Consider the following 55,769-nt stretch of genomic DNA (forward strand, 5'->3'; position numbering starts at 1 on the left):
GTTCGGATACGATCGGTCTCGTCGTGCCCGATATCGCCAATCCCTTCTTCGCGACCCTCGTCGCCGCCGTGGAGCAGGCGGCCGATGAAAAAAAGCTCGCGGTCTCCTTGCACGCCACCCTCAACCGGCCAGGGCGCGAGATCGAATATCTGCAGTTGATCGAACGCAATCACGTCGACGGCCTGATCTTCGTCACCAACCACCCCGACGATGGCGCGCTTGCCGCGCTGATCAACGGCAGCGGCAAGGTCATCATCGTCGACGAGGACATTCCTGATTCGAAGGCGCCGAAGCTGTTCTGCGACAACGAGCAGGGTGGTTATCTCGCCGGCCAGCATCTGGCCGAGCAAGGCCATCGCCATGTGCTCTTCATCGGCGGTGACGAGCGCATGATCAGCGCCCGCAGGCGCTATGACGGCCTGCTGAAGGCGCTCAGCGAACGGCATGGCGACGAGGCCCGGGCCGACCGCTATGCCGGCGAATATACGATCGAATACGGCCGTGCGGCTGCGCTCGACTATCTCTCCGGCGACCGAAAGGCGACGGCGATCTTCGCCAGCTCCGACGAGATCGCCATCGGGCTGGTCGAGGTCTTCAGAAGCCGAGGCGTGTCGATCCCCGATGACATCTCGGTCATCGGCTTCGACGATGTCGGTCCGCTTCATCTTTTTGCACCGCCGCTGACGGCCATCCGCCAGCCAGTGCGCCAGATCGGCCGGCGGTCGCTGGAGTTGCTTCTGGAAACCAATTGGCACGAGTGGAAACCATCCGCTTCGGAAGAGCTCGTGCCGGTCGAAATCGTGGTGCGGAACTCCGTTGCGCCGCCTGCGAAATAATAATCAGCAACGTCAAAAAACCAAAAGAGGATGAGAACATGACACTGAATTTGACAAGACGAACGATGATCGCCGCCGCCGGCTTTACGGCATTGACCTTCATCGGCCTGTCCGGCGCCGCGGCGCAGGAAAAGAAGACTGTCGCGCTAGTCCAGATCAACCAGCAGGCGCTTTTCTTCAATCAGATGAATGAGGGCGCCCAGAAGACGGCCGATGCAGCCGGCGTCAAACTGGTGATCTTCAACGCTAACAACGAGACGACCGCGCAGAACAGCGCGATCGAAACCTACGTCCAGGAAAAGGTCTCCGGTCTTGCCGTCGTGGCGATCGACGTCAACGGCATCATGCCGGCGGTCAAGCAGGCGGCCGATGCCGGCATTCCTGTCGTCGCCATCGACGCCATCCTGCCTGATGGCCCACAGAAGGCGCAGATCGGCGTGGACAATGCCGCGGCCGGAGCCGATATGGGCAAATACTTCCTCGACTACGTCAAGGCGAACATGGGCGGCAAGGCCAAGCTTGGCGTCGTCGGCGCGCTGAATTCGTTCATCCAGAACATCCGCCAGGAGGGCTTCGAGAAGACCCTGAAAGGCGTCGACGGCATTGAAATAGCCGGCGTCGTCGATGGCCAGAACATCCAGGACAACGCTCTTGCGGCGGCTGAAAACCTGATCACCGCCAATCCTGATCTGACCGCGATCTACGCCACCGGCGAGCCAGCCCTGATGGGGGCGATCGCCGCTGTCCAGAGCCAAGGCAAGCAGGATAAGATCAAGGTGTTCGGCTGGGATCTGACTGCCGAAGCCATTGCCGGCATCGATGCCGGCTTCGTCGTCGCCGTCGTCCAGCAGGATCCGGCTGCAATGGGCGGTGCCGCCGTCGACGCGCTCGTCAAGGCCTCGGCCGGCGAAACCGTCACCAAGACGATCTCGGTGCCGATCACCATCGTCACCAAGGAGAATGTCGAGCCGTACCGGGCCGTCTTCAAATGATCGAAAGCGGACAGCGTGACATCGCTGCCGCCGGTTCCGGAGGGGTCGCACCCTCCGGAACCGGAACATCCGGCGGCACCCGATCCGACCCGCGCATCTCGCTGCGCGGTATCCGCAAGTCGTTCGGCTCGCACCAGGCCCTGCGCGGCGTCGATCTCGACATCTTCCCCGGCGAATGCCTGGGCCTTGTCGGCGATAACGCCGCCGGCAAATCGACGCTGACGAAAATCATCTCGGGAACCTACATTCCCGATGCCGGCACCATCACCATGGAAGGCGAAGAGGTTCGCTTCTCCGGCCCCGCGGATGCGCGTGGCAGAAACATCGAAATGGTGTTCCAGGATCTCAGCCTCTGCGACCATATCGATGTTGTCGGCAATCTCTTCCTGGGCCGCGAACTCAGCCGCGGGCCGTTTCTCGACACCAGGACGATGCTGTCCGAAGCCCGCAAGATGCTGGATTCGCTGGAGATCCGCATCCCGAGGCTGACCTGCAAGGTCGCCCAGCTCTCCGGCGGGCAGCGCCAGGCGATCGCCATTGCACGCGCCGCTTCCTTCAAGCCCAAGGTGCTGATCATGGACGAGCCGACGTCGGCACTTGCCGTCGCCGAGGTCGAGGCGGTTCTGGCCCTGATCAACCGCGTCAAGGCGAACGGGGTCTCGGTGATCCTCATTACCCACCGGCTGCAGGATCTCTTCCGGGTCTGCGACCGCATTGCGGTGATGTACGAGGGCACAAAAGTGGCCGAACGGCAGATCGGCAGCACAAACCTCGAAGACCTCGTCAGGCTGATCGTCGGTGAAGGAGCCAGACAATGACGGCTTATACGGAACGCGGCCGCGGCTCGCGCGTCGCCGATTTCTTCGGCGAACACGCACAGGTCCTGTCGATCGCCATCTTCTTCCTGGCCTGCATGATCTTCTTCTCGATCGGCAACGAAACCTTCTTCACGCTCGGCAATATCCTGAACATCGTGCGGCAGGCTGCTCCCATCCTGATCGTTGCCATCGCCATGACCTTCGTCATCATCACCGGCGGCATCGATCTCTCGGTCGGCTCGCAGGTCGCGCTCGTCAATGCCGTCGCGGCGATCGTCATGGCGATGGGTGTTCCCTGGCCATCCGTCGTCATCGGCATGATCGTGCTCGGCGGCTTCATGGGGCTGGTCCAGGGCTGGTTCACCGCCTATCAGGGCATCCCGGCCTTCATCGTGACGCTTGCCGGCCTCTCGATCCTGCGCGGTCTGGCGCTCTATCTGACCCAGGGCTATTCCATTCCGATCAAGGATGCGCCGGGCTTCTTTGCGCTCGGCCGGGGCGAAATCCTGAGCTTCCCAATCCCGGCGATCATCGCCGTCATCATCGCCATTCTCGGCTATGTCGTCATCACCGCGACGAAATATGGCCGGCAGGTCGTGGCTGTTGGATCCAACATGGAGGCGGCTCGGCGTGTCGGCATGCCCGCCAAATGGATCATCGCCTCGGTCTATATCATCTCCGGCATGGCCTGTGCGGTCGCCGGCCTGCTGATCGCCGCTCGCCTCGGCTCCGGTTCGTCCAATGCCGCCGTCGGCTTCGAGCTGCAGGTAATCGCCGCCGTCGTGCTCGGCGGAACGTCGCTTATGGGCGGACGCGGCACCATCCTCGGCACCGTGCTCGGCACGCTGACCATCGCCGTCATCGGCAACGGCCTGATCCTGATGCACATATCGCCTTTCTTCACCCAGATCGTCACCGGCGCCATCATCCTCGTCGCCATCTGGCTGAACACGCGCATCTTCACGGCCAATTTCCACTTCCGGCTCGGCAGGAAAGGATGAAGCGATGAGCGAGCAGACAGCAGAAAGCCTGTCCGAAGCGCATGTCCGATCCGGCAAGGTGATGACCGTCACCGGTCCGATTTCGGCGGATGCGCTCGGCGTGACGCTGATGCACGAGCATATCCTCAACGACTGCCGCTGCTGGTGGCATGCGCCGAAGACGCCGGAACGGCAATATCTAGCCGAAAGCTTCGTCTGCATGGAAATCCTCGGCGAGCTCAGGCAGGATCCCTTCGTCAACAAGCATAATATCACGCTCGACGACGAACAGCTGGCAATCGCCGAGCTCAAGGACTTCGTAGCAGAAGGCGGCCGCACAGTGGTGGAGCCGACCTGCAAGGGCATCGGCCGTAATCCGCTGGCGCTCCAGCGCATCTCGAAAGCATCCGGCCTCAACATCGTGATGGGGGCGGGTTATTACCTCGGCTCCTCGCATCCGGAAGGCGTCGCCGCGATGAGCGTCGATGACATCGCACTGGAGATCGTCCGCGAGGCAAGGGAAGGCGTCGACGGCACCGGCGTCAGGATCGGCCTGATCGGCGAGATCGGTGTCTCCTCGGATTTCACCGCCGACGAGGAGAAATCGCTGCGCGGTGCCGCACGCGCGCAGGTGCTGACCGGACTTCCACTGATGGTGCATCTGCCAGGCTGGTTCCGTCTCGGCCACCGCGTGCTCGACGTGGTCGCCGAAGAGGGGGCCGATCTCCGCCACACCGTGCTTTGCCACATGAACCCGTCGCATGATGACATCGCCTATCAGAGCGAGCTGGCCGCGCGCGGCGCCTTCATCGAATACGACATGATCGGCATGGATTTCTTCTATGCCGACCAGCAGGTGCAGTGCCCGAGCGACGAGGAGGCGGCACGTGCGATCGTGCGTCTCGTCGAGGTCGGTTATCTCGACCGAATTCTTCTGTCGCACGACGTGTTCCTGAAGATGATGCTGACGCGTTACGGCGGCAATGGCTACGCCTATATCCTTCGCCACTTCCTTCCCCGTCTTCAGCGGCACGGCCTCGACAAGACGGTTCTCGACGAAATGATGCGCAGCAATCCGCGCCGCGTCTTTCATGCCGGAGCCTAGCTCCATCCATTCAATCGATCACAGGTACGGCAGACCATGACAAAAAAAATCCTCCTTGTCGGCGAGAGCTGGGTCAGCTCCGCCACGCATTACAAAGGCTTCGACCAGTTCGGCAGCGTCACCTTCCATCTTGGCGCCGAACCGTTGGTGAAGGCGCTCGCCGGCAGCGCCTTCGAGCTCACCTATATGCCGGCGCACGAGGCGGTGGAGAAATTCCCCTTTGAGATGACCGGGCTCGACGCCTACGACGCCATCATTCTCTCCGATATCGGCGCCAATTCGCTGCTGCTGCCCCCGGATGTGTGGCTGCATTCGCGCACCGTGCCGAACCGGCTGAAGCTTCTGAAGGCGTGGGTGGAGAAGGGCGGCGGCCTGCTGATGGTCGGTGGCTACTTCTCCTTCCAGGGCATCGACGGCAAGGCCCGCTGGCGGCGCACCCCCGTCGAAGACACGCTGCCCGTCACGTGCCTGCCCTATGACGACCGCGTCGAAATTCCCGAGGGAACTGTTGCCGAAGTGGTGAAGCCGGAGCATCCGACAATGCAGGGCCTTGAAGGCGCCTGGCCGGTGCTTCTCGGCGTCAACGAGGTCGAAGTGCGAGACCGTGCCGATGTCGAGATCGTCGCGCGCCTGCCTGAGGATCAGGGCGGCCATCCGCTGCTCGTCGTCGGCACGCATGGCACTGGGCGGACGGCGGCCTGGACGTCGGATATCGGCCCGCACTGGCTGTCGCCCGCTTTCTGCGAATGGGAAGGTTATGGCCGGCTCTGGAAGAACATCCTCGGCTGGCTCACGGAAAAGCAGGCGTGATTTCAGCACGCGGCGGGAATTGGAAAGGGAATGACATGCAGGAAATTTCGGACAGGCCGTCCAACGCCATCAGGGACATCTTCGGCAGGGACAAGGTCCTGATCGGCATGATCCATTGCCCGGCCTTTCCGGGCGCGCCGCGCTACCGGGGTGCTGCGATGGATGCGATTTACGACGCGTGCATGCGCGACGCCGAAGCCTGCGTGGAAGGCGGCCTGCATGGGCTGATCATCGAAAATCATGGCGATGTACCGTTCTCGAAGCCCGAGGATATCGGCCCCGAGACGACTGGCTTCATGTCTGTTGTCACCGACCGGATCGCGCGCGCGGCCGGCATTCCGCTCGGCGTCAACGTGCTGGCCAACGCGCCGATCCCGGCCTTCGCCATCGCCACGGCCGGTGGCGCCAAATTCATCCGCGTCAATCAATGGGCCAATGCCTATGTCGCCAATGAAGGCTTCATGGAGGGCAGGGCGGCCGAAGCCATGCGCTACCGCTCGCTGCTCAGGGCCGAGCACATCAAGGTCTTCGCCGACAGCCACGTCAAGCATGGCAGCCACGCCATCGTCGCCGACCGCTCGATCCAGGAGCTGACGCGTGATCTCGCCTTCTTCGATGCCGATGGCGTCATCGCCACCGGCCAGCGGACCGGCAATTCGGCAACGATGGAGGAGATCGAGGAAATCGGCGCGGCGACACACCTGCCGCTGCTCGTCGGCTCCGGCGTCAACAAGGACAATATCGTCGATATTCTGAGCCGCACCAATGGCGTCATCGTCGCTTCCTCGCTGAAGCACGGCGGCGTCTGGTGGAACCCCGTCGACGTCGAGCGCGTGCGCACCTTCCGGGCGGCGGCCGAACCGGGACTGGAGGGCTGAGTATGGCGGCAGAGAGCCTTTCGGCCCGCATCCTGCGCGAGAACGACGCTGTCCTTGGCGCGATGCTGAACCACCGCTTCGTCGAAGATGTGAAAAACGACACGTTGAGCAAGGCGGCCTTCGAGCGTTATCTCGTCTATGAAGGCGCCTTCGTCGACAGCGCCATTTCGATCTTTGCCTATGCGGCGGCGACCGCCAGGACGATGACGCAGAAGCGCTGGCTGATCGCGGTTCTCGACGCGCTTGCCAACGAGCAGATCACCTATTTCGAGCGCACCTTCGCCAGCCGCCGCATCGATCCCTCGTCCTTCGATACCGGCATCGCCGAGGTCGAGGCCTTTCGCGCCGGTATGTTGGAGATCGCCCGCCAGGGCGGCTTCCTCGACACGGTTGCGGCGATGTTTGCGGCCGAGTGGATGTACTGGACCTGGTCGAAGGAAGCGGCTAACCGCCCGATCAGCGATCCCCTGTTGAAGGAATGGGTCGACCTGCATGTCGATCCGAATTTCGCCGCCCAGGCGCAATGGCTGAAGAATGAACTCGACATGGCAGGAGAAACGCTGGAAGAGGATGAAAAAGCGCGGCTCAGCGCGATCTTCGGCCGGGCGATGCAGCTCGAGATCGATTTTCACGATGCGCCTTACCTTTAGCTTCAGCCTTGCGAAAGCAGATGCATGCGCGCCTATATAGTCGGTAACGTCGCCATCGACGAAACCATCGCCGTTTCCGAACTTCCCGTCATCGGCGCCTCCATCCTCGGCAATGCCGGTGGCAGCGATCTCGGCGGCAAGGGCACGAACCAGGCGGTCGTCATGGCCCGCTGCGGCGTTCCGACAACGCTGGTAGCGCCTGTCGGCAGGGATGCGAGGGCCGATACCATTCGCCATTACCTCGCGGACGAACCGCTTCGGAGCGAACTGATCGAAATGGAAAATGCATCGAGCGATGTCTCGATCATCTTCCGACTGCCGGGCGGCGAAAATGCCATCGTCACGACGACGGAATCGGCGCAGAGCCTGTCCCTCTCCGATGTCAGGCGGATCCTCTCGACGGCCGGCACCGGCGATCTCATGATGCTGCAGGGCAATCTGTCCGACCAGACGACCCGCGAGATCCTGGAGCATGCAAGAGCGATCGGCATGGTCACCGCCTTCAATCCCTCGCCGGTGCGCTCCTATTTCTCTGATCTTTGGGGGTTGATCGACATCGCCTTCCTCAACAAGGGCGAGGCGCAGACCCTGACGGGAACGACGGGCAGGGAGGCTGCCGAATATCTGCTCAGCCGGGGCCTGCGAGACGTCGTCCTGACGCTGGGCGGCGATGGCGCGACGCTCGTGAACCGGCACGACAGCATCGAAGTGCCCGCCCAGGTCTGCGATGTTGTGGATACAACGGGCGCAGGCGATACCTTCATGGCCGCAGCACTGGCATCCTGCGCGCTGCGCCGGCAGCGGCTGGACCGGCTAGCCATCGAACACGCAGTCGCGGCCGCGGCTATCACCGTCTCAAGACATGGAACCAGAAAGGCGTTTCCGACCATTTCCGAGCTTGAAGCGATCCTGACATAACCGGCTCGGTGTGACGGGCGTTTCATAAAACCATCATCAGCCTCTGCGAAGGGATGGGCTTCTCGCGATTCCCTCCGTTACATCCGGACTTTCCTCATGACATCACCCTCGATTTCCGCGCGTCTTTCCCCGACCGCCTCGTCCCGCCTCGTCGTGCTTGCAGAAACGGTATTGAAGGCGGGCGAAACCGCCCGTGGCTCGCTGCGGCGACGAACGTCGGCAGAAATGCTCGCCAAGGCGCCGCGCGATTATCAGACCGAAATCGATGTCGCCGTCGAGCGGATCATCGTCGACGAGATGACGAAGGCCTTCCCGGACTATGCCATCCAGGGCGAGGAGGCCGTCGGCAACCGCACGGCCGCGCCGGAAACGCCTGTTATCTACATCGACCCGATCGATGGCACGACCAATTACGCCTGGGGCATTCCGCATTTCGGCATGACCATCTCGATCGTCGAAAGCGGCAGGCTCGTCATGGGCGTCGTCTATGACGCGATGCAGGATGAGCTGTTCAGCGCCGAGATCGGCGGCGGCGCCTATCTCAACGGCGAACGCATCCGCTGCGCCGATGTGGATGACATCGAGAATGTGCTTGTCGGCGCCGGCCTGCCGATCCCCGGCCAGGTCAAGGCGGTTGCGGAAGAGACATATTTCGAAGCCGTCAGACGGCTGATGGCCAATACGGCGGGTGTGCGCCGGCTCGGCTCGGCGGCACTGTCGATCGCCTATGTCGCCTGCGGCCGGCTGGACGGATTCTTCGAGGACGGGCTCGCGATCCATGATTTCGGCGCCTCGGCGCTGCTGGTCGAAGAGGCGGGCGGCATCGTCACCCGGTTTTCTGGGGCCGAAGTCGACGGGCGGGGCGATATCCTTGCCGCCAGCAAGGCGCTGCATCCCTGGCTGCTGGAAGGCTTCGAGAGCAAGGCGTGAATCGGCGCATTCGGAGCGTCTAAACCCGCAGGAGCTCTTCGATCTCCACATCGCCCTTTGCCGGCATCGACTGATGGACGAGTTCGTTGTCGCGGAAGACGAAAAAGCCGGCGAAGCTCGGCTCGACCCTCATCCCGGCCCGGACGCGATCGTCGGGCGCCACCATCGCCTTCAGACGGCTGCCGTCGGCAAGATCGACATCGACCATCTTGTGGGTGCCGAAATCGACGGCGCGATGGACTGTCGCGGCATCCGCCCGATCCGAGGGACGGATCGTCAGCGCTTCCGGGCGGGCGGCCAGCGTCACCGGCCCGTCCTCGACGGGAACGGCAAGCGGAAAGAGCGGATGCTCGCAGACACCGTTTCTAACGCGGCTCTGGACAAAATTCATCGAGCCGATGAAACCGGCGACGAAGGCCGTCTGCGGCTGTCGGTAGATGGTGCTTGGTGGCGCGATCTGTTCGGTGCGTCCGTCGCGCATGACGACGATGCGGTCGGCCAGCGCTAAGGCCTCGTCCTGACCGTGCGTGACGAAGAGCGTGGTGATGCCGAGGCGCTGCTGGATATCGCGCACCTCCTCCCGCAGCCTCTCGCGCAGATGCTGGTCGAGGCTGGCGAAGGGCTCGTCGAGCAGAAGGATCTTCGGCTCGAGCACGAGCGAGCGGGCAAGGGCGACACGCTGCTGCTGGCCGCCCGACAGTTGCGTCGTCATCCGGCGGCCGTAATCGGCAAGACCGACAAGCGCCAGTGCAGCCTCGACACGCTCACGGATTTCCGCTTTCGGCAGCCGGCGGAGCTTCAGGCCAAAAGCGATATTGTTGAAGACGTCCATGTGCGTCCAGAGCGCATGGCTCTGGAACACCATACCGGTCGGGCGCCGCTCGGGCGGCAGCGTCGTCACCTCCTTCGCGTCGATGCGAATGGTTCCGCCGCTCGGTCGCTCGAAGCCGCCGATCATTCTAAGAAGCGTCGACTTGCCGGAACCAGATGGCCCGAGCAGACAAACGAGCTCGCCGTCGCCGACTTCGAGCGAGAAGTCGCGAACAGCAAAAGTGGTCCCGAACAGCTTCGAAACGCCTTCGATCGCCAGATGTGCCATTCTCAAACCCTTCCCTGAACTGACGCGCAAAGCTTCACGCGCCGAAGCCTCTCGCAAAGGCGCCGGTGCCGATCACGCGGCGTGCAAACATCAGCGCGATGAAGGACGGCACCCACAGCATGACGGAGAGCACGGCGCCGTATTGCACGACGATCTGGTTGTTGATGAAGCTGATCATCAGCACCGGCATGGTACGAATCTCGGGCGCGCCGATCAGCCAGGCGCCTTCGGTCTCGTAGAAAGTGCCGACGAAGGTCAAGAGCAGCGCGGCTGATATCGTCGGCGCCGCCTGCGGCAGCGTGATCGACCAGAAGACGCGCAGCGGCGTTGCACCGGCATCGCGTGCTGCCTCTTCCATGCGCCGGTCGACATTCTGGAAGGCTGCCACGGGAATCCAGATCATCAGCATCAGCGTGCCGACGAGCTGGATCAGCACGACGCCCCAGAAGGTGCTGATCAGGCCGAGCTGCAGGAAGATGCCGGCAATGGCGACGAGCAGGCCGAATTTCGGAAAGGCATGCGATGCCAGAAACGACAGGAACAGGATGTTCCTGCCGGGAAAGCGCATACGCGCGAAGGCGTAAGCGGCAGGAAGGCAGATGACGGCCGAAAGAATGGTGACCGTCGTCGTCAGCCGCAGGCTGAGGAAGAGTGCGTCCCAGACATCCCCGCGCGCCAGCGTCTGGCCCCAGAAGCGCAGGCCGAACTGCTGCGGGATCACCGAGGGGTAACGCCAGATCTCGGTGAAGGCCCATGTGCCGACGACGATAAGCGGCAGCGCGATGAACAGCGTCAGCAGGCACGCGAAGAGCAGGCCGATCCAGTCGAAGCGCAGGCCGAAGCTCGATCTGCCGGCATTCATGGCTGGGCCTCGCGGTTGCGGGCGATCGACCTGATGTAGAGGATGCCGAAGATCAGGCAGAAGCCGAATGTGATGACGGCCTGGGTCATGGCGTTCAGCGGGTCGTTCATATCGGCGAAAGTGCGCTGCATGAACGGCCCCATCATCTCCGGTGATGCCGAGCCGAGCACATAGGGTAGGGTGAAGGCGGAGAAGATGCCAAGCACCGCAAAGGATGCAGTCACCAGCAGCGAGTTACCCATGCGCGGCAGGATGATCGAGACGAAGACCCGAAGCGGCCTTGCGCCGACATCGCGCGCGGCTTCGATCGCACTGTTCGAAATGGAGGAAAGCCCTGATGTCAGCATCAGCACCGTGAGCGGAAGATTGTCCCAGACGAGACCGATGACCGGTCCCCACGGTGTCAGATAGGGCGTGCGCAGCTTGGGTAGGCCGACGGAATTCAGCAACAGGTCGACGGTGCCGTTCGGGCCGATCGTCCTGATCAGCGCATAAGCGAGGATGATCGATGGGACGAACATTGGAAAGATCGCCATGCCCTGCACATAGGCGGCAAATCGCCCCTGCGAGAACCGAAGGTAAAGAGCGATCGGAAGGCCGATCGCCAGAAGCAGGATACCGCAGACGGCGGTGGTCCAGAGCGTCAGCCACAGATTGCCGAGGCTGTAGCCGTCGGTGAAGAAGAAGCGGTAGGAGGCAAGCGAGAATTCCGTCGCTCCGTTAGGGCCTCGAACAAAGATTGTGCCGACGACCGCCGAAAGGATCGGAAAGACGACCAGCCATGCAACCAGGAAGACCGGCAGAGCAACGAGGAGGAGCCCGATAGAGCTCCCCCTTCTCATGGACCGGTGACGGCGCAGAACCGCCGGCGCAGTGTCAGTGGACATCAGGTGCGGCTGATGCCCGGAGCGACGTTGCGGTACCAGCCGTCGGCGATCGCCTTTTCCCAATCGCCACCCGGGAAGGTCGGAATGGTTGAGGGAATAACGTCGGCATATTTCTTGCGAAGATCGTCGGAGATGTGATCCCACGAGATGGCGGGGAAGCCGCCGATCTCGGTGATGATCGCTTCCTGCATTTCCTTCGTCAGCATGAATGCGGCAAGCTTCAGCGCCGCATCCTTGTTGGCGCCGTTGGAGAAGACGGTGATGCTGGAGAAACCGCCGCAGAGGGCGAGATCGGTAAGCTGCACGAGGCCGGTCGTATCAGGCAGCACACCCTGGGAGATCGCCTGCAGCACCTGGTCCGACCAGACCGGCACCATGGTGACGACGCCCTGGGCGAGCAACTGGATCGACTGGGTGTTGCCGGCCGTATAGGCGCCCTTGTCGTAAAGCGCCGGGGCGAGGTCGTTGAGGATCTTCCAGGCCGGTGTCAGCGTCTCAGTGGCGAAGTCGGCGGTGAAATTGTCGACCTTGAACTTCTTCGGATCGCGGCCATTGGCCTCATGGATCGCGCGGCGGACGAAGTTTCCGCCCGAACCGCCCTTGTCGGGACGGTTGTAGATGAACTGGCCCGGATTGGCCTTGATCCAGGCGGTGAGCTGATCCCAGCTCTTCGGCGCATCCTTCGGATCGAGCTTGGTCGTGTCATAGGCGAGAAGGACCTGCGAACCGCGATAGGGAAGGGAGTAGGGGGTATCGAAGGCAAGCGGGTTGATATGGTCGTAGCCCTCGATGTTCTCGGCGGAGAACTTCACCCAGAGGCCGGCATCGATGCCGCCGGATGGCAGACGCGGATCGAATTGCTCGAAGAGGTCGGCTTGCGGATCGGTCTTCGTCTTCAGCGCGGCAAGCGCACGGTCGGCGATGGCGCGCAAGCCATTATTGTCGCCGGCATCGGTCACCTTCAGGGCGACGCCGGGATGCGCCTTTTCGAAGGCCGGGCGGATGACGTTGTTCCAGAGGTCGACGACATTGGCATCCGAACCGCTGTAGAGATCGATCGTGCCGGCTGCGGCCGATGCGAAACGCGGAAGAGCCAGCAGACCGGCTGCAGCTGACGATGTGATCAGAAATTCGCGTCTATTCATAACCCGTCTCCATCAGGTGTCGAGGCTCAGCCTCCGCAGGATTGTCCGAGGCCTTGCTAGCGCCGGCGCGTAACATCGACATGACAGATCGGGCGTATCTGAGGGAAATTGCACAGCTGTGCTCTTTGCACCGTGTGGAAATTGGCGGCAGGAGATACTATCTGTTGCGGAAAAGGAGATATCCAATGACCGAAGAACGTGCAGTCCTCGCCGGCGGTTGCTTCTGGGGCATGCAGGACCTCATCCGCCGATACAAGGGCGTGATTTCGACCCGCGTCGGCTATACCGGCGGCGATGTGCCGAATGCCACCTACCGCAACCACGGAACCCATGCCGAGGCGATCGAGATCATCTTCGACCCCTCAAGGATCAGCTATCGGGAAATCCTCGAATTCTTCTTCCAGATCCACGACCCGAGCACGCGCAACCGCCAGGGCAACGATGTTGGCTTGAGCTACCGCTCGGCAATCTTCTACGTCACCCCTGAGCAGGAGCGCGTCGCCAAGGATACGATCGCCGATGTCGACGCATCAGGCCTGTGGCCCGGCAAGGTCGTCACCGAAGTCGTGCCGGTTAGCGATTTCTGGGAGGCAGAACCCGAGCACCAGGATTATCTGGAGCGAATTCCGAACGGCTATACCTGCCACTTCGTCCGGCCCGGCTGGAAACTGCCGGTCCGCCAGAAGATCGCTTGAAATTGATCAGGTTCCCATCGCCGCGCGGCTGGTTTCCAGAAGCGCGGCGACGAGATTCGTCCTCGGCGAGGATCGCGTCACCACGATGCCGACGGTGCGCACGGCGGACGAGCGGGGCAGGGGCAGCTTGAGGATATCAAGGCCAGCCGGCCAGGGCGGCGCCCAATCCGGCACGATCGAGATTCCGAGACCGCGGTCTACCATCACCGCGATCGCCTCCAGCGCGTCGAGCTCATAGCGCTCGACCGGATGGATGCCGATCTCGCGCAAATATTCATCGGCGATGTGACCACCCCACTGGTTGCGGTCGTAGCGAATGAAGGGCAGGGTCTTCAACAGTTCGAGCGGATCCGCCCCCTCACAGTCCCGCGGAGCGATCAGCACCAGGGGTTCCTGGCGCAGCTTGTTGAAGGTCAGTGTCTTCTGCATCGGAAATCGAGGTTCGATGATGAAGGCCGCATCCAGCGCGCCGTTCAAAACCTCGGCATAGAGGTCCATCGACGCGCCCGGCTTGAGGAAGATTTCGATCAGCGGATAGTCCTGGGCGAGACGGTGGAGAATGTCGGGAACGAGGCCGGTCAGCGCCGTATTGATCGCCCCGATCCGCATCTCGCCCGAAATCGTCGCGGTGCCGGCCATCGCCTTCAGGTCGCGTGTATCGCGCACCAGATCCCTGCAGCGATCGAGAATGGCAAAACCCGCCTCCGTCGGCCGCATGACGCGGCCGGAACGCACCAGCAGCCGCACGCCGAGCTCGGCCTGCAATGCGCGGATGCGCTGGGCGACGGCCGCAGGCGTGAGGTTCAGCCGCTGCGCGGCCTCTGCCAGCGAGTGCCGCTCGGCAACGACAATGAAGGTTTCGAGAAAACGTGTGTCCATCGATAGTTTTTCTATCTCTTGAACGAAGCAGAAGCCATATTTTATTTATAGTCCGTTGCTCCGAAAGATGGCCGATCATTGAGGAGACGGATGGAATGGATTTCGGCCTGAAGGACAAGACGGCCCTGGTGCTTGGTGCCGGCGGCGGATTGGGCAGCGCGATTGCCGCCAAGCTTGCGCGCGAAGGCGCCAGAATTGCCGCGGCGGATATCGACCTCGCCGCCGCTGAGAAGACCACGGCGGCGATCGAATCCGAAGGCGGCAAGGCACTGGCTCTGCAATGGGATCTTTCCGATCTCGGTTCGATCGATGCGCATGTCGCTGCAATCGAACAGCAGTTCGGACCGGTCGATATCCTCGTCAACAATACCGGCGGCCCACCGCCAACCACCGTCTCCGGCCAGGATCCGATGCTCTGGAACCAGTATTTCCAGAGCATGGTGCTCTCCGTCATCGCCATTACCGATCGGATGCTGCCTGAGATGCGAGGGCGCAAATGGGGTCGCATCGTCACCTCGACCTCGTCGGGCGTGGTCGCGCCGATCCCCAATCTCGGCATCTCGAATGCGCTGCGCCTGTCATTGGTCGGCTGGTCGAAAACGTTGGCGCGCGAAGTCGGGCGCGACGGCATCACCGTCAACATCGTCCTGCCGGGCCGGATCGCCACCGGCCGCATCACCTTCCTCGACGAGCAGAAGGCCAAACGCGAAAACCGCTCCATCGATGACGTCGTCGCAGAAAGCACCGGCAGCATTCCGCTCGGCCGCTATGGCCGGCCGGAAGAATATGGCAATGTCGTCACCTTCCTGGCGAGCGAGCCTGCCTCCTATCTCACCGGATCGGTGATCCGCGTCGATGGCGGCATGATCCAGAGCATCTGACAGAAACCGAATTGGAACCGATTCCCGATGGCCCTCAGCGCTGAAGCGATAGCAACCCTCAAGACCGTCTCGACGGCGACCCTGACGACCGTTCTTCTGAAGAAGGGCCTGCGCAACGTCTGGATCCGCGGCGCCGTTCCCCTGAAGCCCGGCCAGCCGCGCATCGTCGGCCCGGCCTTCACCCTGCGCTTTGTTCCGGCCCGTGAAGATCTGGCAACGCCGGCATCCTGGGCCTCGCCGATCTCGACCCGCGCCGCGATCGAGGCGATGCCGGAAGGTTGTGTCGCCGTCGTCGATGCGATGGGCGTCACCGATGCCGGCATCTTCGGCGATATCCTCTGCGCCCGCATGCAGAAGCGAGGCGTTGCCGCACTCGTCACCGACGGCGTCGTACGCGACCTTGCCGGCGTGCTCGATACCAACCTGCCGGTCTGGTGCCGTGGCGTCGCAGCACCCCCATCGGTCGCCGGCCTCACCTTCGTCGCCTGGCAGCAGCCGATCGGCTGCGGCGGCGTGGCTGTTTTCCCCGATGACATCATCGTCGTCGACCAGGACGGCGCGGTGCTGATCCCGGCCGATCTACTCGACACCGTACTGGCGGAAGCCCCGGAACAGGAGCGCATGGAAGCCTGGATCATGACCAGGATCGATGAAGGCACGCCGCTGCCCGGCCTCTACCCGATGAACGCCGAAACCAAGGCGCTCTACGAGGCCTCGAAGAAATAGGCTCCAGGCCAGGCGGATTGAGGAGGGCCGCGGCTTCGCGGCCCTTTTGCTTTCGCCCCATCTCAATAGCGAGGTGCGTAATCCAGGCCGCCGTCGATCCGGGCCGGGCGCCCGTCCAGAAAAAGCTCACCGATGCGTGGCGCCGAGCGGGAGATGACCCTGCCGCGGCGGATCACCGCCAGCCGGTTCGGCTTCAGCCGCAGCGCTTCCAGCGTGTCGCTGGCCTGAAGGATGACAAGGTCGGCGTTGCATCCCTTTTCCAGGCCGTAATCTGCAATCCCCATCGTCTTCGCCGAATTGACGGTCAGCGCGTCGAAGATCTTCTTCTTGTCGTCGATGCCGGCCATCTGCGCGACATGGATTGCCATATGGCCGACCTCCAGCATGTCGCCCGACCCCATCGAATACCAGGGGTCCATGACGCAGTCGTGCCCGAAGGAAACATTGAGCCCAGCATCCATCAGCTCCCGCACGCGAGTCATGCCGCGGCGTTTCGGATAGGTGTCGTGCCGGCCCTGCAGCATGATGTTGATCAGTGGATTGGGGATGACGTTGATCTCGGCCTCCGCCATCAGCGGAATGAGCTTGGAGACGTAATAATTGTCCATCGAATGCATCGAGGTCAGATGCGAGCCGGCGACGCGCCCCTGCAGGCCGAAGCGGATGGTTTCCGCAGCCAGCGTCTCGATATGGCGCGAGAGTGGATCGTCGGTTTCGTCGCAATGCATGTCGACCGGCAGGCCGCGATCGGCGGCAATGCGGCAGAGCGCCTCGACCGAGGCCGTACCTTCACCCATCGTCCGTTCGAAATGTGGAATGCCGCCAACGATATCGACGCCCATGTCGAGAGCGCGGTTGAGCGCATCGATTGCGCCCGGCGAGCGGTAATAACCGTCCTGGGGAAAGGCGACCAGCTGCAGATCGATATAGGGCGCGACCTTCTCGCGAACCTCGATCATCGCCTCGACGGTCACCAGTCTGGGGTCACTGGTATCGACATGGCTGCGGATGAAGAGCAGGCCCTGCGTGACCGCGAGATCGCAATAACGCAGCGCGCGATCGACCAGTTCCTCCTTCGTCACGATCGGCCGCAATTCCCCCCAGAGCGCGATGCCCTCGAGCAGCGTGCCGGACACGTTCATACGCGGCAGGCCGAGCGACAGCGTAGCGTCCATATGGAAATGCGGATCGACGAAGGGCGGGGTGGCGAGCCGGCCGGTCGCGTCGATCTCTTCTCCTGCCTGCGCCTGGAGATTAGGCTCGACAGCGATGATCTTGCCGCCCTGGATACCGATATCGATCCCGTTTCGGCCATTGGGGAGACTTGCATTTCTGACGATCAGATCGAACATCGGAGCCTCATTGGACAGAAGTGGTTCAGCGTTCGCCGCGCCGATAGGGCTGCATCAGTGCCTGCGGAACGCGGGCGCGGCGGGCCATGACGGCAAGGGCGGCAATGGAAAGGATATAGGGCGTCATCAGAAAGAGCTGATAGGGCACGAGCCCGCTGAGTGCGGTTTGCAGCCGAAGCTGAAAGGCGTCGAAGAAGGCAAAGAGCAGGGCGCCGAACAGCGCGCGGCCGGGCCGCCAGGAGGCGAAGACGACGAGCGCGATGCAGATCCAGCCGCGCCCCTGCACCATGGTCGGAAAGAAGCTGTTGAACGCCGACAAAGTCAGGAAAGCGCCGCCCATTCCCATCAGCGCGCTTCCAGCAATCACCGCGCCGTAGCGCACCTTCATCGGATTGACGCCCTGAGCTTCCGCCGCATGCGGGTTCTCGCCGGTCATGCGGATCGCAAGGCCGACGGGCGTGCGGAAGATGATGTAAGCCATCAGCAGGGCGATAAGGATGGCAAGATAGGTCGGCGCCGTCTGCGTGAAGAAGGCCGGCCCGATGAAAGGCAGCGTCGAAAGACCAGGTATCGCGATCGGTTGGAACGGCACGATGGTGGGCGGGGTATTGGCAAGTGGCACGATCAGCCGGAAGACATAATAGCTGAAGCTCGAGGCAAACAATGTGACGCCGAGACCGGAGACATGCTGGGAGAGGCCGAGCGTCACCGTCAGGCCCGCATGCAACAGGCCGAAGACGCCGCCGGCCACCGCCGCAATCAGCAGGCCGGTCCAGAGATCGGCCCCATGATAGACGGAAAGCCAGCCGATCATCGCACCGAAGGTCATGATGCCTTCGATGCCAAGATTGAGCACACCCGCCCGTTCGCAGAGTAATGCGCCGAGCGTGCCGAAAATCAGCGGCGTGGCGATCCGCAGAATTGCCGCCCAGAGTCCAGCGGAAGCGATGATGTCGAAGAGCTGCATCATCGCCGGATCCTGTATTGGGTGAAGAACAAGGCAATCAGCATCGTCAGCAGCGACAGCGCCACCGTGACATCGGCGATATAGGTGGGTATGCCGAGGCCCCGGCTCATGCCATCCGCGCCCACGAACATGGTGGCGGTGAAAATGGCCGCGAAGACGACGCCGAGTGGATTGAGGTTGGCGAGCATGGCGACAACAATACCCGCATAGCCGAAGCCGGGCGACAGATCGGTCGTCACATAACCCTTGACGCCCATCACCTCGATCGCCCCCGCCAACCCTGCAAGCCCGCCCGAAAGGCAGGCGACCTTCACCAGCGTTCTGCCGAGGGGGACGCCGGCGAAGACCGCGCCGCCGGGATTGAGGCCAGCGGCGCGCGACTGCATGCCGAACACGGTGCGCGACTGGACGAAATGGACGACGATGGCCAAGGCGATCGCGAGCGCAAAGCCTATATGCAGGCGTGAGCGGGCGATCAGCTTCGGCAGCATGGCGTGATCGCTGACGGATTGCGACTGCGGCCAGCCGAAGGCGAGCGGATCCTTGAGGATGCCGTCGATCAGCATCGAGACGAAGAGCACGGCGATAAAGTTCAGGAGCAGGCTGGTGACGACTTCATCGACCGAGAAGCGCAACCTGAGCCAGAGGGGGATCAGGATCAACACCATGCCGGCGATTGCGCCGATCAGCAGCAGCAGCGGAATGAGAATGGGGGCGGGAAGATTGCCGAGTAGCTTCGAGCTCGCCGCGGCAACGGCGATGGCGCCGAGATAAAACTGGCCCTCGGCGCCGATATTCCAGAGCCGCGCCCGGAAGGCGACGGCGGCGGCGAGCCCCGTCAGCATCAGCGGCGTTGCCCGCGTCAGCGTTTCGGTCGCCGACAGCCGGGAGCCGAAAGCGCCGATCAGGATGCGCCAATAGGCATCGATAACAGGCGCGCCGGCAATTGATATCAGGATACCCGCCAGCGCCAGCGCTGCGATGACCGCGACGACAGGCGTGACGATCAGCAGGTAAAGCGGGCGGTGTTCGCGGCGCTCAAATCGCATGATCGGCCTCTGGGCTTTCCTGCCATTCGCCAGCCATCATCAGTCCCAGCCTGCGGGCATCGGCACCGTCGGCTTCGACTGGCGGTGACAGGCGGCCGCCGACGATTGCCTGTATGCGATCGGCAAGCGCGATCACCTCGTCGAGATCTTCCGAGATCAACAGCACGGCGGTACCCTGCCGGCGGGCTTCGAGCAGGCGGGCGTGCACGGCGGCCACGGCCCCTTCGTCGAGACCGCGCGCGGGCTGCGCCGCGATCAGGATGCGCGGCCGCCGATGCAGGTTGCGGCCGAGAATGAGTTTTTGCATATTGCCGCCTGAGAGCAGCCGGGTACGGATGGCCGGGCCGCCGCCGCGGACATCGAAGCCGTCGATGATCTCCTTCGCGAACGCCATGCCCGCCTTGTGGTTGACGAGGCCACGGCGAGAAAAGGCCGGTGAGGTGATGCGCTCCAGCACGGTGTTTTCCCAGATCGCCATTTCGCCGATCACGCCCTCCTCGTTGCGATCCTCGGGAATGCGGCCGATGCCGGCTTCGACGACATCGGCAACGCCGAGATTGCCGATGGCTTCCCCGAATAGCAGAAGGTCGCCGCTACTGCGCGAGAGCGTGCCGGAGAGAAGATGCGCTAATGCCGCCTGGCCACTGCCGGAAACGCCGATAATGCCGAGGATCTCGCCCTGGTGCAGCCGGAAGCTGATCGATTTCAGCCGATCGACGCCGCCGATGCGCACCGTCACATCGGCCGCTTCGAGGGCAACGGCACCCGGTGTCGACGGCTCGCGCACGGGCCGCGTCACACGGTGCCCGACCATCAGTTCAGCGAGTTCCGCCTTGCTGGTTTCCGACGCCTTGCGTTCGGCGACCATCTTGCCGCCGCGCAGGACGACGATACGATCGGCGGCCGCCATGACCTCGTCGAGCTTGTGGGAGATGAAGATCAGCGACAGGCCCTGGCGGGCCATTTCCTTCAGTGTCGTGAACAGCCGTTCGGCCTCGATATTGGTCAACACTGCCGTCGGCTCATCGAGGATGAGGATCCGGGCATCATTATAGAGCGCCTTGAGGATCTCGACGCGCTGCTGTTCGCCGACCGAGAGGTCACCAAGGCGGGCATCCGGATCGACCTTGAGGCCGAAGCGTTCGGAAATTGCCAAAAGCTTGTTCCGCGCCGCCGATGTTCCCGAGCGCCAGGACCACAATCTTTCGGTGCCGGTCATGACATTTTCGAGAACGGTCAGATTGGGCGCCAGCGAGAAATGCTGATGGACCATGCCGACGCCGGCGCGGATCGCCGCGCGCGGCTTGCCCTGCGGCACCTCCGTGCCCTCGATCAGGATTCGGCCGGCATCCGGCATGTAGTGGCCGAAAAGGATGCTCATCAGCGTGGTCTTGCCCGCACCGTTCTCGCCGAGAAGGGCGACGACCTCACCCCCGGCAAGCGTCATGGAAATATCGTCATTGGCAAGATTGGCGCCGAAGCGCTTGCTGACGCCGATAATCTCCAGCACGGGCCCGGTCATGACGGCAGCCCCGCAACGGGAAAACGGTGGTGCCACCGCCCGTCGGTCTCCAGACGTGCGGCAAGTGACAGGAGCCGCGGCTCTTGGCCCATCGGCGCCATGATCTGCACCGGCAGCGGCATGGCGTGCTCATCCTGTCCGAAAGGCAGTGTCAAAGCAGGAAAACCCGAAATATTGGCGAGGCAGGCAAGCGGCGCAAATGCCGTCATCCGCTCGAGATGCAGATCCGTGTCGGCATGATCGGACGGAAAGGAGCCGATCGCAAGAGGTGCAGACGAAAGCATCGGCATGAGGATGCAATCGACCCTGTCGAATAGCGCCCAGAGCTTATGGCTCACCAGGACGGCATCGTTCAGCGTGTTCCAGAGCGATGTCGCCGGCAGCGCCCGTCCGCGCGCCGCGAAAGCCTGCGTCAGTCGCTCGGCTCTGCTTTCATCAAGCGCCGCCGCCTCGATGAGCGCCGCAAGGTTGACGGAGACGATATCGGCGAAGGCGCGGCCGCTTGAAGCGACGCTCCATTCGAACTCGGTCCAGCTCAGCGGAACGATGACGTGCCCATCGCTCTCAAGGGCACGAGCCGCAGCCTCGACAGTTGCAAGCCGATCACCCTCGGTCGGATAGGCCGCTCCGGTATTGGTCAACAGGCCGATCCGCAAACGCTCGTTGTCGATATCGAGAGGGGAGGGATCCGCAAAAGGACCTCGTGAATTGCCGCTCAGCTCGTCGAAAATCAGCGCCGTATCCCGCACCGAACGGCAAACCGCGAGTTCGCTCGCAATGCCGGCGAGGTGATTGCCGAAAGATGGCCCGCCCGGGATGGCGCCGCGCGTCGGCTTCATTCCAACAAGGCCGCAGCAGGCAGCCGGCACACGGATCGAACCGCCGGCATCGGTGGCATGCGCAATCGCGACGATCCCGGCGGCAACCGCTGCCGCCGCACCGCCGGAGGAACCACCCGCGGTCCGGGCCGGATCAAGCGGATTGCGGCAGATCGGCCCGATTGCCGGTTCGCTGGCAAGCGAAAGGCCGAATTCCGGGCTGGTCGTCAGGCCGAACAGGCAGAAGCCGGCCTCGCGGAAACGGGCAGCCAGATCGGAGTCCGCTTCGCCGCCTTTTCTTTCGAAGAGACGGGAGCCGGCCGTGACCGGCAGCCCGGCGAAGGGGCCGCCAAGATCCTTCGCCAAGATCGGCACGCCGGCAAACGGCCTGTTGGAAAAGCGTTCGGGCTCGCTCCGATTTTCCCGGTCGCGGCCGTCGGCCGAGGCGAGACCCATGGCGGCATCGAGATAGGCGATGGCGCCGAGCGGCTCCTGCCGCTGAGCTGCGGCAAGAGAAGCCTGCATCGCCTCTGCAGCGCTCAGATTGCCATTTCTGATCGCTGCCGCCAGATCCGTCGCATCGTCCTTCATGAGCCGAATTACTTCGGCTCGTCCATCATCTTCGGAACTTCGAAGGTGCCGGCCTTGATCTCAGCCCGCTTGGCTTCCATCGCAGCCTCCGCATCGGCGGGTGCCACGCCCTTGACGAAAACGATATCGCTGCCGCCTTCCTTCATCAGGCCATAGGACGTGTAGTTCCTGCCGACCGGCTTTCCGGCAGCGACATCGGCGATCGCAGCGTCCAGGATCGGCCGGAAATACCACATGGCGTTGGCAAACACCGTATCCGGATAACGTGGCGTATAGTCGATCAGCGAGCCGACCGACTTGATGCCGCGCTCCTTGGCGGCGTCGGCGGTGCCGATGCGCTCGCCGAACAGGATGTCGGCGCCGGCGTCGATCTGGGCAAGACCGGCTTCGCGAGCCTTCGGCGGATCGAAGAAGGTGCCGATGAACGAGACGAGGTGCTTCGCGTCCGGATTGACCGCCTTGACGCCGGCCGCGAAGGCATTGATCAGCATGTTGACCTCGGGGATCGGAATGGCGCCGACCGAACCGACGACATTCGACTTGGTCATCTTGCCCGCCAGCATGCCGGCAAGATAGGCGCCGTCATGGTTCCAGGTACCGAAGACGCCGAAATTGTCGCCGGCCTGCTCGCCGCTCGAACCCAGGACAAAAGCGGTATCGGGGTAGTCGGCCGCGACCTGCCGGGCCTCTTTCTCCACCGCATAGGCCTCGCCGATAATCAGCTTGTTGCCCTGTTCGGCATATTCACGCATGGCGCGGGGATAATCGGTGCCGGAGACGCCTTCGGAGAAGACATATTCGATGACGCCTTCCTTGGCCGCGTCCTGCAGCGCCTTGTGCAGACAGGAGTTCCAGGCATTTTCAACCGGCGACGCATGAATGCCGGCAACCTTCAGCGGCGCGGCGGCTCTTGCCAGCGGGGCAAAGCCGCTGACCCCAAGCGCAATGCCGGACGCGATCACTGCCCGGCGTGAAATCAGGATATCTTTGGTCATTGATTGTTCCCCTTTTTTACCATTTGGTTCAAAAATCATAGTAGCGCCTAAAAATGTGTCAAGCAGCGAATGGGCTTAAAAATCAGGCTGTTCAATCTGTTGCGCCTTGTGTTTGCAGCCAAATTTTCCGAACCTGTGTGTCGTCGCGGCTTGGCGCGACGACATTGGCAGGATATGCAAGGAGGATAGGGGTTGGGGAAATGAAAATGGGGGAAGATGAGGACGCTTCGCGGCGACCGATCGCGAGCCGATCGTCGTCCTGGGCGATCGGCACTAGCGCATGGCTGGCGCGCACCGGCGTCACGCCGAACGGCATTTCTCTACTGTCGATCCTATTTGCCGGTATCGGCGCAGCGCTTATCCTGCTTACATCACATCCGATTGCGATGGTCTGTGCGGCGATCTCGGTGCAGTTGCGGCTCGTCTGTAATCTGCTCGACGGGATGGTCGCGATCGAAGGCGGCAAGAAAACCAAGAGCGGACCGATCTATAATGAATTTCCCGATCGGATCGCCGACAGTCTGCTTCTTGTCGCGGCCGGCTATGCCTGCGGCTTTGCCTGGCTCGGCTGGTTAGCTGCGCTGCTTGCTGCACTCACCGCCTATATCAGGGTCTTCGGAGGAGCGGTCGGTCTTCCCCAAGACTTCAGCGGCATCATGGCCAAACAGCGCCGCATGGCGGTACTGACCGCGGGTCTCGTTGCCCAGAGTATCGAGACGCTGATATCCGCCAGCAATTGGTCGCTGATCCTCGCGTCGGCGATCATCGCGGCCGGAAGCCTCATCACCTGCATCACACGCACGATAACGCTTGCCCGTTCGCTGGAGAGACCATGATCGCGCTCGTCCGTCGCCTTCTCGTGCTGTTCGTCCGTATTCTGGTCGGCGCCCGAAGCGAATGGCGAGGCTGCACGCCCGATCCCCGCCGCCGCATCTATTTCGCCAATCACAACAGCCATGTCGATACCGTCGCCGTCATGGCTGCCCTGCCGTGGCCTGTGCGCCGGCTGACCCATCCGGTCGCCGCACGAGATTATTGGGGAACCAATGCCTTTCGCCGGTTCATAGCGGAGAAGTGCCTGCGCGCCGTCCTGATAGACCGCAAACCTCTGCCCGACAGCAATCCGCTGGAACCTCTCGAGCGCCTGCTCGAGGAAGGCCGTTCGATCCTGATTTTTCCTGAGGGAACGAGAAGCGCCACCGATGAGGTCGCCCCGTTCCGCAGCGGCATCTATCGCCTCGCCTGCCGTTTTCCGGATGTCGATCTCGTGCCGATCCATCTCGATAATCTTCAGCGCATCCTGCCGAAGGGAAGCATGCTGATCGTCCCGATCACCTGCACGGCGCGCTTCGGCAAGCCGCTCCGCGTCGAACCGGGCGAGGAAAAGACCGAATTCCTGGCCCGCGCCCGTGCCGCGGTCATTGAGCTCGCGGACGGGGGGCGCATTGCATGACCAGCATTTTCTCCATCGTACTGGCCGCCATCCTCGGCCTGCTTGCCGTCGCCTCCGCGGTCGGTTTCATTCTGCAGCGGCGCGCAACCGAGCCCGGCTCCGTCGCCACCGTCCAAAATCTCAACGCCCGTATCCGCTCCTGGTGGATCATGGTCGCAGTGTTCGGCGGCGCAATCCTGCTCGGCGACACGGCGACCGTCATCCTGTTCGCATTCCTATCCTTTATGGCGCTTCGCGAATTCTGGACCCTGACACCATCGCGGCGCGGCGATCATCTGGCGCTTTTCCTGTCCTTCTTCGTCGTCTTGCCGCTGCATTACGTGCTGCTCGGAACGGAGTGGTACGGCCTCTTTGCGATCTTCATCCCGGTCTATGCCTTCCTGATCCTGCCGGCGGTGGCGACCTTGACGGGTGACGTCAACGAATTCCTCGCCCGCAGCGCCAGGGTGCAATGGGGATTGATGCTGACGGTCTATTCGATCAGCCATGCTCCCGCACTTCTCATGCTGGAGACCGGCACGCCGGCGGCGCTCCTTCTCGTCTATCTGGTCGTGGTCGTGCAGCTCAGCGACGTCTTCCAGTATGTCTGGGGCAAGCTCCTCGGAAAGCACCGTTTCTCGCCGAATATCAGCCCGTCGAAGACGATCGAAGGGCTGGTCGGAGGCGGCGCCTCGGCCATCCTTGTGGGAACACTGCTTTATCGGCTGACGCCGTTCTCTCCGCTGCAGGCCGCAGCCATCAGCACGGTCATCGTCGTCGCCGGCTTCTTCGGCGGCTTCGTGCTCTCGGCCATCAAGCGCGATCTCAATGCCAAGGACTGGGGCTATGTGATCGAGGGCCATGGCGGCGTGCTCGACCGCTTGGATTCCATCACCTTCGCAGCGCCGCTGTTCTTCCACATCGTCCGCTATTGGTTCACCACGTAGAAGCTGGTTTTGGCTAAAGCCGGTCGATCTCCTCGAGGCTCTCGAACAGCCGGTGCTGAACATCCCGCTCCTGCTTGCTGATGGCGGTCATCAGCTTGCCCATCGTTCCCCGCAGGCCGTGCAACTCGTCGACCAGCTCCATGACGATATCGACGCCGGCTTCGTTGACACCCATGTTTCCCATGAGGTCCAGGATGAGCCGGGCGCGTGCGACATCGGCGTCGCGAAATTGCCGTTGGCCGCCTGACGTCTCCGGGATCAGCCAACCCTCTTCGACCCAGAGGTCAAGCTGGACGATGTCGATTTTCAAGTAAAGACGGAATTCGAGATCATCCATGATCAAGCCTCCATGTTCTTTCTCGGATCGTAGGAGTTTGCTGTTGCCCATTCCTTCATGAAGGCCGTCAGCCGTTCATCCGGGGCGTCGGGCAGCACAATCTTCAGCGAAATGTAGACGTCACCATGTTCGCCGCCGCGTTTTGCAACACCCTTGCCCTTGAGACGCAACACCTTGCCGCTGTTCGAATGAGGCGGCAGCGTCAGATTGACTGCTCCGGACGGCGTCGGCACACGAACCTTGCCACCGAGCACGGCCTCGCTGAGGGAGATCGGCAGTTCCAGGCGGATATCGTCACCGTCTCGCGTGAAGAAACGGTGCGGGCGGACACGGATTTCGATCAGGGCATCGCCCGCCGGTCCGCCTCCGATGCCAGGTTCGCCCTTGCCGCGCAGCCGCAAGGTCTGGCCGTCGCGCGTCCCCGGCGGGATCTGCACGTCAAGCGCCGGACCATTCGGCAGCTTGACTTCCGTCCTGGTGCCGTTGGCGGCCTCGAGAAAATCGACCTCCATGGAGAACTGGCGGTCCCGGCCACGACCATGGTTCTGGCCGCCTCCCGCCCGGCGCGAAAAGAAGTTGGCAAAGATATCGTCGGCATCGCCGAAATCGGCAAAGCCGGCACTGTTGTGATAGGGATCGCCAGGGCCGCTCTTTGAAGCATAGTCGCGGTAATAATTGCGCTGCGCCCGCTCGGCGCCTGTTATGTCGATCTCGCCGCGATCGAAGCGTCCGCGTTTTTCCTCGTCGCTCAAGATCTCGTAGGCGGTTGAAATTTCCTTGAACCGTTCCTCGGCCTTTTTGTCGCCGGGGTTGAGGTCGGGGTGAAGTTTCTTGGCGAGCTTGCGGAACGCGCTTTGAATATCCTTTTGCGTCGCATCCCGCTTTACGCCCAGAAGCTCATATGGATCCTGGCTCATGCATATCTCCGGTCAGGCAGCGAATACTGCTGGTTGGCTTGGGGATGATATAGGTTGTCGGGCCGCCGCCGGGGAGGGGAGTCCGGTCGCTCTGATCGACTTCATCAATCCGCAGCGGAACTAAAACAACGCCGCGTCTTCCACTTGAGGCGCCGAGCCTTCATGCGCGGGATCGGGTCGCCGGTCGATGAGAACCGAGCACCCGGCGTGGCGCACGACCTTGTCGACGATCGAGGAGAAGACGTAGTCGGTGATATCCGTCACATGGGATGAAAGCAGGATGAGATCGGCCGATTTCTGCCTTGCGACGGAGACGAGCACGGAGGCGGCAACGCCGATACGAACCTCGATCGTTGCCGGAACTCCCATCTCTTTACAAAGCGATGCAAGTTTCTTTTCGGCGTCGACGATCGCGGTCGTTTCGAATTCTTCGGGAAGCTCCGTCAGGTGACGGTGGGGGATACTCTCGATGACGTGCATGACGACGAGGCTTCCGCCTTCATCCACCAGCGCAGCAGCCCGACGCAAAAGGCGGCTTGCCGTTTCCCGGGAGCCCATGCCGATGCCGCAGATGATCGTTCGATACATTGAAATCCATATCCTCGAATGCGAATGATAACACCGATCATACCGGTGTCGTCCATCCCGGCATTGACGAATATCAAGAAAAAGCGCCGCAACGGCAGCGCGCATGAAACGGCCAGCTGCTTGTGAACGAACCTCCGGCTGAATCGTCGCAGTTGACGGCATGGCCATCAGCAACATTTCTAACCCGATGTCGTCACTGATTGAGGTTCATATGCCGAATTTTGCGATTATCGGCTCGGGTGCGATGGGAAGTGCTGCCGCCAAACGGCTGATCGACCACGGCGCCACGGTGCTGACTTACCTCGAGGGCAGGAGCGAGCAGACGATTGCGCGGGCAAAGGCAGCCGGCATGGTGCCGGTCGGCCGCCAGGAGCTGACGAAGGCCGAGCTGATCCTGTCGATCGTTCCGCCATCGGAGGCGATCAAGGTCGCCGACCTCGTCGCGGACATATCGTCGGGGATGCCGGCCCCGCCGCCCTTCGTCGACCTTAACGCAATTGCGCCGAAAACGATGCAGGCGTTGGCGGCACGCTTCGAAAGCAGCGGCGTCGAAGTGCTTGACGGTGCGATCATCGGCGGGCCGCCGGTCCCCGGCAAATCAGGTCCGACCATCTATATCAGCGGCGATACCGCGGAGCGGAGCCGGCTGCTCGAGGATTGCGGCCTGCGGATCCGCAGGCTCGACGGACCGCTCGGCGCCGCCTCGGCCCTGAAGATGTGTTATGCCGGCATCAACAAGGGATTTACCGGCCTCGGCACCGCCATGCTGCTTGCCGCATCGCGTTCGGGTGCTGCCGAAAGCCTGAAAGCCGAACTCTCCGAAAGCCTTCCGGACGTCGATCGCAAGCTGTCGAGATCCATTCCCGACATGTACCCGAAGGCCTATCGATGGGTCGCCGAAATGCAGGAGATTGCCGATTTCCTTGGAGACGATGATCCGGCGGGGACCATCTTCCGCGGCATGGCGGACCTCTTTGCCAGGATGGCTGGCGACGTGGAGGGCAGCCGCGTGCTCGTCGGACAGCTGGACGAGATCATCGCTTCCTCGGGAACCGAAAACTGATCGCAATGGTCAAGCAATCGTCGCAGCAACCGAATATGAGAGATGGAGCCATGGGCTTTCCAACACTCTGACGATTGTGTGAACCTTCTCCGACACCTCTGACAAAACCTCATCGCCTCTGCTATGTCAGGAAAAATGCGGCGGCCCCAACCGGCGTCGCGCTCTGTCCGATCAATCCCAGGAGTTTGAAAGATGAGCGGTTCTCCCGATTATACACCCCCGAAGGTCTGGACCTGGAACAAGGCGAATGGCGGCCAATTCGCCAGTATCAACCGCCCGATATCAGGGCCGACGCATGACAAGGAGCTTCCGGTCGGCCGCCATCCGCTGCAGCTCTATTCGCTCGGCACCCCGAACGGCCAGAAAGTCACTATCATGCTCGAGGAGTTGCTGGCCCTTGGCCATAGCGGTGCCGAATATGACGCCTGGCTGATCAAGATCGGCGATGGGGACCAGTTCGGCAGCGGCTTCGTCGCGGTCAATCCCAATTCCAAGATACCGGCGCTGATGGACCGCAGCGGGCCAAAGCCGATCCGTGTCTTCGAATCCGGCGCCATCCTGACCTATCTCGCTGAAAAGTTTGGCGCCTTCCTGCCGACTGAACCGGCCGCCCGCGCCGAATGCCTGTCATGGCTGTTCTGGCAGATGGGTAGCGCCCCCTATCTCGGCGGCGGCTTCGGCCATTTCTACGCCTATGCGCCGACGAAGATCGAATATGCGATCGACCGATTTGCCATGGAGGTGAAGCGTCAGCTCGACGTGCTCGATCGTCGCCTTGCCGAAAGCGAGTATCTGGCAGGCAGCGATTATACGATCGCCGATATTGCCGTCTGGCCCTGGTATGGTGGGTTGGTGAAAGGCTGGACCTACGGTGCAGCCGAGTTTCTGCAGGTCGAGGACTATACGAACGTGCTGCGCTGGGCCGACACCATCCACAGCCGGCCGGCCGTGCAACGCGGCCGGATGGTCAACCGCCTCTCCGGCGAGCCCTCGAGCCAATTGCACGAGCGCCACGACGCCAGCGACTTCGACACCAGGACGCAGGACAAGCTCGCTGCCGCCGAGTAAGCAAGCGGCCCCAGCCACTTGTCGCAGCACCAAATGATGCTCCGCCGCCTGGAGCGGCGGAGCATCTGCATGCTGTCAGAACTCAGTTCTTGACCGTATCTTCCAGGAAGAACCGGCCGAGCGGGTTCTGGTAGAAGTTCTCGATATTCTTGCGTGAGACGTTGATATAGGGGCTGTAATAGAGGTCGATCCAGTTGACGTCGTCCTTGGCCATCTTCTGCAGATCGACATACATCTGTTCGCGCTTCTTCGGGTCGAGCTCGAGGCGCGCTTTGGCAACCAGTTCCTTCACCGCCTCGCTCTTGTAATTGGTCGAGTAGTTGTTGTTGGAATCGTGGCCGAGCACGAAGGTGGTCTTCTGGTCCGGATCGAGAATGTCATTGGTCCAGTAGTTGACCGAGACGTCGTAGTCGCCGGCGACGATCATGTCCCATTCCTGGCTTGGGTCGACCTTCTGCAGATTGGCGGTGATGCCGGCCTTCTGCAACTGCTGCTGGACCAGCACCGCCGTCTGTTCGTCGACTTCGTCGCCGGCGCGCACCAGATAATTCAGCGTCAGGTCAGAGGCGCCGGCGGCTGCCAGCAGCTCCTTTGCTTTTGCGGGATCATAAGGCCGCTGCAGATTGTCGGCATAATAATAGAGGGCGCCCTTCGGAATGTAGGAGTTGGCGACCGTGCCCTGGCCGAAGGTGACGGTATCGACGATCGCCTTCTTGTCGATCGCCAGGTCGAGCGCCTGGCGGACTTCCTTCTTGCCGAGCGCGCCATGCGCATGGTTGATCAGCAGATGGTCCTCGCGGGTCGAAGCGTCGATATCGACGTTGAGGTTCGGGTCCTTCTTCAACTCCTCGACGCGGGAGAAGGGCACGAAGATCGCCGTATCCAGCTCACCGGCCTGGACGTTCAGCATGCGGGTATTGTCGTCAGGCACCGAGATCCACTCGACGCCGTCGAGCTTCACCCGGTCCGCCTGCCAGAAGTTCGGGTTCTTCTTGAGAATGACGCGGTCGCCGCGCCGCCATTCCTCGACCACGAAGGCGCCGGATGCGATCGGCTTTTCGCCATAGGCATCGGGACCAAGCGCTTCCATGCCCTTCTTGGAGATGACGGAGGCATTCGGCAGTGCCAGCGTCGAAAGGAACGGCGCGGACGGGTTCTTGAGCTTGATCGTCAGCGTGTGCGCGTCGGTTGCGACCGCCGTGTCGATCACTTTGTAGGAATCGCTCCAGAGCGAGGCCGCGTCATCGCGGATGCGCAGCAGGCTGTAGGCCGCGTCTTCCGCCGTCAGCGGCGAACCGTCGGAAAATTTCGCGTCGCGGATCTTGAACGTGTAGGTCAGCCCGTCATCCGAGGTGGTCCAGCTTTCGGCAAGGCCTGGCTCCAGTTTCGTGCCTGTCTTGTCGACGCGGATCAGCACGTCGTAGACGTTGGAGAACACCCAGTTGTCGATGTTCTGCGCAGTCTTGATCGGATCGAATGTCGTCGAATCCTCGCGGCGGCCGATGGTGAGTACACCGGCGGCCTCCGCATAGCTTGCACTGAGCGTCAGGCCGGCGAACAAGGCTGCAAGCCCGATTGATTTCCACCTGTTTGTCATGAGTTCGTTCCCTTCGTTGTTATGGCATGCGTTTGATGGGCTGGATCGGCATCGAATGCGGATCGTCCTTGCCGTCGGCGTCTTGAAGCAGCCGCTTGTCAGGATCGATGTCGGGAATGGCGGCGATCAGCGCCGCCGTATAGGGATGCTTCGGCCGCGCGAAGACCTCTTCGGAGCGACCTTCCTCGACGATCTCGCCGCGATACATCACGACGACCCGTTCGCAGAGATTGCGGACGATCGCGAGATCATGGGCGATGAAGATCAGCGTGAGATTCATCTTCGCCGTGAGCTCGCGGAAGAGCTCGATGATCTGGGCCTGGATGGTGACGTCGAGGGCGGCCACGCATTCGTCGGCGATGATCATCTTCGGATCGACGGCGAGGGCCCGGGCGATGCCGGCGCGCTGGCACTGGCCGCCGCTCATGCTGCGCGGTTTGCGGCCGGCGAATTCGCGTTCGAGGCCGACGAGATCGAGCAGTTCGCCGATCCGCGCCGGGATATCGGCCTTGGCGACCTTGCCCTGCACCTTCAGCACTTCGGCCAGCATCTGCCCGATCGTCAGCCGCGGATTAAGTGCATTGTAGGGGTCCTGGAAGACCATCGCCGTCTCGCGCCTGAGCTTTGCCAGGCCCGCGCTTTTCTGCAGCGCCAGATCGATACCGTCGAAAGTGACGTGGCCCGAGGAAAGTGGCGTGAGGCCGAGCACGGCGCGGGCAAGCGTGCTCTTGCCGCTGCCGGACTCGCCGACGATGCCGACCGTCTCGCCCGGCATGATCTGCAGGCTGACGCCGGCAACGGCGCTGACCATCTTGGCACCGCCCCTGAGCAGCGCACCGCCCGCTCTGAAGCGCACATGGAGATCGTCGATTTCGAGCAACGGTCTCGCCGGGTTGCTGGCTTCGGCAAGCTCGGGTAACGGCGCTGATATCGCGCTCGGCAGGGAAGGGTGGCTGTTGATCAGGTTGATCGTATAGGGATGCTGCGGCCGCGCCAGGATCGTCCGCTTCGGCCCCTCTTCGAGCAGTTTGCCACCGCGCAGCACGGCGATGCGGTCGCAGGTCTGGGCGACGATACCGAGATCGTGGGTGATCAGAATGATCGACAGGCCGCGCCGGTCCCGAATGTCAATCAACAGCCGCAGGATCTGCGCCTGAATGGTCACGTCGAGTGCCGTGGTCGGCTCGTCGGCGATCAGGATCTTCGGATTGCAGGACAGCGCCACGCCGATCATCGCCCGCTGCCGCATGCCGCCGGAAAATTCGTGCGGATAGCTATCATATTGGCGCTTCGGATCGGGGAAGCCGACTTGCGCCAGGATTTCCGTCGCCGCGACGCGGGCCTCCCGGATGTTGAGGCCCTGGTGATAGCGGATGCCCTCGGCGATCTGATCGCCGATCCGCATCACCGGGTCGAGATGGCTGGTCGGGTTCTGGAAGATCATGCCGATCTCGCCGCCGCGCACTTTCAGCATCTCGCCATCGTCGACCCGCATGAGGTCGCGCCCTTCGAGCAGCACGCTACCGCTTTCGATCTTCAGCAGCGAGGAGGGCAGCAGGCGCACCAGGGAACGGCAGAACAGGCTCTTGCCCGAGCCGCTCTCACCGACGAGACCGAGGATCTCGCCCTTGCCGAGGTCGAGCGAGACCGCATCGAGCAGCGTGCGCGGGCCGGAATCGACATGCGCCCTGACTGTGAGATCACGGACGGACAGCACGGAGCCGCTCATTCGTGCACCCCCAGCAGTTCGCCGAGCGCGTCGCCCAGCATGCTGAAGCCGAAGGCGAGGCAGACGATGGAGAGACCGGGAAACAGCGTGATCCACCATGCGGTGGTGATGAAGCTCTGTCCTTCCGCGACCATGACACCCCATTCGGCGATCGGCGGCTGGACGCCGAGGCCGAGATAGCTGACAGCAGCGCCGCTGAGCAGTACCAGCGTCGCGTCCGACATCGAAAAGACAATCGAGCCGGCGATCGCGTTCGGCAGCAGGTGGCGGAACATGATCCGTGGGCGGCTGAAGCCGAGGCTGACGGCAGCAACGGCATAGTCGCTGCCCTTCAGCACCAGCATCTGTGCCCGGATCAGCCGCGCATAGGAGACCCAGCCGACCAGCGCCATGGCGATATAGAAACTGCCGAGGCCTGGGCCGAGGATCGCAATGATCGACAGCATCAGCACGAGGAAGGGGAAGGCGAGGATGATATCGACGAGGCGCATGAACAGCGCATCGACGATCCCACCGAAAAAGCCGGCGATCGTGCCGACTGTCGTGCCGATCACGAAGGGGAAGATGACGCCGATCAGCGCCATCTGCAGGTCGAGGCGCGCGCCCCAGATAACGCGGGAGAGAATATCGCGGCCGAAATTGTCAGTGCCGAAGGGGTGCAACAGTGAAGGCGCCTGCAGGCGCACCTCGGCATTCTGCATGATCGGGTCGTAGGGCGCGATGATGGGCGCACCGATCGCCAGCAGGACGAAGAACAGCAGCAAGCCGGCACCGACGGCAAGCATCAGCCGCCGGCCGAAGAACCGGCGCCAGCCGAGAGATGCGGGGGCGATCGCCTCGATGCTCATAGCTTCACCCTCGGATCGACTGCGACGGTGACGATGTCGGCGATGAAGTTGATAAGCACGGTGGCGCAGGCAAAGACCATGGCGACGCCCTGGACCACCATGTAGTCACGCGAGAATATCGCCCGGACCAGCAGCTGCCCCATGCCGGGCAGCGCAAAGACGCTCTCGACCACCACCGTACCGCCGATCAGCCAGCCGATGTTGACGGCGAGCAGGTTGATCGTCGGCACCAGCGAATTCGGCAGTACATGCCGCCAGAAGACGATACCTTCGGGCATGCCGCGGGCGCGCGCCGCCGTCGCAACATCCGATTTCAGCTGGTCGATCATCGCCGCCCTCAGGCTGCGCGTCAGCACGGTCGAAAGCGACAGCGCCACCGTCAGGCTCGGCAGCACCAGATGCGACAGCTTCTCGCCGATCGTCGCACCATAGCCCGAGACCGGCAGCACACCGAGTTCGACGCTGAAGAGGATGATCAGCATCAGCCCCAGCCAGAAGGGGGGGAAACCGATGCCGAAGGTCGAGACGATGCGCACCGCATGATCCGGCGCCCGGCCGGCATTACGTGCGGCGATTGCGGCCATCGGCACCGCGATCAGGACCGAAAGCACGACGCTGGAGACGACGAGCGCGAGTGTCGGCTCGATACGGGTGACGATCAGCTTCAGCACGTCGATCTTGTAGAGGATCGACTTGCCCATCTCGCCGTTGGCGAGGTTCTTGAGGAAATAGACATATTGCAGCCACATCGGCTGGTCGAGGCCGTACTGGGCGCGAATGCTGGCAAGCGCTGCCGGCGTCGCGCGCGTCCCGAGGATATTGCGCGCCGGATCGCCGGGGATCAGCCGGACCAGAATGAAAGTGATGACGCTGATACCGAAGATGACGGGCAGGAACTGCAGCGGTCGCGTCAGAACGAATTTATAGCGATGCATGACGGCGATCGCCCCCTTGTCTTCGTCGGGTTCGGTCCGCTCCCTCTTGCATCAGCCTGCCTCGTGCCGGTCGAGAAAATCGAGAAGCGCCGGATAATAATCCTGCGGGTTCTCATAGAACGGCATATGGCTGGCATTGGCAAATACCTTGAGCTCGGCATTCGGCAGCGCAAGCTTCATCCTGAGCGCACAGGCCGGCGTCAGCTCGTCATGCTCTCCCGTCGTGATGAGCACCGGCAGCGTCAGCCGCGGCAGATCGGGGATGCGGTTCCAGTCCTTGAGGTTGCCGATATAGAGGAACTCGTTCGGCCCCTGCATCGTCTCATAGGGCGCCATGTTCCAATCGTCGAGCGAGCGGCGCACCGGCGCCGGCCATTCCGGCAGACGGCAGACGTGGCGATAGTTGAGGATGGTGACGGCAGCGAGATATTCCGGATGATTGTAGGTGCCCTGCGCCTCGTGCTTCTGCATCATCGAGACCGTTTCGGGGCCGAGCGCTGCGCGCAGCCGTTCCAGTTCCAAGATCAGATGCGGCATGTCGGCGACGGTATCTTCGAGGATCAGTGTCTTGAGGTTCTCGGGATAGGTCAGGGCGTAATCGATCGCCAGCCAGCCGCCCCAGGAATGGCCGAGCATATGGATCTTGCCGAGCCCCAGCGCTTTACGCACCGTCTCGGTCTCCTCGACATAACGGCCGATCGTCCAGAGCGAGAGATCGTCCGGCCGGTCGGAAGCGCCGGTGCCGAGTTGGTCGAAGGCGACGACACGATAGCCCTTGTCGGTGAGACAGGAGTGCGCCTCGCGCAGGTAATCGCAGGGCAGACCCGGCCCGCCGTTCAGGCAGAAAACTGTCTCGCTGCCGGTCCCGAAACTATAGGCAACGACGCGATAGCCATCGACATCGATCTCGAATCGCTCGTCTGGCCGTATTTCACGCCACATTGATCGCTCCGGCAGAAGATTTCGCTTGCTCAATATTTGGGCACGGCTAAATTTTTACCTTAATCCGCATTCTGTGCCAGCTATAAGAAGTGATAGGGTGGGCCGAAATGCCGAACCCGGGAGCCGCCCATGCTTGACGACCCCATTCTTGACGACATTGGAACGATCAGACGGCAGTTCACAGCGCATGAGACGCTGGACGGCCGGATCGACCAGGCCTTCGAGGCGATGAAGCAGATCGGCTTCGAGGCGCTGATCTACGACTATACGCCGGTGCCTTACGATCTCGACGGCGCGATCATGATACCATCGCTGCTGAAGCTGCGGAATATCTCCGACGACATGCACGACTACTGGTTCAATCGCGGCTATTTCCGTATCGATCCGGTGCAGCAGGTGGCGCTGCGCACCTCCGCACCCTTCTTCTGGAACTACGACCCGGATGCCGACACGCTGATCAACCGTTTCATGAACGACGACACCGCGCCGGTGACGCGTTATTTAAGCGAACGCGATATGTCGACCGGCGTCACCGTCCCGGTTCACATGCCACGCGGCGACTATGCAACCGTCACCGGCATCCGCTTCGGCCGGAACAAAGATTTCGAACGGCACGCACTGCGCTATATCGCCGACTTTAACCTGCTTGCCCATGTTTTCCATGAGACCGCCTATTCGCTTTTCGACACGCGGGCGAAGAGCGTTGGCACGATCCGCCTGACCGAGCGGGAACGTGAATGCCTGCGCCATTCGGCGGAAGGTTACTCCGCCAAGGAAATTTCCCGCATCATCGACCGTTCCGTACCGACCGTCGTGATGCATCTGAACGCCGCGACAAAGAAACTCGGGGCCCGCAACCGCACCCAGGCCGTGGTTCGCGCCACCCATTACCGCCTGCTCGAAGACCGGCCGACCCATAATTGGCCACCCTATAACTTGTGATAGCTGCCTTCACCGTCGTCGCCGCGTTATGCTTTTTCTCATTGCTAAGAGATGGAGACGCCAGTGGGCGAAGTCACGACCAAAGAAGCCTATCTGCCCTTTCGCGACTATCACACCTGGTATCGCGTCACCGGTTCGCTGGAGAGCGGCAAGCTACCTCTTGTCGTCGCCCACGGCGGGCCCGGCTGCACCCATGATTATGTCGATTCCTTCAAGGATATCGCCGCCCTCGACGGCCGTCCGGTCATCCATTACGACCAGCTCGGCAATGGCAACTCCACCCGACTTCCGGAAAAGGGCCCGGATTTCTGGACGGTCGGTCTGTTTCTCGAAGAGTTGGACGCGCTGCTTTCCCATCTCGGCATTCAGCATCGTTATGCCTTCCTCGGTCAGTCCTGGGGCGGCATGCTCGGTGCCGAACATGCGGTGCGCCGGCCACAAGGCCTGAAGGCGCTCGTCATCGCCAACTCGCCGGCCAACATGCACACCTGGGTTTCGGAGGCGAACCGGCTGAGGCAGGAACTGCCGAAAGAGGTGCAGGACACGCTGCTGAAGCATGAACTGGCGGGAAGCCTCACCGATCCGGAATATATCGCCGCCTCGCGCGTCTTCTATGACCGCCATGTCTGCAGGGTGGTGCCGTGGCCGCCTGAAGTGGCGCGGACCTTTGCGATCATGGACGAAGACAACACCGTCTACCGCAACATGAATGGCCCGACCGAATTTCACGTCATCGGCACGATGAAGGACTGGACGATCGAGAACAGGCTCGACCGAATCGAGGCCCCGACGCTGCTGATTTCGGGAAAATACGACGAGGCGACGCCCCTGGTGGTAAGGCCCTATCTCGAACGCGTTCCCGGCTGCGAATGGGTGCTCTTCGAAAATTCCAGCCACATGCCGCATGTCGAGGAAAAGCAGCTTTGCCTGGCGACCGTTTCCGGTTTCCTGGCACGGCACGATTGAGGAAGCGCGTTCGCCGGCTACACCATTCAAAAGTGAAAGGAACGGACCGATGAACGATCAACCGCAAACAGAAAGCGCGAACTAGCAGGGGCCGTACCTGGCGCGGTCTGGAGGCGAGCTTCTGCGCATTCCGCGCGGCCGCACGCATATTTCAGGCACGCCATCATCGCCTCGGAATCAATTCGGCCGGCTGGTGCGGGCGCAATGCCGCTGTGACGGGCGGGAGCACCGCCGACTGCAGAAGCATGGCGATATCGACGTGGTGCCGGCCGGCCTTGATGGCGTCTGGGAGGACGACCACGAATGCATGATCCTGCGGCTGAAGATCAGCAAGGATCGTTTCCATCGGGCTGCGATCGACCTCGGCCGCGATCCCGTGGAGGCAATCGTGCCGCATATAATTAGAGCATGATGTCGTCCGAAAACCGCTCACACTTTTCGGCATCATGTTCTGGTCAGCCTGGGAACAGGTTAAGCCGTGATGTTCGGACCAGGCCCATTGCGCGATAATGCCCAACTCCTCGACGGCGTCATGAAAAACGAAAAGATCTATGTAACGAAGCCCAGCCTGCCGCCGCTCGAAGAATTCATTCCGTCGCTGGAAGCAATCTGGAACAATCGCGTCCTGACCAATGGCGGGCCATTCCACCAGCAGCTGGAGCAGGAGCTCTGCAACCATCTCGGCGTGAAGCACATCAGCCTTTTTTCCAACGCCACGCTCGCGCTGCTGACGGCGCTTCAGGCGCTCCGCGTCACGGGCGAAGTCATCACCACGCCTTATTCCTTCGTCGCCACTTCGCATTCGCTTCTCTGGAACGGCTTAAAGCCCGTCTTCGTCGACATCGATCCGGTGACGCTCAATGTCGATCCAGCGAAGATCGAGGCGGCGATCACGCAGCAGACGACGGCGATCATGCCGGTGCATTGCTACGGCCACCCTTGTGACGTCGATGCTATCCAGAAGATCGCCGATCTCTACAATCTGAAGGTCATCTATGACGCCGCCCATTCCTTCGGCGTGGAAGACGAGCGGGGAAGCATTCTCAATCACGGCGACCTTTCCATCCTGAGCTTCCATGCGACGAAGGTTTTCAACACATTCGAAGGCGGGGCCATCATCTGCCCGGATGTCAAGACGAAGACCCGCATCGACCAGCTGAAGAACTTCGGTTACGTCGACGAAGTGACCGTGGTGGCGCCAGGCACGAACGGCAAGATGAGCGAGTTCAACGCTGCGCTCGGCCTGTTGCAGCTGAAATACATCAAGCTCGCGCTCGAAAGGCGTGGTTTGATCGACAGTGCATACCGTGAGCGGCTCCTCGGTGTGGCCGGCATAGAATGCCTGGACCGTTCCGGCGAGACCGTCTCCAACTTCTCTTATTTCCCGATCCTCGTACGCCCTGACTATCCCATTTCACGCGATGGGCTCTATGAACGGCTGAAGGAAAACAGCATTCATCCGCGCCGCTATTTCTATCCGCTGATTTCAAGCTTCTCGATGTACCGCAGCCTGCCTTCCTCGCAGCCCTCGAATCTGCCGGTCGCAACCGAGGCCGCACAACAGGTGCTCTGCCTTCCCATCTATCCGGACATGGAGATGGAGATCGTCGACAAGGTCTGCGCGCTCATTGCTTCATTGAGCACAGGTGCTTTCACCGCAAGTAGGGATATATGAGATGAAACTGGCTATCATGCAGCCATATTTCTTCCCCTATATTGGTTACTTTCAGCTGATCCACGCGGTCGATAAATTTGTTGTCTACGACAACATAAAATATACAAAAAAGGGTTGGATTAATCGAAACCGCATACTGCGGAATGGTGAAGATTATACATTTTCTCTGCCGATTAAGGCCGCGTCGGACAGCCTAGATATATGCGACCGCACACTGTCGACAGAGTTCGACCGCAATAAGCTAGTTAATCAAATTCAAGGCGCCTATCGACGTGCACCATTTTTTTCAAATGCTTTTCCAGTGATAGAACAGGCAATCCGCTTCCAAGACAGCAACCTCTATTCCTATATATTCAATTCAATCACGAAAATTTGCGATTATCTCGGCATCAAGACAGAATTCATCGTCTCGTCCAAAATGAAAATAGATCACGGTCTTAAGGCAGAGACAAAGGTTTTGGCTCTTTGTGAAGAGGCCGGTGCAAGCGTATATATAAACGCAATCGGGGGAGTGGATCTCTATTCGCGCGAAACGTTCAATGCGCGTGACATCGACCTGAAATTCATCAAATCGAAGCCTTTAGAATATCCCCAGTTTGGAGCGGAATTCCTGCCTTGGTTATCGATCATCGACGTGATCATGTTCAACTCCGCCGAGAGCATCCAGGCGAAGATACTCAACGAATATGAGCTTATTTAACCGTAGTCGCTGCCGCACTCGGCAGTCCGGACTCCATCAAGAAATCCAGTCGGTGACGTAGATGTTTAAATGGCAAAAGCTGGGCAAGGTGTTCACGCCGCAAGATGTGACGAATCGCCCGTGGCTCAAGGAGTTTGCTCAGGCGCCAGCAACCCTGATTTTCGATGATTTTGTGCGCGTATATTTTTCCTGCCGACCACCGGCAGACGAATCCGGGCAATATGTGTCGCATTCCGCTTATATCGACGTGGACAGAGCTGATTTGTTCAAAGTCAGGCACATCAGCGAACGTCCCGTTCTGGAATTGGGTAGCCTTGGTGAATTTGACCAATTTGGTACCTATCCGATTTCCGTAGCAAGAGATGGCGATATCGTTCGGGCTTACTATGCCGGCTGGACTCGTTGCGAGTCCGTGCCTTTCAACGTCGGTATCGGCTTGGCACTAAGTACCGATGAAGGTCGAACGTTCGTGAAGGCAGGTCGTGGACCGGTGCTACCATATTCGCCCGATGAGCCGTTTGTTTTGAGCGGTCCCAAAATCCGGCGCTTTAACAATACCTGGTACCTCTTTTACATCGCTGGCTCCAAGTGGAAGATGGCCGACGGGCGCGCTGAGCCTGTCTACAAAATAAGGCTCGCTACCTCGGAAGACGGCATCCGTTGGACAAAGCTAAATAGAAACCTGATCAACAGCATTGTCGAAGATGACGAAGCACAGGCCAGCCCCGATGTGATTTTTGCCGGGGGGAAATACCACATGTTCTTCTGTTACCGGTATAGCACGAATTATAGAGGTAAAGAAAAAGGCTATCGAATCGGCTATGCATCGAGCGTTGATCTGATCAACTGGCATCGCGACGATTCCAAGGCTGGCCTAACTGTATCGGATACGGGATGGGACGACGAGATGGTCAGCTATCCGCACGTCTTTGAGATCGATGGCAAGACCTACATGGCTTATCTCGGCAATCAGGTCGGTCGCAATGGCTTCGGTCTTGCTATCCTCGACGGAAAGTTGGGTGATGTATGACGAAGATGCGCTGGAAGAAGTTAGGTAAGATCTTCGATCCCACTCGCCATCAGCTGCCGGCAGGATGTGTCGAATACGCGCAGTCACCTCAAGCACTCGTTTTCGACGACTTTATCCGAATATACTTCTCAACTCGCGCCGTTGACACGAATGGCAAGTATCTCAGCCATATCGCTTTCGTTGATATGGATAAGACAATGGATCGGATTGTTCGAGTTTCCGACCGGCCCGTTATAGAGCTTGGGAAACTAGGCTGTTTCGACGAGCACGGTATCTTCCCGATGAACGTGATACGACATGAAGGAAAGATCTACGGCTACTCATGCGGTTGGAATCGAAGGGTTGCGGTATCGGTTGATACTGCAATCGGCCTCACCGTCAGTGACGACGACGGGTTGTCGTTCAAGAGGATCGGCGATGGGCCAGTTTTGTCTGCGTCGCTCGGCGAGCCTTGCTTGGTCGGCGATGGCTTCGTACGGTTCATCAACGGCACCTTCCACATGTGGTACATTTTCGGAACTGGATGGAAAGTATATTCCTCCGAAACCGCGCCAGACCGCACCTATAAAATCGGTCACGCAACATCCCGGGATGGCATCAATTGGCAGAAGGAAGAAGCCCGACAGATTATCGCTGATCGGCTTGGTCCAGATGAAAGCCAGGCTTTACCTACGGTCATCGAGATCGAGGGGCGTCATCATATGTTCTTTTGCTACCGGCAATCGTCAGATTTTCGCACGAATAAAAGCCGTGGCTATCAAATCGGCCACGCCTGTTCGGACGACCTGATTAACTGGTCGCGCGATGACGTCGAACTAGCAATCGAAGGAACAAGTGGCGAGTGGGATTCTGACATGCTTTGCTATCCGCATGTATTTGAGTCAGACGGTGCTATTTACCTTTTGTACAACGGAAACCACTTCGGCCGGTATGGATTCGGCGCTGCGATATTGGAGCGGACCGCTTGACCCCAAATTGGAGCCGCAACTTCGCTTCGGTAGACGAAATAGCCCGACACTTAAACGAGTGTGGTGAGAGTTTTGCAACCGAGCTCAGTGCAAGAATCGACATTGGGATCTATGCGCAGAAAATTCTTCTAAATGCCGAGCGCTTCGAGGCATGGTCGAACGGCATGTTAGTCGGATTCTTGGCTATGTATTGCAACGACGACAAGCTGAAGTCGGCATTCATTACGAACGTGAGTGTGCTTGAGGATTGGCGAGGCCGTGGAATAGCGGGGACGTTGCTTGAGCAATGCATCACTCACGCAGACGAAAAAGGCTTCGGCACAATACAGCTTGAAGTAGAGGCTGGGAATATGGCGGCAGTCGCGGTCTACGGAAAATTTGGGTTTGTGCCGTTGGGTGGCGGGCAGTCAACGCTCATTATGAAGCTGGATTTGGGGGCCAAAAAGTGACCGACAAGCGTGATTATAACAATGAAATAAAAGACACCAGTGATCATCGTTATGCTTACAATTTCGATTTCGATGTCATGCATCATTATATGCTGAAGTCCTTTATTCCATTCTTTCGTCGGGGGAGTTTACTTGAGCTTGGAAGTTTTCGAGGCGATTTCACCAAACGAGTGATGCCGTATTTTGACGACATCACCTGCGTCGAAGCATCCGACGAGGCGATAGCCATAGCGAAGCGCGATCTAGGCGAAGGGCTGATATTTATCAACGACGTCTTCGAAGGCGTGACGTTGCCCAAGCGCTATGACAATATTCTGCTGACGCACGTTCTCGAGCATCTGGATGATCCTGTGGGAGTGCTTAGACGTGTCAACGAGGAATGGTTGTCGGAAGGCGGTAGGCTCTTCTTGGTTTGCCCAAATGCGAACGCTCCCTCACGTCAGATCGCGGTCAAAATGGGTTTGATACGTCACAATTCGGCAGTAACGCCGGCGGAGTTGGAACACGGTCATCGGATCACATACTCGTTGGACACCTTGGAGCGTGATGCTAAATTAGCGGGGCTAAATGTGGTGCATCGCTCAGGCATCTTCTTCAAAGCGTTGGCCAATTTTCAGTGGGATCGGCTGTTGGAGACCGATATTATCTCCAGCGAATATCTCGAGGGATGCTATCACCTGGGGCAAATCTATCCCGATCTTTGCGCCAGTATTTTCCTTATGTGCGAAGCTGGCGGGACGCGGTAATTGCGTCCAATTCCAATCTTTCTTAAGTCCGGAGGGTATCGATGCCGCGTGTATCGATCTGTATTCCTGCATATAATCCCGATTATTTCGAGCTGTGCCTTCGAAGTGCACTGGCCCAGAGCTTTGTCGATGCTGAAATTCTTGTGTCTGACGACTGTCCGACCGATGCAATCAAGGTAATATGTGATAAATATGTTCGGTTTGTTCAATATAGCCGTAATCCGAATCCCGGGCCCGAGAGCAACGTGCGTCGACTGGTTCAGATTGCGAACGGCGAATACATAAAATTCCTGTTCGATGATGACGTTCTTCATCCTTTTTGCGTACAATTCCTGTTGGAGGCACTCGATGCGACAAGGGATAGAAATACGCGCCTTGCGTTTTCTCCACGCCATCTGATCGATGACCGAAATCATACGACTGGTTTCATCAACCATTTCAACGCTTCCGGAGACGGCTTAAAAATGGTTTCCGGCCGTGATTTCCTAAGGTTGACGGCCCTCAATCATGTGAATCTTGTTGGGGAGTACACAACAGCCTTATTTCGCAAGGCGGACGCATTTGACGGCGATGGACAATTCCGGTTGTATCGCATGGAAGGTGATCTCTTCCGAGGCTTGATTGACCTGTCGGCGTGGGTTGAATTGGCTCAACTCGGCGATTTCGTTATACATCCCAAGCCGCTCTCGTACTTTAGGCGTCATGAGAACGCCACGTCGAACCCGCAGATCAACTGCAAGTTCATCTATGCGATCACCTATTATGAGGATGTGCTTAATTTTGCCTTTGAAAAAGGCTATTTGCCAGCAAGCGATTTACCTGCGTCATATCGCAACCTGGTGAATACCTACCGCTATTGGCAAAATTCATTCCCGCAGCTTAATGCAAGAATTGCACAGATCGAAGATGCATTGACATAGAGCTGGAATGACACGCCCTAGGGGAGTCGAACCCCTTTTCCCCATGGTGCCCTAATCGATAGACGACGGGCGCTTCCTATCTTCCCTCCATTTTTCGGGGTGACCGCTGCGAAGTCATCAGCCGTTGCCATAAACGCGACCTTCGTTCCGTCGACGAGGCGCGCTCCATGGCAGACCTGGTGATCGTCGCGCATCATTTCACCGTCTGGGCTGGTCCAGAGTCCTGTCGGGGACGGCAGCTCCCGAGAACCCTCTATCGACGAACCAGCCATTTCTTGGCAACACGGCAAGCCATCGTATAGGCGGGATCGAAGACGTTGCCGACATCGTAACGCACCACCTGACCGAGCAGATGGCTGGCCGCCGTCCTGTCCAGGTCATAATCTGATGCCAGCCAATTCAACATTTCGCTGGTCGCATGCTGGAGCGCCTGATCGAGGGGCCGGGCGTTGCCGATAGTGAAGATGTCTTCGGCGGTTTCCCCACGCGGCCAGACCAGTCCGGCCTTCTTTTCCACCGTCAGCCGCACCGTGACTTCGAACGTCGTCTCGACGCCGGTTCCGACGATCTCGCCATCCCCCTGCACGGCATGGCAGTCGCCGAGGAAGAACAGGGCGCCGGGAGCGGCTACCGGGAAGCGGACCGTGGTGCCGGGGCCGAACAGCCGATAATCCATATTGCCGCCATATTCGCCGCTGGTTGCGGTCGATATTGCCTGGCCGAGGCTGGGCGCCACGCCGAAACAGCCGATCATCGGGGTGAGAGGCAGAACGAGGTTTTCGAGGCCGGCGACCGGCTCGGAAAGCCGAACGGTCAATGCCTCGCGGTCGATGACCCAGATGGCCATATCGCGCGCCGGCAGGTCGCGAACCGTCTCGGGATCGACGACATTGGCGGCGACGACGCTGCGGGTAAACCCCGTGGCCCTGGTCGGGATCATGCTGATGATCTCGACCTTCAGCGCATCTCCGGGCACAGCACCTTCCACGAAGATCGGGCCGTTCATCGGATTGGGGCCGAATGTCTGCTTGACGCCGTCCTTGTCATACCCGACGGCGTCGAGCGTCTCAGTGACCACGGTGTCGCCGTCGGCGATACGCAGGGCCGGCGGAAGAGAGCCGATGACATTGTGAAAGATCGTCGGAATGAAGCGGTGAGTGGTCATGAGAATATGGCTCTCGCTCGTTTCAAATATCATGAGCCTGCGGCTGAACTGCCCGGCGGAGAGAGTTCGAGACTAGATCAGAGATTGCCTGCAATGCCAATATCCGCAGCATCGCCCGAAAATGCAGTTCGGCCGCAATGCCGGCGGCCGATAGCAGGTTGTCAAATCAGCCTATCTCCAAGCACCGGGCAGTATTCGCCGCGGATTTCTCATCCCAACAGGAGATCAGACATTCAGAATTTGAAGCTCGTGCCGACCGTCACCTTTTGCTGATTAACCTCGAAATCGCCGAGCGCCGAGCCGAAATCCTTGCGTCCGAAATCGTCATAGCGATATTCAGCGCGCATCATAATATTGTCGGTCAGGGCGCGTTCTACACCGCCACCGGCGGTCCAGCCAATCAGAATGTCGTCCTTCTTGCCAATTCCAGGCACGTCGACTTCTCCGCCCGCGGCCGCCAAACCCCCGGTTCCATAGATCAGCGTACGGTCCAAGGCATATCCCACACGTCCACGCGCCGAGCCATCCCATTTGAGGGAAACGTCGCTCCCATCCTTCCAGTTGTAGTTGAAGTCATTCTCGATACCGAAGACGAAAGGACCGTGCTGGAAATTATATCCGCCGTAGATACCCGTCGAACCTCCATCAAGATCCTGCTCGGAACCGTCGAGGTAGCTCGCATGTGTCGAGGTGTATCCGCCTTGAAGCCCGAGATAAAATCCCGACCAGTCGAAGGCCGACTGGGTCTGTCCCTGTTGAACGTAAGCAGGATCCTGAACCACGGCATCGGCGGCAAAGGCCGGCACCGCCGAGAAAGCCACAGCGGCCAGCGCGATTATCTTTGTGTACATTAAAGTGCCTCGTCATTTCGATGATTGGAGAAGGCTTCAGCAAACCGGCAAGTCGGCTGGGACCGATTCATTATGCTGCGGTTCGGTGTTGCGGTTTGCACTTTATTGTTGAGATATGTTGCGACCTTGGGCGTCCTTGAGACGGCGCATCGCACTTGGGAAAGTCAACCTGACCAGGTGGCCGAAAGGCCTGCCGCCCGCGTGAGGATGACGAGGCGCTAGGCAGAGATATTGGAACAACGAAAATAGTTGATTGCTAGTCTCATCTTTAGTACCGAGCTATCACCCGGTTAAAGGATGTCACGTGGCTATGCTCCCCCCGACGCAAGATCCGCCTCGAACGGCTGAAACTTTTGTCGCCGAAAATATAGGTCTTTTGATAGAGGGGAACGAGATTCTCCGCGATGTAAGTCTCAAATTTCCGGCAGGAGAAGTTGTGGCACTGGTCGGCCACAACGGCTCCGGTAAATCCAGTCTTCTCAAGATGTTGGCTCGCCAGCTTGTGCCGAGCGCTGGATCGATCTCTTACGGCAACCGGGATCTTAGGACGTATGGTGAACGCGTCTTCGCTCGTTCGGTCGCATATCTGCCCCAGGATGTCACGACCGGATCGGAAATGACAGTCCGCGAGCTTGTGGGATGCGGTCGCTATCCGTGGCACGGGGCGCTTGGCCGCTTCACCAAGAACGATGAAGTGAAAGTCGAGGAAGCCCTCCGAGCAACGTATATCGAGAAGTTCGCCGACCGTATCGTCGGAACATTGTCAGGCGGTGAGCGGCAACGTGCCTGGATCGCGATGCTGATCGCTCAGGATGCTCGCTGCCTGTTGCTCGACGAACCGACTGCGGCACTCGATGTTGCGCATCAGATTGAGGTGCTCTCCCTTGTGCGACGCTTGGCGCACGAGCTTGGAAGCAGTGTCGTCATCGTTCTCCACGACATCAACATGGCCGCTCGCTTCTGCGATCGGATCCATGCATTGAAACGCGGTCGCGTTGTTGCGAGCGGAACGCCGAGCGCGATCCTTGCTCCAAACACGCTGCAAGAGATCTATGGGATCGACATGGATGTGATCTCCGCGCCCAACCTGCCTTATCCGCTCGCCTATGTTTGTTGAGGCTAGGCGTGCAATGGGTGTTACGCGGCGCTCCCTTTTGCAGTTCGCGGCGGCCTCGGTCGTTCCAGCTCCGCTGTTTGCGCAGTCGATAGGCCCAAGGATCGTCAGCCTCGACTATGGCCTTGCGTCCACTCTCTTATCCCTCGGATTGCCTCCGGTCGGGATTTCGGACCTCGCCGATTGGGACAGATGGGTTGTCGAGCCGCCGATGCCAAAATCCGTCGTCGATATTGGCAGTTCGTTCGAGGTCAATTTTGAAATTCTCGTCACGCTGAAGCCCGACATTGTCTTGACCACACCTTACCTGGATGAGCTGTTGCCCAAGCTACAGTCGGTGGCGAAAGTCGTTCGGCTGGAAGTCTTTACGCCGGGCATTGGATCTATTCTTCCCGCTGCCATCGCGGCGACGCGTAAATTGGCTGGTGAGCTTGGCCGCGAGAATGAAGCAGAGCAGTTCCTCGCGCGCGCCGACGCCTTCTTCGAGCGATGCCGCAGTCGGCTGGCGGGCAAGAACCTGCCGCCAGTCGCCCTCGTGAATTTCATGGATGCCCGCCATGTCCGCATCTACTCGAGTCCTGGGCTGTTCCACAATGTGCTCGAGCGCATCGGTGTCCGCAACGCCTGGACCAGAGAGTCGAACTACTGGGGTTTTGAAACGATCGGTATTGAAGATCTCTCCAAGATCACCGATCCGGACGCGCGTCTGATCGCCTTTGATCCCGTTCCTCCGGACGTTCTTCCGAAACTCGCTCAGAGCCCGCTGTGGAACAGGCTGGCGTTTGCGCGTCCGGGCCATCTGTCGATTCTGCCGCCGGCCCTGATGTTTGGCATGGTGAACGAGGCCATGCGCTTCGCGGGCCTTTTGACAGATCTTCTGGAAAAAGAAGCATGATGGTATCCCGCCGCGACAATATCGGGCCAGCAATTGTCTTCCTCCTCCTGATTGGCGGTGGAGGCGTGGCATCGTGGTTTCTTGCCGTTCCAGCGCTGTCAGAAATGGGTCGACCGGATTACGATGTCACGCGAATGGTGTTCACCTATTCGACGCTTCCCCGTCTTGCGACGGCGCTGATTGCCGGAGCCGCGCTTGCCTTGTCGGGGGCGCTGTTTCAGCAAGTTTTGCGAAACCCGCTCGCCGATCCGACCACCCTCGGCGTGTCGGCCGGAGCAAACCTGGCGCTGGTGGTAACATCGCTGTTTCTCCCCGACTTGCTTGGCGCCGGCCGTGATCTTGTCGCTCTGATCGGCAGTGCGACCGCTGCCGTGATCGTCGTCAGCCTGGGCGCGCGCCGCGGTTTTTCGCCTTATTCGCTTGTTCTGTCGGGGCTGGTTCTCAGTCTATGGTGTGGTGGCCTCTCTGCCATCCTGACCTATTTGAACCAGCGCTATCTCTCGAGCCTGTTCATCTGGGGCGCCGGCTCGCTGGCACAGCAAAGCTGGGTCATTCCCTTGTCGCTTCTTTGGAAGTTCGGCGCCATCGCCATCGTCTGCGCTTTCGTGATGAGACCGCTTTCGCTGCTCGATCTTGGCGAGAGCAGTTCCACGGCGCTGGGCGTCCGATTGGTCCGCCTGCGCTTCATTGTCGTGGCGCTTGCTGTCGCGCTTGCTGCATTTGTCACGAGCGCCGTTGGGGTCATTGGTTTCATTGGACTGGTCGCGCCGACGATTGCGCGATTGTCCGGAGCACGGCGTCCCGCGCAGCTCATCTTCTGGTCCCCCCTGATCGGCGCCGGGCTGCTTCTCTTCGCCGACTCTGTTCTGCAACTGGCCGCAGGGGGGCTTGGCGATTTTTTGCCGACGGGGGCGGTAACAGCCATCTTCGGTTCGCCGCTGCTTCTCGCGCTGCTGCCGCGTCTGAAGATCCGTCATAGACTGCAGCAATCGCCGGCGTTCAAACGGTCCCGCCGGTGGGATGGAACGGCACCGGTCATCATCGCGGCTGCCGGCCTGCTTGTGCTATTGACGGTCAGCGTTTTTCTCGGACGTGACGTCAATGGCGGCTGGGCTCTCGCTTCCGGCGAGTTCTCGTACGATGTCCTTTCCATCAGGATACCTAAAATCCTCGCCGCCCTGACATCGGGCGCGATGCTTGCGGTCGCGGGCTCTATTCTTCAGCGGCTGACCGGCAACGAAATGGCAAGTCCCGAAGTTCTGGGAATCAGTGCCGGAGCGACCTTCGGAGTTGCGATTGCCCTCTTTGCCGTCGCTCCAGGGTTTTCCGGTCAATTTGCCTTTGCCGTGGCCGGTGCGATCAGTGTGCTTGTCGTCATCTTCGCCAGCTCCCGGCGATCGGCGTTCGCTCCCGAGCGAGTCGTGCTTGCGGGCATTGCCTTAAGCGCGATGGTCGATGCCGTCGTCGGCGTGTTGAGCTCGACGGGAGATCCGAGAGCTGTTCTGCTGATGCGGTGGATGAGCGGGTCCACCTATCTTATCGAGGGATCGACCGCCGCAACGGAGGTGGCGCTCGGCGCCGTGCTGATTGCCGTCTCGCTCGCCGTCCGCCGCTGGCTTGACATACTTCCCCTTGGGCCGTCTCCTTCGGCGGCGGTCGGTGTACCATTGGCGAAATCGCGATTTGCGCTTTTTGGCCTCGCAGGATTGTTGACGGCTGCCGCGACGCTGACGGTTGGCCCATTGTCATTCATTGGCCTCATGGGACCTCACCTTGCGCGGGAGGCGGGATTGGCACGCGCGCTGCCGCAAATGCTTGGTGCCGCTCTGATCGGAGGGGGGCTTATGGTTGCTGCCGATTTCGTCGGCCGCACGATCGTATCGCCCTACCAGATTCCTGCCGGTCTTGTTTCCGCACTCATCGGCGCACCGTTCTTGATGCTGTTGATGCGGAAGCGCGTTGTCGGCTGAGGGGGTGCCCACGCAACACCATCAATGATCTCACCTTGGCGTCGTCTCATTCGCCGGCAAGTTGGCCCTGCCTCTTGCTCCGAGGCGGGCCAGTACGGGCGGGGAGAACGACCGGCCGGACCACTTCAATACGCTTTCGCGAAAGACCTGTCGCTCCTCCTCGGAGGCAAACAATCTCGCCGGCCACGGATGAGAGACCATCTTGGACATCCAAAAGTGGAAGGTTCCGGCATCCTCTTCGAGCGCATAGAGCGAATCCCAGGTACATGTGACCGTCTGACCCAGGACCGTGTAGCTGATGCCGCTCTGGTCCACGGTAGACTCGACGGGCCTGCCGATCGCTTCCGCCTTCACCAGTCGTCGGCGATACATGGAACGCAGGAATCGCCGGATCGGCCCGAGCAACAGAAAGACCCCGAGCGCGCCAGCAACGATTGTTGCGAGGACATAGATAGCGAATGTCCCGACGTCACCGGCCTGCCATTTGTCGAAATTGGTAATCAGCGCGACGAACAGCGCAACGATTCCCGCTGCCCCCACGGTTGGACCGGTTGGCAGAAGCTGCCGCGATGCATGCTGGATATCAAGATGGTCGTCGAGTTCTAAAGCGAAAGTTTTGCGGAAGCCGGGCCGATTCGGGGACGTCCAAATTTTCGGGACTGAGCTCGGGGAACTCTCGGACATGTTCAACCTGCCAAATTGGAGCACGTTCGAAATGAAAACTCGCTCTTAGGTAGAGGCGGCTCCCTCTTGCGTCAATCAAAGCCTCGTCGTGGGGTTATCATTTCCGGAATGGACCAAATGCAGTCCACATTGCCGAGAGGGTGATCCCTTGGCGCAGATTGCGAGCGCCGCCTTGATTGGACAAGGCGGCGTCCGCCAACCTTTACCAGGAATACTTCAGGGTGCCGACGACCTTGCGCCGATCGCCGTAATATTCTGTGCCGAAGTAGCTGCTGGCGACATATTTGCGATCGAACAGATTCGTCGCGTTGACGGCAAGCGTCACGTCAGGCGTCACCTTGTAGCTGACGGCTGCGTCGACGAGCGTATAGGCTGCGACCGATACGGTGTTCGCCTCGTCCCCATGGGTCTGGCCGATATAACGCACACCGCCGCCGAGCGTCAGGTCGCCGCGCTTTCCGTCTCCAGGGACCGTGTAGTCGAGCCAGGCCGATGCCAGATGCCGCGGCACGCGCGAGGGCCAGTTGCCGATATTGCCGCCGGTTCCGTCCTCGCGGATTTCGGCATCCCAATAAGAATAGGCAAGTGTGAGATTGACCCGGTCGTTGATGGCGGCTTTGCCTTCCAGCTCGATGCCGCGCACGCCGACCTTGCCGATCTGCTCCAAGCGCAAACAAGACCGTCGTGTTTATGTGGGCTTCTCGACGACGGCGAATGCAATGAAGGACCCGTCAGAGAGAGCGAGCGCCGTTGTGGCCGTGGCGATAGCAAAGCGTTGGTCTTGTCGAAAATCCCAGAGTTTCCTAGCGAGAGAAGAATGCCACGCGACCAGAGCGCCCGCGTCTCTTTCGGAAGTCACGGGAAATTCTTAGCTCAATTGTCAGCTGACAATGGCGGCCGTGTCCGCATCCATCGCCCCCATCCTTTCGTTACAGCCCATTTTCGATACGGCTGAACGCCATTGCCGACCCACCGGCTAGCGGCCGAGCTGAGCACGGTCCGAATCAGACAATCGGTTCTCATTTATAGGCAGACGAACGGCATGAGCTTTCAGCCTCCAGCCCGCGGGCGGGTTCGTTGCTGGAGGGCTTGTCACTAGCGTCCTCGGTTTCGGCATCGCGGCGTGACGGGGCAAGGCCGAGCATCTGTTCGAGACGGCCGGCATTAAGCGGGGCGCTTATTCCCTTGAAGTTCATAGTCCATCTTTCGTCTGCGGATCGATTGCGTGGAGTTGCAGAGATAAGCGCAATTTAAACCTGCCGAGAACCGTCTGTCGGAGTTATCACCATGTATTCCAACGTGGGCAGGAAAGGGGAGGGCTCTCATCTTGAAGCGCACCCCGAAATGCGTCATGGGGCAGCGCCGGACGTCTCGAATTGCTGAGCCTACCGCGCCTTCGTTCCTTCGCGATTGGTAAAATGCGCGTTGCCCAACCCCGTGCCGATGGTCAGCACTGCCCATCTCGACACGTCGTTCATAAAAGGGATCTGCGACAATCCCTGCACGACGGCATCGTTGTGCATCATCACGAATGTGCTATCGTCGCCGATCTCAGGAATGGCCTTCATCAGTGCGGCAGGAAGGTTGAAGCTGTCGCTCTCCCAGTTTCCGCCGGGCAGGTTCTGTCCGCCGCGTTCGATGGAGCCATCGGCTTTGATGATGCCGGGGCATGCGATCCCGATGATGGGCGCCGGCTTGAGATTGGCCTTTTCGGCCTTACCGATCAGATCCCGCAACATCGCGGCCAACTTCTCGATGGTCGCAGTTCGGCTCGGCTCGTCGTCGGCATGACGCCAGATGGCCGAATCCCAGACGCTTGCATCCGCAAAATTCGGCACGTCGTCCTTTCCGAATTTGACGACGCCGGCGCGAACATTGGTGCCGCCGATATCGACGGCGAGGATGGCCTCGTGGCCTTTGAACATCCAGCGGGGCATCAGGTGGACCGCGCCGATCAGTCCGGCCTCATCGGGGTGGTGAACGATCGGCACGACCTCGACGGCGATGCCGGCCGCCTTGAGAATAACCATCGTCCTGGCGATCGCCAGTTCGCCAAAGTGGCTCCGTCGGAAGCCGCCGCCAACGACGATGCGTTCCGTCTTTCCCCAGCGTTTGTCCTTCAGAAACTTGCCTATCACATCGGCAAAGTCCTGGGCAAAATCCTCCACAGCCCCCATGATCAACGCCGCCGCCGCCAAATCATCGCCCTTCAAAATAGCGTCGATTTTTTTCTTGGAGAGCTTGTCGGTCTCAATCTTGCCGATCGGGTCGTCTCCGACCTTGCGGATGCGTTTTCTCCAATCATCAAGCTTCTGTTGGAAAGTCTTCTTGTTTGCGTTGTCGCCAACGAAACCATTCTTGTCACGCAGTTCGTTGTTGTAATCGTCGATCACCACCAATGGCAGGTTTAAAGCGCCATGTGCCAGCGGGGCATTGACCTCATCACGGGGATCTGAACTGCTTTTGGCCATCAATGTACCTTCTAGGGCGCGAGTGCTCGAACGGGCGGCGAGACACAACGCGGACTAGCCTTAGGATGTTCCGGAGTCTGAAAAGCCACCTTGTCCTTGTTGGCCGGCGACCTAGCTTCAATGATTGCAGAGTTTGGAGAATGCCGTGCAGGACGACGACGCTACTCAGGAAATGCTTTCACTGGTCTTGGAAGAGCCCGACCACTGGGCGATGTTTCTCGATATCGATGGGACGCTGCTCAATCTCGCGCCCACGCCGGATGCGATCGAGGTCCCAGAGGCGCTCCCCGGACAACTTCATCGCCTGTCGAACAAGCTTGGCGGTGCCTTGGCACTGGTCACCGGCCGATCGCTTGCCTATGCAGACGCGCTGTTCAAACCCTTTGCATTTCCGACAGCAGGCCTGCACGGCGCGGAAATCAGGAACGCCGCGGGCATGCAGACGGTCGAGGCGACAGCTGAGTTTCAGGCGCTGAAGCATGCGCTGACGGAGGAAGCCGAGCACTATCCTGGAGTCTTGATCGAGGATAAGGGTGCGGCCGTTGCCGCCCATTACCGGCTCGCGCCCGAATATGAAAAGGTGCTCGCAGACCGCATGCACCACTATGCTGAGCTCGCCGGGCCGAACTGGGCATTGCAGCTCGGCAAGATGGTATTCGAGCTGCGTCCGGCACGGTCGAGCAAGGGCGATGCGCTGGAACGGTTTTTCCAGTCCGACCCGTTCAAGAACCGCTGCCCGATTACCATCGGCGATGATCTGACCGACGAGTCGATGTTTGCGATCGCCAATGCGCGCGGCGGCGTTTCCGTGCGTGTCGGTGCGATCGGCGCCCCTAGCTGTGCCACAAGCCGGCTGTCCTCTTCTGCGCTGGTCAGAAACGTCATTGCAGCCCTGGCCGCCTGAGGCCGGCCCTTAGACGATCTGAAATGCGGATTGCTGTCGTCTTTACGCCGGCTGCGCAGCGTCAATTGTCAAAAAAGTATCGGTTTTGACCGGGAATCGTGGTGGCGGGCGGGACATGAGCCCATTACACTCCCCTTCAACAATAAAAGCCAAAAAGAATTTGGCTGGCGGGCCTGGAACCGTCCTCGGAGGAGGAGACAATGGAACCTGACTTGGAAGTCATTCAGATCCGGCCCGGCGAATCTTTCGCAACGAAGGCGCATGGCTATCCCTACCATACTGTTCGCTGGCATTTTCACCCGGAATACGAACTTCATCTCGTCGTGGCGACAACGGGACGGTATTTCGTCGGCGACTTCATCGGCGAATTCGAGCCTGGTAATCTCGTTCTTGCTGGTCCCAATCTCCCCCACAACTGGATCAGCGATGTCCCGAAGGGCTCGAGCATTCCGCTTCGATGCCAGCTCATCCAGTTCAGCGAGGGCTTCATCAGTGACACGATGAAGGTGCTGGCCGAGCTCGGCCCGTTCGATCCGGTTCTTGAAGCCTCCCGCCGCGGCGTGCTCTTCGGCGCCGATACCAGCCGGCAGGTTGCTCCCCTGATGAACGAGGTGCAGCAGGCGCATGGTGTGCGTCGCATCGAGCTGTTCATGATGATCGTCGGCCTGCTCAGCCGGGCGCAGGATTCCCAGCTTCTCGCCAGCCCGAGCTATTTGCCCGATCCATCGGGCTACATGTCGGCCGGCATCAACAAGGCGCTCGCCTATATCAGAGAGAACCTCACGAAATCCTTCGACGAAGCTGATCTCGCGGCGATCGCCGAACAGTCGACCGGCGCCTTTTCGCGAGGCTTCCGCCGCCATACCGGCATGTCGCTGGTACAATATGTGAAACGCCTGCGCATCAATCTCGCCTGCCAGATCCTGATGAGCGATGACCATGCATCGATCACCGATATCTGCTTCGAGGTCGGCTTCAACAACCTGTCCAACTTCAACCGGCAGTTTCTCGCGGAAAAAGGCATGACGCCTTCGCGTTTCCGGCGGTTGTTGGGTGACAATATCAATGTGGCAAAGGCGGCCTAGAGCAATTCCAGCAAAAGTGCGCAGCGGTGTCGCGTCCGGAATTGCGTAAAACAAAAGACAGAGCATTTCCGTGACTCGGAGAAAAACGGAAATGCTCTGGAGGAGCCGAACGAGCACGGTCCAAGGGACGAGGGAGGACAAGGAGGAGGAGCGAAAACTGACACTGACTTTGAACGTGGGCGTGCGATGAGCGGCTCGCGATCGGAGATGCTTGTCCTCAAAAACATCAAACGCCGGGACAGGCGCGACCGTTCATTCAGCCGAACGGCCACAGCAGGCAGTGCAATCACGAACCTACACAATTTTTACCAATGGGAGGAGATGGAAATGATGAAATTCTCAACACAGGCGGCAGGCGCCGCGGTATTTGTCCTGTCCTTGCTGGGCGGTACTTCCGCCTTTGCGCAAACGGCCGTTTCGGATGCGACAGTGGCATTCCTCATGCC

At 60.4% G+C, this 55,769-nt stretch carries 57 protein-coding genes and 1 pseudogene (2 of these 58 cut by a window edge); 34 read left to right on the forward strand and 24 right to left on the reverse strand.

The genetic code is table 11. From position 1 onward, the window contains the following. The 10 genes from ACD590_RS33285 to ACD590_RS33330 all read left to right on the forward strand — a co-directional run. Positions 1 to 836: the 3' portion of a LacI family DNA-binding transcriptional regulator gene (locus ACD590_RS33285; protein ID WP_247265066.1), read on the forward strand. Its footprint begins 187 nt before the window's first position; only the last 836 of its 1,023 coding nucleotides appear in the window; its start codon lies off the left edge, out of view; its stop codon occupies positions 834 to 836. Between the two features lie 38 nt (positions 837 to 874). Further along, on the forward strand, positions 875 to 1,828 hold the full coding sequence (locus tag ACD590_RS33290) for an ABC transporter substrate-binding protein (RefSeq protein WP_439004271.1): 954 nt from the start codon (positions 875 to 877) through the stop codon (positions 1,826 to 1,828). Further along, positions 1,825 to 2,646, forward strand: coding sequence for an ATP-binding cassette domain-containing protein (locus ACD590_RS33295; protein WP_439004272.1), 822 nt, complete (start codon positions 1,825 to 1,827; stop codon positions 2,644 to 2,646). The genes ACD590_RS33290 and ACD590_RS33295 overlap by 4 nt, the downstream gene beginning before the upstream one ends. Further along, complete coding sequence (locus ACD590_RS33300; RefSeq protein WP_439004273.1) at positions 2,643 to 3,647, forward strand: ABC transporter permease; 1,005 nt, start codon at positions 2,643 to 2,645, stop codon at positions 3,645 to 3,647. Before ACD590_RS33295 ends, ACD590_RS33300 begins: the two co-directional genes overlap by 4 nt. 4 nt (positions 3,648 to 3,651) lie before the next feature. After that, positions 3,652 to 4,731 (forward strand): phosphotriesterase family protein, encoded by a 1,080-nt coding sequence (locus ACD590_RS33305; protein ID WP_439004274.1) that lies wholly within the window; start codon positions 3,652 to 3,654, stop codon positions 4,729 to 4,731. A 36-nt stretch (positions 4,732 to 4,767) separates the two neighbouring features. Further along, positions 4,768 to 5,541: a glutamine amidotransferase gene (locus ACD590_RS33310; protein ID WP_018246971.1), complete on the forward strand. Its 774-nt coding sequence runs from the start codon at positions 4,768 to 4,770 to the stop codon at positions 5,539 to 5,541. A 35-nt stretch (positions 5,542 to 5,576) separates the two neighbouring features. Next, positions 5,577 to 6,419: a BtpA/SgcQ family protein gene (locus ACD590_RS33315; protein WP_018448981.1), complete on the forward strand. Its 843-nt coding sequence runs from the start codon at positions 5,577 to 5,579 to the stop codon at positions 6,417 to 6,419. 2 nt (positions 6,420 to 6,421) lie between these two features. After that, positions 6,422 to 7,069: a TenA family protein gene (locus tag ACD590_RS33320; protein ID WP_018246969.1), complete on the forward strand. Its 648-nt coding sequence runs from the start codon at positions 6,422 to 6,424 to the stop codon at positions 7,067 to 7,069. A 24-nt stretch (positions 7,070 to 7,093) separates the two neighbouring features. Beyond that, positions 7,094 to 7,987, forward strand: a complete 894-nt coding sequence (locus tag ACD590_RS33325) for a ribokinase (protein WP_018246968.1) — start codon at positions 7,094 to 7,096, stop codon at positions 7,985 to 7,987. A 96-nt stretch (positions 7,988 to 8,083) separates the two neighbouring features. Beyond that, positions 8,084 to 8,917 (forward strand): inositol monophosphatase family protein, encoded by an 834-nt coding sequence (locus ACD590_RS33330; RefSeq protein ID WP_018246967.1) that lies wholly within the window; start codon positions 8,084 to 8,086, stop codon positions 8,915 to 8,917. Positions 8,918 to 8,936: 19 nt separating this feature from the next. On the opposite strand, the gene ACD590_RS33335 is transcribed toward ACD590_RS33330, so the two are convergent. Genes ACD590_RS33335 through ACD590_RS33350 form a run of 4 tightly spaced genes read right to left on the reverse strand, consistent with a single transcriptional unit; the run spans position 8,937 to position 12,910 of the window. Then, complete coding sequence (locus ACD590_RS33335) at positions 8,937 to 10,016, reverse strand: ABC transporter ATP-binding protein (RefSeq protein WP_018448984.1); 1,080 nt, start codon at positions 10,014 to 10,016, stop codon at positions 8,937 to 8,939. Between the two features lie 34 nt (positions 10,017 to 10,050). Then, a complete protein-coding gene (locus ACD590_RS33340) occupies positions 10,051 to 10,878 on the reverse strand; it encodes an ABC transporter permease (protein WP_003551980.1) in 828 nt (275 codons plus the stop codon). Next, entirely contained in the window at positions 10,875 to 11,765 is an 891-nt protein-coding gene (locus ACD590_RS33345; RefSeq protein WP_130654181.1) for an ABC transporter permease, read from the reverse strand. Before ACD590_RS33345 ends, ACD590_RS33340 begins: the two co-directional genes overlap by 4 nt. Further along, complete coding sequence (locus ACD590_RS33350; RefSeq protein WP_439004275.1) at positions 11,765 to 12,910, reverse strand: extracellular solute-binding protein; 1,146 nt, start codon at positions 12,908 to 12,910, stop codon at positions 11,765 to 11,767. The genes ACD590_RS33345 and ACD590_RS33350 overlap by 1 nt, the downstream gene beginning before the upstream one ends. Positions 12,911 to 13,095: 185 nt before the next feature. Between ACD590_RS33350 and msrA the strand changes: the two genes are divergently transcribed. Beyond that, positions 13,096 to 13,605: a peptide-methionine (S)-S-oxide reductase MsrA gene (gene msrA / locus ACD590_RS33355; RefSeq protein WP_018448987.1), complete on the forward strand. Its 510-nt coding sequence runs from the start codon at positions 13,096 to 13,098 to the stop codon at positions 13,603 to 13,605. A gap of 6 nt (positions 13,606 to 13,611) precedes the next feature. On the opposite strand, the gene ACD590_RS33360 is transcribed toward msrA, so the two are convergent. Beyond that, positions 13,612 to 14,484, reverse strand: a complete 873-nt coding sequence (locus ACD590_RS33360) for a LysR family transcriptional regulator (RefSeq protein ID WP_439004276.1) — start codon at positions 14,482 to 14,484, stop codon at positions 13,612 to 13,614. 95 nt (positions 14,485 to 14,579) lie between these two features. On the opposite strand from ACD590_RS33360, the gene ACD590_RS33365 reads away from it, so the two are divergent. Then, entirely contained in the window at positions 14,580 to 15,365 is a 786-nt protein-coding gene (locus tag ACD590_RS33365) for an SDR family oxidoreductase (protein WP_439004277.1), read from the forward strand. 27 nt (positions 15,366 to 15,392) lie between these two features. Beyond that, positions 15,393 to 16,091, forward strand: a complete 699-nt coding sequence (locus ACD590_RS33370; protein WP_018246960.1) for a ribonuclease activity regulator RraA — start codon at positions 15,393 to 15,395, stop codon at positions 16,089 to 16,091. 62 nt (positions 16,092 to 16,153) lie between these two features. Here the strand turns inward: ACD590_RS33370 and ACD590_RS33375 are convergent, their stop codons facing one another. Genes ACD590_RS33375 through ACD590_RS33400 form a run of 6 tightly spaced genes read right to left on the reverse strand, consistent with a single transcriptional unit; the run spans position 16,154 to position 23,385 of the window. Then, positions 16,154 to 17,443 carry an amidohydrolase family protein gene (locus tag ACD590_RS33375; RefSeq protein WP_439004278.1) on the reverse strand — a complete coding sequence of 430 codons (1,290 nt, stop codon included), beginning with the start codon at positions 17,441 to 17,443 and terminating at the stop codon, positions 16,154 to 16,156. A gap of 25 nt (positions 17,444 to 17,468) precedes the next feature. Further along, positions 17,469 to 18,413: an ABC transporter permease gene (locus ACD590_RS33380; protein ID WP_105010197.1), complete on the reverse strand. Its 945-nt coding sequence runs from the start codon at positions 18,411 to 18,413 to the stop codon at positions 17,469 to 17,471. Next, positions 18,410 to 19,459 (reverse strand): ABC transporter permease, encoded by a 1,050-nt coding sequence (locus ACD590_RS33385; protein WP_439004279.1) that lies wholly within the window; start codon positions 19,457 to 19,459, stop codon positions 18,410 to 18,412. Before ACD590_RS33385 ends, ACD590_RS33380 begins: the two co-directional genes overlap by 4 nt. Beyond that, positions 19,449 to 20,981, reverse strand: coding sequence for an ABC transporter ATP-binding protein (locus ACD590_RS33390; protein WP_115157694.1), 1,533 nt, complete (start codon positions 20,979 to 20,981; stop codon positions 19,449 to 19,451). The genes ACD590_RS33385 and ACD590_RS33390 overlap by 11 nt, the downstream gene beginning before the upstream one ends. After that, a complete protein-coding gene (locus ACD590_RS33395; protein WP_439004280.1) occupies positions 20,978 to 22,390 on the reverse strand; it encodes an amidase in 1,413 nt (470 codons plus the stop codon). The genes ACD590_RS33390 and ACD590_RS33395 overlap by 4 nt, the downstream gene beginning before the upstream one ends. An 8-nt stretch (positions 22,391 to 22,398) precedes the next feature. After that, positions 22,399 to 23,385, reverse strand: a complete 987-nt coding sequence (locus ACD590_RS33400) for a BMP family protein (RefSeq protein WP_018448994.1) — start codon at positions 23,383 to 23,385, stop codon at positions 22,399 to 22,401. 206 nt (positions 23,386 to 23,591) lie between these two features. Between ACD590_RS33400 and ACD590_RS33405 the strand changes: the two genes are divergently transcribed. The 3 genes from ACD590_RS33405 to ACD590_RS33415 are packed head-to-tail and all read left to right on the forward strand — an operon-like array spanning position 23,592 to position 25,764. Then, positions 23,592 to 24,221, forward strand: coding sequence for a CDP-alcohol phosphatidyltransferase family protein (locus ACD590_RS33405; RefSeq protein WP_439004281.1), 630 nt, complete (start codon positions 23,592 to 23,594; stop codon positions 24,219 to 24,221). Beyond that, positions 24,218 to 24,838, forward strand: coding sequence for a lysophospholipid acyltransferase family protein (locus ACD590_RS33410; RefSeq protein ID WP_018246952.1), 621 nt, complete (start codon positions 24,218 to 24,220; stop codon positions 24,836 to 24,838). The genes ACD590_RS33405 and ACD590_RS33410 overlap by 4 nt, the downstream gene beginning before the upstream one ends. Beyond that, the gene (locus tag ACD590_RS33415) at positions 24,835 to 25,764 is read left to right on the forward strand and encodes a phosphatidate cytidylyltransferase (protein WP_439004282.1); all 930 of its coding nucleotides are present in this window, start codon (positions 24,835 to 24,837) and stop codon (positions 25,762 to 25,764) included. The genes ACD590_RS33410 and ACD590_RS33415 overlap by 4 nt, the downstream gene beginning before the upstream one ends. Positions 25,765 to 25,777: 13 nt before the next feature. On the opposite strand, the gene ACD590_RS33420 is transcribed toward ACD590_RS33415, so the two are convergent. From ACD590_RS33420 to ACD590_RS33430, 3 genes are all read right to left on the reverse strand, one after another. Beyond that, complete coding sequence (locus tag ACD590_RS33420) at positions 25,778 to 26,101, reverse strand: chaperone modulator CbpM (protein ID WP_018246950.1); 324 nt, start codon at positions 26,099 to 26,101, stop codon at positions 25,778 to 25,780. 2 nt (positions 26,102 to 26,103) lie between these two features. Beyond that, complete coding sequence (locus ACD590_RS33425) at positions 26,104 to 27,018, reverse strand: DnaJ C-terminal domain-containing protein (RefSeq protein WP_018448997.1); 915 nt, start codon at positions 27,016 to 27,018, stop codon at positions 26,104 to 26,106. Between the two features lie 120 nt (positions 27,019 to 27,138). Continuing rightward, on the reverse strand, positions 27,139 to 27,606 hold the full coding sequence (locus ACD590_RS33430; RefSeq protein ID WP_028732438.1) for a universal stress protein: 468 nt from the start codon (positions 27,604 to 27,606) through the stop codon (positions 27,139 to 27,141). 160 nt (positions 27,607 to 27,766) lie between these two features. On the opposite strand from ACD590_RS33430, the gene ACD590_RS33435 reads away from it, so the two are divergent. Both ACD590_RS33435 and yghU read left to right on the forward strand, forming a co-directional pair. After that, on the forward strand, positions 27,767 to 28,669 hold the full coding sequence (locus ACD590_RS33435) for a DUF1932 domain-containing protein (protein ID WP_439004283.1): 903 nt from the start codon (positions 27,767 to 27,769) through the stop codon (positions 28,667 to 28,669). Between the two features lie 192 nt (positions 28,670 to 28,861). Then, positions 28,862 to 29,737, forward strand: coding sequence for a glutathione-dependent disulfide-bond oxidoreductase (yghU, locus tag ACD590_RS33440; RefSeq protein ID WP_193445084.1), 876 nt, complete (start codon positions 28,862 to 28,864; stop codon positions 29,735 to 29,737). 82 nt (positions 29,738 to 29,819) lie between these two features. On the opposite strand, the gene ACD590_RS33445 is transcribed toward yghU, so the two are convergent. From ACD590_RS33445 to ACD590_RS33465, 5 genes are read right to left on the reverse strand one after another with little or no spacing between them, the layout of a single operon-like run. Continuing rightward, on the reverse strand, positions 29,820 to 31,334 hold the full coding sequence (locus ACD590_RS33445) for an ABC transporter substrate-binding protein (RefSeq protein ID WP_018246944.1): 1,515 nt from the start codon (positions 31,332 to 31,334) through the stop codon (positions 29,820 to 29,822). Between the two features lie 19 nt (positions 31,335 to 31,353). Continuing rightward, complete coding sequence (locus ACD590_RS33450) at positions 31,354 to 33,063, reverse strand: dipeptide ABC transporter ATP-binding protein (RefSeq protein ID WP_439004284.1); 1,710 nt, start codon at positions 33,061 to 33,063, stop codon at positions 31,354 to 31,356. Next, on the reverse strand, positions 33,060 to 33,911 hold the full coding sequence (locus ACD590_RS33455) for an ABC transporter permease (protein ID WP_105010209.1): 852 nt from the start codon (positions 33,909 to 33,911) through the stop codon (positions 33,060 to 33,062). The genes ACD590_RS33450 and ACD590_RS33455 overlap by 4 nt, the downstream gene beginning before the upstream one ends. Next, entirely contained in the window at positions 33,908 to 34,846 is a 939-nt protein-coding gene (locus tag ACD590_RS33460; RefSeq protein ID WP_018246941.1) for an ABC transporter permease, read from the reverse strand. The genes ACD590_RS33455 and ACD590_RS33460 overlap by 4 nt, the downstream gene beginning before the upstream one ends. Before the next feature lie 51 nt (positions 34,847 to 34,897). Further along, positions 34,898 to 35,788, reverse strand: coding sequence for a proline iminopeptidase-family hydrolase (locus ACD590_RS33465; protein WP_018449004.1), 891 nt, complete (start codon positions 35,786 to 35,788; stop codon positions 34,898 to 34,900). Between the two features lie 129 nt (positions 35,789 to 35,917). Between ACD590_RS33465 and ACD590_RS33470 the strand changes: the two genes are divergently transcribed. The 10 genes from ACD590_RS33470 (at position 35,918) to ACD590_RS33515 (ending at position 44,184) form a co-directional block, all read left to right on the forward strand. Continuing rightward, positions 35,918 to 36,730 (forward strand): helix-turn-helix transcriptional regulator, encoded by an 813-nt coding sequence (locus ACD590_RS33470; protein ID WP_018246939.1) that lies wholly within the window; start codon positions 35,918 to 35,920, stop codon positions 36,728 to 36,730. A gap of 63 nt (positions 36,731 to 36,793) precedes the next feature. Then, positions 36,794 to 37,696: a proline iminopeptidase-family hydrolase gene (locus tag ACD590_RS33475; protein WP_047622129.1), complete on the forward strand. Its 903-nt coding sequence runs from the start codon at positions 36,794 to 36,796 to the stop codon at positions 37,694 to 37,696. Positions 37,697 to 37,889: 193 nt separating this feature from the next. Beyond that, a complete protein-coding gene (locus tag ACD590_RS33480) occupies positions 37,890 to 38,108 on the forward strand; it encodes a hypothetical protein (protein WP_245368936.1) in 219 nt (72 codons plus the stop codon). 120 nt (positions 38,109 to 38,228) lie between these two features. Then, the gene (locus tag ACD590_RS33485) at positions 38,229 to 39,371 is read left to right on the forward strand and encodes a DegT/DnrJ/EryC1/StrS family aminotransferase (protein ID WP_439004285.1); all 1,143 of its coding nucleotides are present in this window, start codon (positions 38,229 to 38,231) and stop codon (positions 39,369 to 39,371) included. 1 nt (position 39,372) lies between these two features. Then, positions 39,373 to 40,071 (forward strand): WbqC family protein, encoded by a 699-nt coding sequence (locus ACD590_RS33490; protein ID WP_018246935.1) that lies wholly within the window; start codon positions 39,373 to 39,375, stop codon positions 40,069 to 40,071. A 61-nt stretch (positions 40,072 to 40,132) separates the two neighbouring features. Then, a complete protein-coding gene (locus tag ACD590_RS33495) occupies positions 40,133 to 41,101 on the forward strand; it encodes a glycosylase (protein ID WP_018246934.1) in 969 nt (322 codons plus the stop codon). Continuing rightward, positions 41,098 to 42,069 (forward strand): hypothetical protein, encoded by a 972-nt coding sequence (locus ACD590_RS33500; protein ID WP_018246933.1) that lies wholly within the window; start codon positions 41,098 to 41,100, stop codon positions 42,067 to 42,069. Before ACD590_RS33495 ends, ACD590_RS33500 begins: the two co-directional genes overlap by 4 nt. Next, the gene (locus tag ACD590_RS33505) at positions 42,066 to 42,518 is read left to right on the forward strand and encodes a GNAT family N-acetyltransferase (RefSeq protein WP_018246932.1); all 453 of its coding nucleotides are present in this window, start codon (positions 42,066 to 42,068) and stop codon (positions 42,516 to 42,518) included. Before ACD590_RS33500 ends, ACD590_RS33505 begins: the two co-directional genes overlap by 4 nt. Beyond that, on the forward strand, positions 42,515 to 43,264 hold the full coding sequence (locus ACD590_RS33510) for a class I SAM-dependent methyltransferase (protein WP_018246931.1): 750 nt from the start codon (positions 42,515 to 42,517) through the stop codon (positions 43,262 to 43,264). The genes ACD590_RS33505 and ACD590_RS33510 overlap by 4 nt, the downstream gene beginning before the upstream one ends. Positions 43,265 to 43,305: 41 nt before the next feature. Then, the gene (locus ACD590_RS33515) at positions 43,306 to 44,184 is read left to right on the forward strand and encodes a glycosyltransferase (RefSeq protein WP_439004286.1); all 879 of its coding nucleotides are present in this window, start codon (positions 43,306 to 43,308) and stop codon (positions 44,182 to 44,184) included. A 253-nt stretch (positions 44,185 to 44,437) separates the two neighbouring features. Here ACD590_RS33515 and ACD590_RS33520 read toward each other — a convergent pair whose 3' ends face one another. Beyond that, positions 44,438 to 45,349, reverse strand: a complete 912-nt coding sequence (locus tag ACD590_RS33520; protein WP_018246929.1) for an acetamidase/formamidase family protein — start codon at positions 45,347 to 45,349, stop codon at positions 44,438 to 44,440. A 233-nt stretch (positions 45,350 to 45,582) separates the two neighbouring features. After that, the gene (locus ACD590_RS33525; RefSeq protein ID WP_018246928.1) at positions 45,583 to 46,200 is read right to left on the reverse strand and encodes an outer membrane protein; all 618 of its coding nucleotides are present in this window, start codon (positions 46,198 to 46,200) and stop codon (positions 45,583 to 45,585) included. Positions 46,201 to 46,510: 310 nt separating this feature from the next. Here ACD590_RS33525 and ACD590_RS33530 point away from each other — a divergent pair, with 310 nt between their 5' ends. Genes ACD590_RS33530 through fhuB form a run of 3 tightly spaced genes read left to right on the forward strand, consistent with a single transcriptional unit; the run spans position 46,511 to position 50,179 of the window. After that, positions 46,511 to 47,317 (forward strand): ABC transporter ATP-binding protein, encoded by an 807-nt coding sequence (locus tag ACD590_RS33530; protein WP_439004399.1) that lies wholly within the window; start codon positions 46,511 to 46,513, stop codon positions 47,315 to 47,317. 13 nt (positions 47,318 to 47,330) lie between these two features. Beyond that, a complete protein-coding gene (locus ACD590_RS33535) occupies positions 47,331 to 48,209 on the forward strand; it encodes an iron-siderophore ABC transporter substrate-binding protein (RefSeq protein WP_018246926.1) in 879 nt (292 codons plus the stop codon). Continuing rightward, positions 48,209 to 50,179, forward strand: a complete 1,971-nt coding sequence (gene fhuB, locus ACD590_RS33540) for a Fe(3+)-hydroxamate ABC transporter permease FhuB (RefSeq protein WP_247264913.1) — start codon at positions 48,209 to 48,211, stop codon at positions 50,177 to 50,179. The genes ACD590_RS33535 and fhuB overlap by 1 nt, the downstream gene beginning before the upstream one ends. 30 nt (positions 50,180 to 50,209) lie before the next feature. Here fhuB and ACD590_RS33545 read toward each other — a convergent pair whose 3' ends face one another. The 3 genes and pseudogenes from ACD590_RS33545 to ACD590_RS33555 all read right to left on the reverse strand — a co-directional run bounded on the left by ACD590_RS33545 (position 50,210) and on the right by ACD590_RS33555 (position 53,334). Next, complete coding sequence (locus tag ACD590_RS33545) at positions 50,210 to 50,719, reverse strand: hypothetical protein (protein ID WP_245384581.1); 510 nt, start codon at positions 50,717 to 50,719, stop codon at positions 50,210 to 50,212. 346 nt (positions 50,720 to 51,065) lie between these two features. Further along, positions 51,066 to 51,527 (reverse strand): annotated as a pseudogene (locus ACD590_RS33550) (TonB-dependent siderophore receptor); the annotation flags it as partial. Positions 51,528 to 52,248: 721 nt separating this feature from the next. Further along, positions 52,249 to 53,334, reverse strand: coding sequence for an ROK family protein (locus ACD590_RS33555; protein WP_018246921.1), 1,086 nt, complete (start codon positions 53,332 to 53,334; stop codon positions 52,249 to 52,251). A gap of 124 nt (positions 53,335 to 53,458) precedes the next feature. Between ACD590_RS33555 and otsB the strand changes: the two genes are divergently transcribed. From otsB to ACD590_RS33570, 3 genes are all read left to right on the forward strand, one after another. Further along, a complete protein-coding gene (gene otsB / locus ACD590_RS33560; RefSeq protein ID WP_018246920.1) occupies positions 53,459 to 54,238 on the forward strand; it encodes a trehalose-phosphatase in 780 nt (259 codons plus the stop codon). 200 nt (positions 54,239 to 54,438) lie between these two features. Then, positions 54,439 to 55,323, forward strand: a complete 885-nt coding sequence (locus tag ACD590_RS33565; protein WP_018246919.1) for a helix-turn-helix domain-containing protein — start codon at positions 54,439 to 54,441, stop codon at positions 55,321 to 55,323. 321 nt (positions 55,324 to 55,644) lie between these two features. Next, positions 55,645 to 55,769 carry the 5' end (the start) of an ABC transporter substrate-binding protein gene (locus tag ACD590_RS33570; protein WP_026231084.1) on the forward strand. Its footprint extends 949 nt past the window's final position, so the window shows 125 of its 1,074 coding nt (coding positions 1-125); the start codon lies at positions 55,645 to 55,647; its stop codon lies off the right edge, out of view.

Origin of the sequence: Rhizobium sp. 862_C5_N1_2 (genome assembly GCF_051811205.1) — a bacterium.
Lineage (GTDB): Bacteria > Pseudomonadota > Alphaproteobacteria > Rhizobiales > Rhizobiaceae > Rhizobium > Rhizobium leguminosarum.

Excerpts from the sequence above, each read along its gene's own strand:
- ACD590_RS33290 (WP_439004271.1), top strand. The coding sequence starts at position 875 with ATGACACTGAATTTGACAAGACGAACGATGATCGCCGCCGCCGGCTTT.
- ACD590_RS33295 (WP_439004272.1), top strand. The coding sequence starts at position 1,825 with ATGATCGAAAGCGGACAGCGTGACATCGCTGCCGCCGGTTCCGGAGGG.
- ACD590_RS33300 (WP_439004273.1), top strand. The coding sequence starts at position 2,643 with ATGACGGCTTATACGGAACGCGGCCGCGGCTCGCGCGTCGCCGATTTC.
- ACD590_RS33305 (WP_439004274.1), top strand. The coding sequence starts at position 3,652 with ATGAGCGAGCAGACAGCAGAAAGCCTGTCCGAAGCGCATGTCCGATCC.
- ACD590_RS33310 (WP_018246971.1), top strand. The coding sequence starts at position 4,768 with ATGACAAAAAAAATCCTCCTTGTCGGCGAGAGCTGGGTCAGCTCCGCC.
- ACD590_RS33315 (WP_018448981.1), top strand. The coding sequence starts at position 5,577 with ATGCAGGAAATTTCGGACAGGCCGTCCAACGCCATCAGGGACATCTTC.
- ACD590_RS33320 (WP_018246969.1), top strand. The coding sequence starts at position 6,422 with ATGGCGGCAGAGAGCCTTTCGGCCCGCATCCTGCGCGAGAACGACGCT.
- ACD590_RS33325 (WP_018246968.1), top strand. The coding sequence starts at position 7,094 with ATGCGCGCCTATATAGTCGGTAACGTCGCCATCGACGAAACCATCGCC.
- ACD590_RS33330 (WP_018246967.1), top strand. The coding sequence starts at position 8,084 with ATGACATCACCCTCGATTTCCGCGCGTCTTTCCCCGACCGCCTCGTCC.
- ACD590_RS33335 (WP_018448984.1), bottom strand. The coding sequence starts at position 10,016 with ATGGCACATCTGGCGATCGAAGGCGTTTCGAAGCTGTTCGGGACCACT.
- ACD590_RS33340 (WP_003551980.1), bottom strand. The coding sequence starts at position 10,878 with ATGAATGCCGGCAGATCGAGCTTCGGCCTGCGCTTCGACTGGATCGGC.
- ACD590_RS33345 (WP_130654181.1), bottom strand. The coding sequence starts at position 11,765 with ATGTCCACTGACACTGCGCCGGCGGTTCTGCGCCGTCACCGGTCCATG.
- ACD590_RS33350 (WP_439004275.1), bottom strand. The coding sequence starts at position 12,910 with ATGAATAGACGCGAATTTCTGATCACATCGTCAGCTGCAGCCGGTCTG.
- msrA (WP_018448987.1), top strand. The coding sequence starts at position 13,096 with ATGACCGAAGAACGTGCAGTCCTCGCCGGCGGTTGCTTCTGGGGCATG.
- ACD590_RS33360 (WP_439004276.1), bottom strand. The coding sequence starts at position 14,484 with ATGGACACACGTTTTCTCGAAACCTTCATTGTCGTTGCCGAGCGGCAC.
- ACD590_RS33365 (WP_439004277.1), top strand. The coding sequence starts at position 14,580 with ATGGATTTCGGCCTGAAGGACAAGACGGCCCTGGTGCTTGGTGCCGGC.
- ACD590_RS33370 (WP_018246960.1), top strand. The coding sequence starts at position 15,393 with ATGGCCCTCAGCGCTGAAGCGATAGCAACCCTCAAGACCGTCTCGACG.
- ACD590_RS33375 (WP_439004278.1), bottom strand. The coding sequence starts at position 17,443 with ATGTTCGATCTGATCGTCAGAAATGCAAGTCTCCCCAATGGCCGAAAC.
- ACD590_RS33380 (WP_105010197.1), bottom strand. The coding sequence starts at position 18,413 with ATGATGCAGCTCTTCGACATCATCGCTTCCGCTGGACTCTGGGCGGCA.
- ACD590_RS33385 (WP_439004279.1), bottom strand. The coding sequence starts at position 19,459 with ATGCGATTTGAGCGCCGCGAACACCGCCCGCTTTACCTGCTGATCGTC.
- ACD590_RS33390 (WP_115157694.1), bottom strand. The coding sequence starts at position 20,981 with ATGACCGGGCCCGTGCTGGAGATTATCGGCGTCAGCAAGCGCTTCGGC.
- ACD590_RS33395 (WP_439004280.1), bottom strand. The coding sequence starts at position 22,390 with ATGAAGGACGATGCGACGGATCTGGCGGCAGCGATCAGAAATGGCAAT.
- ACD590_RS33400 (WP_018448994.1), bottom strand. The coding sequence starts at position 23,385 with ATGACCAAAGATATCCTGATTTCACGCCGGGCAGTGATCGCGTCCGGC.
- ACD590_RS33405 (WP_439004281.1), top strand. The coding sequence starts at position 23,592 with ATGGGGGAAGATGAGGACGCTTCGCGGCGACCGATCGCGAGCCGATCG.
- ACD590_RS33410 (WP_018246952.1), top strand. The coding sequence starts at position 24,218 with ATGATCGCGCTCGTCCGTCGCCTTCTCGTGCTGTTCGTCCGTATTCTG.
- ACD590_RS33415 (WP_439004282.1), top strand. The coding sequence starts at position 24,835 with ATGACCAGCATTTTCTCCATCGTACTGGCCGCCATCCTCGGCCTGCTT.
- ACD590_RS33420 (WP_018246950.1), bottom strand. The coding sequence starts at position 26,101 with ATGGATGATCTCGAATTCCGTCTTTACTTGAAAATCGACATCGTCCAG.
- ACD590_RS33425 (WP_018448997.1), bottom strand. The coding sequence starts at position 27,018 with ATGAGCCAGGATCCATATGAGCTTCTGGGCGTAAAGCGGGATGCGACG.
- ACD590_RS33430 (WP_028732438.1), bottom strand. The coding sequence starts at position 27,606 with ATGTATCGAACGATCATCTGCGGCATCGGCATGGGCTCCCGGGAAACG.
- ACD590_RS33435 (WP_439004283.1), top strand. The coding sequence starts at position 27,767 with ATGGCCATCAGCAACATTTCTAACCCGATGTCGTCACTGATTGAGGTT.
- yghU (WP_193445084.1), top strand. The coding sequence starts at position 28,862 with ATGAGCGGTTCTCCCGATTATACACCCCCGAAGGTCTGGACCTGGAAC.
- ACD590_RS33445 (WP_018246944.1), bottom strand. The coding sequence starts at position 31,334 with ATGACAAACAGGTGGAAATCAATCGGGCTTGCAGCCTTGTTCGCCGGC.
- ACD590_RS33450 (WP_439004284.1), bottom strand. The coding sequence starts at position 33,063 with ATGAGCGGCTCCGTGCTGTCCGTCCGTGATCTCACAGTCAGGGCGCAT.
- ACD590_RS33455 (WP_105010209.1), bottom strand. The coding sequence starts at position 33,911 with ATGAGCATCGAGGCGATCGCCCCCGCATCTCTCGGCTGGCGCCGGTTC.
- ACD590_RS33460 (WP_018246941.1), bottom strand. The coding sequence starts at position 34,846 with ATGCATCGCTATAAATTCGTTCTGACGCGACCGCTGCAGTTCCTGCCC.
- ACD590_RS33465 (WP_018449004.1), bottom strand. The coding sequence starts at position 35,788 with ATGTGGCGTGAAATACGGCCAGACGAGCGATTCGAGATCGATGTCGAT.
- ACD590_RS33470 (WP_018246939.1), top strand. The coding sequence starts at position 35,918 with ATGCTTGACGACCCCATTCTTGACGACATTGGAACGATCAGACGGCAG.
- ACD590_RS33485 (WP_439004285.1), top strand. The coding sequence starts at position 38,229 with ATGAAAAACGAAAAGATCTATGTAACGAAGCCCAGCCTGCCGCCGCTC.
- ACD590_RS33490 (WP_018246935.1), top strand. The coding sequence starts at position 39,373 with ATGAAACTGGCTATCATGCAGCCATATTTCTTCCCCTATATTGGTTAC.
- ACD590_RS33495 (WP_018246934.1), top strand. The coding sequence starts at position 40,133 with ATGTTTAAATGGCAAAAGCTGGGCAAGGTGTTCACGCCGCAAGATGTG.
- ACD590_RS33500 (WP_018246933.1), top strand. The coding sequence starts at position 41,098 with ATGACGAAGATGCGCTGGAAGAAGTTAGGTAAGATCTTCGATCCCACT.
- ACD590_RS33515 (WP_439004286.1), top strand. The coding sequence starts at position 43,306 with ATGCCGCGTGTATCGATCTGTATTCCTGCATATAATCCCGATTATTTC.
- ACD590_RS33520 (WP_018246929.1), bottom strand. The coding sequence starts at position 45,349 with ATGACCACTCACCGCTTCATTCCGACGATCTTTCACAATGTCATCGGC.
- ACD590_RS33525 (WP_018246928.1), bottom strand. The coding sequence starts at position 46,200 with ATGTACACAAAGATAATCGCGCTGGCCGCTGTGGCTTTCTCGGCGGTG.
- ACD590_RS33530 (WP_439004399.1), top strand. The coding sequence starts at position 46,511 with ATGCTCCCCCCGACGCAAGATCCGCCTCGAACGGCTGAAACTTTTGTC.
- ACD590_RS33535 (WP_018246926.1), top strand. The coding sequence starts at position 47,331 with ATGGGTGTTACGCGGCGCTCCCTTTTGCAGTTCGCGGCGGCCTCGGTC.
- fhuB (WP_247264913.1), top strand. The coding sequence starts at position 48,209 with ATGGTATCCCGCCGCGACAATATCGGGCCAGCAATTGTCTTCCTCCTC.
- ACD590_RS33555 (WP_018246921.1), bottom strand. The coding sequence starts at position 53,334 with ATGGCCAAAAGCAGTTCAGATCCCCGTGATGAGGTCAATGCCCCGCTG.
- ACD590_RS33565 (WP_018246919.1), top strand. The coding sequence starts at position 54,439 with ATGGAACCTGACTTGGAAGTCATTCAGATCCGGCCCGGCGAATCTTTC.